This window comes from Chitiniphilus shinanonensis DSM 23277, from assembly GCF_000374805.1.
Lineage (GTDB): Bacteria > Pseudomonadota > Gammaproteobacteria > Burkholderiales > Chitinibacteraceae > Chitiniphilus > Chitiniphilus shinanonensis.
Genome location: NZ_KB895334.1, coordinates 112,606 through 169,447, shown reverse-complemented (window position 1 = coordinate 169,447; position 56,842 = coordinate 112,606). Strand labels below are relative to the sequence as shown.

The following is a 56,842-nucleotide window of genomic DNA, read 5'->3' as shown; positions in this document are numbered from 1 at the left end:
ATCACCGCCGCGCCGTAGCGCCGCAGCAGGCGCGCCTGCTCGACGAATTTGTCCACGCCCTCCTTCATCGAGATCGAGTTGACGATGCACTTGCCCTGCACGCACTTCAGGCCGGCCTCGATCACGTCCCACTTGGACGAATCGATCATCACCGGCACGCGGCTGATGTCGGGCTCGGCGGCGAGCAGATTGAGGAAGGTGGTCATGGCCTTGTGGGCGTCCAGCATGCCCTCGTCCATGTTGACGTCGATCACCTGCGCGCCGGCCTCCACCTGCTGGCGCGCCACCTCCAGCGCGGCCGGATAGTCGCCGGCCAGGATCAGCCGGGCGAACGCCTTGGAGCCGGTGACATTGGTACGCTCGCCGACGTTGACGAACAGATCGTGGTCGCCGATGTTGAACGGCTCCAGGCCGGACAGCCGGCACTTCTTCTCGATCTGCGGCAGGCGGCGCGGCGCGATGTCCTTCACCGCCTGCCAGATGGCGGCGATGTGCGCCGGCGTGGTGCCGCAGCAGCCGCCGATGATGTTGGTCAGGCCGCTCTGCGCCCATTCCTTCACCTGTTCGGCCATCTCCTGCGGGCCCAGGTCGTAGCCGCCGAAGGCATTGGGCAGGCCGGCGTTGGCGTGCACCGAGACGAAGGTGTCGGCGATGCGCGCCATCTCCTCGACGTAGGGGCGCAGCAGGTCGGGGCCGAGCGCGCAGTTCAGGCCGAAGCTGATGGCGTCGGCATGGTTGAGGCTGTTGTAGAACGCCTCGGTGGTCTGCCCGGTGAGGGTGCGGCCGGATTGGTCGGTGATGGTGCCGGAGATCATGATCGGCAGCCGCTCGACTTCGGGGCGCTCGTCGAAATACTGGTGGATGGCGAACACCGCCGCCTTGGCGTTCAGCGTGTCGAAGATGGTTTCGACCAGCAGCAGGTCGGCGCCGCCCTGCACCAGGCCGTCGATCGCCTCCAGGTAGCTGGTAACCAGTTCGTCGAAGGTGACGTTGCGATAACCTGGATCGTTCACGTCCGGGCTGATCGACGCGGTGCGGTTGGTCGGGCCGAGCACGCCGGCGCAGAAGCGCGGCTTGTCGGGGGTGGCGGCGGTCTGCGCCACGCACAGGTCCTTCACCAGCCGCGCCGCGGCGTGGTTGATCTCCCACACCAGGCTTTCCATGCCGTAGTCGGCCATGGCGATGGCAGTACCGTTGAAACTATTGGTTTCGATAATGTCCGCGCCGGCATCCAGGTACTGCTGGTGGATGGCGCCGATCACGTCCGGGCGGGTGAGCACCAGCAGGTCGTTGTTGCCCTTGAGGTCGGACGGCCAGTCGGCGAAGCGCTCGCCGCGGTAGTCGGCCTCTTCCAGCCGGTACTGCTGGATCATGGTGCCCATGCCGCCATCGAGGATCAGGATGCGGTCGGACAACAATTGGCGAAGCTGGGCGGTGCGCGCGGTCATGAGGTTTTGATTCGTCAGCGAAAACCGCGAATTTTACCATAGGCCGTCCAGCCCCCCGATCCGACGGGCTTCCGGCGAAATCTTCGTTGCAGTGCAACAATTCGAGGTTGCCTGCCGCCGTTTCACTTGCCATAACAGCGAAGTGTTCCTAAAGGGAAAGCCCATCATGCCTACGCAATCGGAACGGCTCGCCGTCGCCACCACCCTCCCCCTCAAACTCGCCCTGCAATGGCAACGCCGCGTGGCGGAGACCCTGCACAAATGGTGGGAAGTCCAGGCGCCGCCGCCGCATGCGCTGGCCAGCAACCCCATCGCCGCCGCCTGGGATTACTGGACCGACAGCGTCGAGCGCCAGGTGCTGTTCTGGGACACCCTGCGCCAGCGCGGCGACAACTTCCTCGAACACGAAAAGGCCGGCAAGCCGCCGCTGCTGCACTTCGACTACGAACTGGTGCTGGACGCGCGCACCTTCGCCCGGCCGGTGAACTACGCGCTGGCGCGCATCGTGCCGCCGGCCGGCGTCGCCGTCGATGAGCGCAAGCGCCCCTACGTCATCATCGACCCGCGCGCCGGGCACGGCCCCGGCATCGGCGGCTTCAAGGATGACTCCGAAGTGGGCATGGCGCTGCGCGAAGGCCACCCGGTGTACTTCTGCGTGTTCTTCCCGCAGCCGATGCCCGGCCAGCGCCTGGAGGACGTGACCCTGGCCGAGGCCGACTTCCTGCGCGAGGTGATCCGCCGCCATCCCGAATCGCCGAAGCCGGCGCTGGTCGGCAACTGCCAGGGCGGCTGGGCGGCGATGCTGGTGGCCGCGCACGCGCCCGAACTGGTCGGCGCGATGGTGATGGCCGGCGCGCCGGTGTCGTACTGGGCCGGCAGCGACGGCAAGAACCCGATGCGCTACGCCGGCGGCATGCTGGGCGGCGCCTGGAGCGCGCTGCTGGCGGCCGACCTGGGTGGCGGCCTGTTCGACGGCGCCTACCTGGTCGACAACTTCGAGAACCTCGACCCGGCCAACACCCTGGTCAAAAAGAACCATCACCTGTACGACCAGATCGACACCGAGCCGCCGCGCTACCTCGACTTCGAGCGCTGGTGGGGCGGCTACTTCCTGATGAACGAGGAGGAGATCCGCTGGATCGTCGAGAACCTGTTCGTCGGCAACAACCTGACCGAGGGCCAGGCCATCGGCCGCAACGAGATCTACGACCTGCGCAAGATCCGCGCGCCGATGGTGGTGTTCGCCTCGCTGGGCGACAACATCACGCCGCCGCAACAGGCGATCAACTGGGTGCTCGACCTGTACCCGGACACCGACAGTCTGAAGGCCAGCGGGCAGGTGATCGTCGGCCTGGCGCACAAGACCACCGGCCACCTGGGCATCTTCGTCTCGGCCAAGATCGCCCGCCGCGAACACGCCCAGATCGTCGAACTGCTGCAGGTGATCGAAACCCTGTCGCCGGGGCTGTACCAGCTGGACATCCACGACGAGACCGCCCCCGACGGCACGGTGCGACACGTGGCGGAGCTGACCGAGCGCAGCGTCGAGGAACTGCGCGGCCTGCAGCGCGAGCAGCGCCGCGACGAGCTGCCATTCGCCGCGGTGGAGGCGCTCTCCAAGCTGGGCGTGTCGGTCTACACCACGCTGGTGCGGCCGTGGATCGCCCCCTTCGTCACCGAGGACATGGCCAAGCTGGGCCGCGCCTTCCACCCGCTGCGCGTCCAGCACTGGGGCTGGTCCAGCCTGAATCCACTGGCCAAGCTCAACCAGCACGCCGCCGACTACGTGCGCCAGCTGCGCACCCCGCGCGACCCGGAATGGCGCCAGTGGGAGCGTTATCTGGTCGGGCAGAACGCGGCGGCGCTGGATGTGTACCGCGACGTGCGCGACGCCAACACCGAGCTGGCGTTCTTCAACCTCTACGGCCCCGCCGCGGTTTCCGGCATCGGCAACGACCTGATCCCGGACTACCTCGAACGCCAGCGCCAGACCACCTCGCCGTGGAACGACGCCGAACTGCTGGCGTCGCTGCCGCATGGCGATCTGCTCGACGGCGTGCTGCGCATCGCCGTGCTGGTCCAGCGCGGCTTGCCCAGCATCAACGTCGAGCGTCGCCAGGCCGCGTATGAATGGATCGCGCAACACCCGGCGCTGCAACGCGTGTCGATGGACGAGGTCAATGCCCGCTTCCAGCGGCAGTCGCTGCTGGCCTGGCGCTTCCCGGCCGAAGCCCGCAAGACGCTGCCCGGCCTGTTCCCGGACGAAGCGGCGCTGAAGCAGGCGTTCGCGACCATCACCGAGATGGTGCGCAGCCTGCCGGCGGCCAAGGAGGCCCTGGCCAACCTGGCACTGCTGCAAACCGAGGTGCTGGGCACCTTCGAGCCGATCACCGCCGCGGCCATCGCCGAGGAGGCCGAGGTCGAAGCCGCATTCAAGCCGGCCACTGCCGCCGCGCAACCGGCCGCCCCCGCCAAAGCCAGCACGTCCGCCGCGACCAAGCCGCGCGCCGCCAGGACACCGGCGGCCAAGGCCACGACGGCAACCGCCAAGCCGGCGGCGGGCAAGCGCGCACCGGCCAAGGAGCCCGTGACCAAGACCCGCGCCGGCCAGGCCAAGCAGCAGGCGGACGTCGCGCCCAAGGCCAAGCCGGCCGCCGCGCGCAGCGGCAACGGCAGCAAGCCGGCCACCAGCCGGGCCCGTACTTCCAACCCCAACGCCAAGGAGTAACCCCAGAATGAGCACCCTCACCGGCAAGGTCGCGCTGATCACCGGCATCGCCAACGAGCAATCGCTGGCCTACGGCATCGCCAAGGCGCTCAAGGCACGCGGCGCGGAACTGGTCGTCACCTACGTCAACGACCGCACGCTCGATTTCATCCAGCCGTTGCTGCCCACGCTGGAACCGGCGCTGCTGATCAAGTGCGACGTCACCCAGGACGGCGCGCTGGAGAACGTGTTCCAGCAGATCGACCAGCGCTGGGGCAAGCTGGATATCGCGCTGCACGCCATCGCCTTCGCCCCCAAGGCGGACCTGCACGGCCGGGTGGTCGATTCCAGCCGCGAGGGCTTCCTCCAGGCGATCGACATCTCGTGCCACTCCTTCGTACGGCTGGCCAAGGGCGCCGAGCCGCTGATGAAGGACGGCGGCACACTGATCACCCTCAGCTACTACGGCGCCGAAAAGGTGGTGCCCAACTACGGCGTGATGGGCCCGGTGAAGGCCGCGCTGGAAGCCACCACCCGCTACCTGGCGGTGGAGCTGGGGCCGCGGAAGATCCGCGTGCACGCCGTCTCGCCCGGCCCGGTGCAGACCCGCGCCGCCTCGGGCATCCCCGAGTTCGCCAACATGCTGGAGGAAGCCACCCAGCGCGCGCCGTTGCAGGAGCTGGTGGACATCGACGACGTCGGCGCCGCCACCGCCTTCCTGTGCGAGCCGGGCGCGGCGGCCATCACCGGCAGCGTGTTCTACGTGGATGGCGGGATGCATATCCTGGCCTGACGCCCCGCCAGAGACCTGGCCCTTTCGACCGGCGTTGCCTGCAGGCAATGCCCGGTCGGTCCAGGAGCCTGCTTGCCGACACGGCTTCGAACGGCATCGTGAAAAGATGGTAAACAAGCTCTAAGGTGATAATCGATTTCCAGGCCCGCGCTTTGAAATTCCGGCAACGGCCCCGACCTTCATACGTTTCCTGTCCGCAGGTTGCCTTGCCATGCCCCAGATCGCCCGCTACATCCGCTTCGCCCAGACCGGCGGCCCCGACGTGCTCACCCTGGCCGAGACCACGCTGCTCGATCCCGGCCCCGGCGAGGTGCTGATCCGCCAGACCGCCATCGGCGTCAACTTCATCGACACCTACCACCGCAGCGGCCTGTATCCGCTGCCGTTGCCGTCGGGTATCGGCCAGGAGGCGGCGGGCGTGGTCGAGGCGGTGGGCGCGGGCGTGGTCGAGTTCGCCCCCGGCGATCGCGTGGCCTACGCCGGCGGCGCGCAGCGCGCCAGCCAGGGCGGCGAATGCGGCGCCTACGCCAGCCATCGCCTGATGCAGGCGACCGGGCTGGTGCCGGTGCCCGGCGAGATCCCGGACGAAGTCGCCGCCGGCACCCTGCTGCGCGGCATGACCGCGCAATACCTGCTCAAGCGCACCTTCCCGGTGACCAGCGGCATGACGGTGCTGATCCACGCCGCCGCCGGCGGGGTCGGCCAGATCGCCTGCCAGTGGGCGCGCTGCCTGGGCGCCAGGGTGATCGGCACCGTCGGGTCCGCCGCCAAGGCCGAACTGGCCCGCGCCTGGTGCGACCATGTGATCGACTACACCCAGCCCGGCTGGGCGGCGCAGGTGCGCGAGCTGACCCAGGGTCGCGGCGTGCCGGTGGTGTACGACGGCGTGGGCGCCGCCACCTTCGAAGGCTCGCTCGACAGCCTGGCGCTGCGCGGCATGCTGGTCAGCTTCGGCAACGCCTCGGGCGCGGTGCCGCCGTTCTCGCCCGGCATCCTGTCGCAGAAGGGCTCGCTCTACCTGACGCGCCCCGCGCTGGGCCACTACACCGCCACCCGCGAGGAACTGCTGGACACCGCGGCGGACTATTTCACGGTGGTGGCGCGCGGCGACGTGGAGGCCAACATCGGCCAGACCTATGCGCTGGCCGACGCGGCGCAGGCGCACCGCGACCTGGAAGCCCGCAAGACCACCGGCTCCACCCTGCTGGTCCCCTGACACCGCCCGCACCAGGAACGACGGATGACGCGCATGCCTTGCCTCGCCCGACCCGCCATGGGCAACCGGCCCTGAACCGGGCCCACCGTTCCGGAGTGTCCATGGTCCATCTCGTCTACCTGCACGGCTTTCTCTCCAGCCCTTTTTCGAAAAAGGCGCAGGAAACGGCCGTGTGGATGGCCGAACAGGGCCGCTCCGACTACTTCCACTGCCCCGACATCCCGATGGAGCCCAAGGCCGCCACCGAGGCGCTGCTGCACGCGATGGACCGGCTGAAGGGCGAGCGCGTCTGCTTCATCGGCAGCTCGCTCGGCGGCTACCTCGCCACCTGGCTGGTCGAGGAGTACGGCGGCAGCGCGGTGCTGGTCAACCCCGCCGCGCATCCGTACGAACTGCTGCGGCAGTACGTCGGCCCCCAGCACAACTACTACACCGGCGAGACCCACGTGATCGACGCCGGCTACGCCGACGAGCTGCGCGGATTGAACCGCGTCGTCTCGCGGCCCGACCGCTACTGGTTGCTGCTGCAGACCGGGGACGAAGTCCTCGACTACCGCGAAGCGCTCGACAAGTACGCCGGCTGCCGGCAGACGGTGATCGAGGGTGGCGACCATTCCTTCCAGGACTATCCCCGCTGGCTGCCCGCCATCTGGGAATTCGCTCAGGAGCACTGAAATCCATGCCCACCCCGCAAAGTGGCATCCTCCCCGCATCCTCCGCCCACGCCCTGTTCGTGCTGCTGCGCCGCCGCCTGGGCCGCCGTGTAGACGCCACGCTGCGCGCCATGCTGGCCGCGATCCCCGACCGGATCGACCAGGTGGCGCTGGAAGCGCCCGAGACGCTCACCCTGGGCAGCGTCGGCATCGGCGCCAACGCCTGGGGCGACCTATTCGGCGACGCCCGGCCGCAGGCATTGCGCGGTTTTCCGCGCATCCCCGGCGCCATCCATCCCGCGCCGTCCACCGACGCGGACCTGCTGCTGCACCTGCGCGGCGAACGCTGTGACCTGCTTTACGAGCTGGGCGAGCGGCTGGTGGCGGATCTCGCCGAATGGTTCGATCCGGTGGAGACCACCGCCTGTTTCCGCTACCGCGACGGACGCGACCTGACCGGCTTCGTCGAAGGCACCGAGAACCCGCAGGGCGACGAGCGCGTCGCGGTGGCGCTGGTCGGCCAGGAGGACGCCGACTGGGCCGGCGGCAGCTACGCGCACGTGCAGCGCTACGTGCACCGGATGAACGAGTGGCAGAAGCTGCCGGTCAAGCAGCAGGAGGCGGTGATCGGCCGCACCAAGGACACCGACGAGGAACTGAGCGACGACGACAAACCGCTGACCGCGCACGTGCGCCGGGTGGAGATCGAGCAGGACGGCGAGGAGCTGGAGATCCTGCGCCAGTCGATGCCCTACGGCATGCCTGGCGGCGAGAAGGGCCTGCTGTTCGCCTCGTACTGCCGCACCCCGGTCAACTTCGAGAAGATGCTGGCGCGCATGGTGTCGCCCACCGCCGACGGTCGCGTCGACCACCTGCTGAACTACACCCGCGCCGTCAGCGGCGCAGCATTCTTCGTACCCAGCCGCGAGGTGCTCGCCTCGCTTTCGTCCTGAGCGCCCGCGAAACCCGACGGCCCCATATCCCGAACGGAGCAACCATGCAGATCCAGGTGCGTACCGACCATCACATCCACGGCGGCGAAGCGCTGAACCAGCGCGTCGAACAGACCTTGCGCGGCGAGTTCGCGCGCTTCGGCGACCAGCTCACCCGGCTGGAGGCGCATTTCGCCGACACCAACGGCGACAAGGGCGGCGGCAATGACATCCGCTGCACGCTGGAAGCACGGCTGGCCGGGCTGACCCCGCAGGCTGCCACCCACGACGCCGACGACATCGATATTGCGCTCGACGGCGCCATCGACAAGCTGGTACGCCAGCTCGACAGCGTGCAGGGCCGGCTGGAGGCGCGCAAACGCCATCCCGGCGACGAGTAATCGCGCCGTTGCAGCGCCAGGGTGGATTGATGTCGCTGGCCCGATTCGCCTTCGCCCGCCTTAAGAAACGTTAACTGGACGCCCCGCCTCGCGGGGCGTAGCTTTTGCTGCATCGCACCAACAGGAGTTCTCCGTGGACAGTCCCTCTGGTAGTCGGCCCTGCGCCGACCACTGACGGCAAGCCCGACCACGGCGTACTCGCGCCATCGTCCTTGCCGTCCGGCAGGGCGTGGCATCGGCCGGATCGTCCGATCCGTGCCGCTTCCCTCCCCGCATTCCGTTTCGTCATCCGCTTGACCGGGCGTCGCGCCGCCTGCGCGCCGTCCCACGGGTGACCGAACCAAACCCCATCCTTGGGCCGCGGCCTGTGTGCCGTCGGCGGGGAGGTTTCATGCAATTCGACTTCCTGAAGAACGCCGTGCTGACGGCGCTGCATCGCGGCCTGAGCATCCGCCAGTTCCGCCGCCTGGCAATGCTGGAGTTCCTGCGCGGCGGCGCCGTCGGCAAGGAGATGCCGCGCACGCTGGCCGACCGGCTGCACGCGCTATCGCGGCTGACCACCGACCACCTGCTGCAACAGCTGGACACCCGCGCCGACGGGCTGAGCGAGGACGAAGCGGCACAACGCCGCGAGCAGGCCGGGCTCAACGAGATCCAGCACGAGCGGCCGCTGTCGTGGCCCGCGCACCTGTGGCTGTGCTACCGCAACCCGTTCAACGTGCTGCTCACGCTGCTGGCGGTGATCTCGTACCTGACCGAGGACGCCAAGGCCACGCTGGTGATCGCGGTGATGGTGGTGATCTCCACCCTGCTGCGCTTTGTCCAGGAGCAGCGCTCCAACAGCGCCGCCGACCGCCTGCGCGACATGGTGAGCAACACCGCCACCGTGCTGCGCCGCGACGACACCGTGCCGCTCACCCGTCTGCGCTATGGCACGGCGGAAGGCACCGAAGTGGCGATCCGCCAGCTGGTGCCGGGCGACATCGTGCTCCTGTCCGCCGGCGACATGATCCCGGCCGACCTGCGCCTGTTGTCCGCCAAGGACCTGTTCGTCAGCCAGGCGGCGCTGACCGGCGAAGCGCTGCCGGTGGAGAAGTTCGCCACGCTGCGCGACGCCGGCGTCGCCAGCCCGCTGGAATTGGACAACCTGCTGTTCATGGGCGCCAACGTGGTCAGCGGCAGCGCCAGCGCCGTGGTGATCGCCACCGGCGGCCAGAGCTACTTCGGCGCGCTGGCCGAGCGCGTCACCGCGCACGACCACACCCCGACCCAGTTCCAGGCCGGGGTGAACCAGGTGAGCTGGCTGCTGATCCGCTTCATGCTGGCGATGGCGCCCCTGGTGCTGCTCATCAACGGCTTCACCAAGGGCGACTGGCTGGAGGCGGCGCTGTTCGCGCTGTCGATCGCCGTGGGGCTCACCCCAGAAATGCTGCCGATGATCGTCACCTCCACCCTGGCCAAGGGCGCGGTGCTGCTCAGCCGCAAGCGGGTGATCGTCAAGCGGCTGGACGCGATCCAGAACTTCGGGGCGATGGACATCCTGTGCACCGACAAGACCGGCACGCTGACCCAGGACCACATCGTGCTGGAGCGCCACACCGACGCCTTCGGCGCCCCCGCCGACGACGTGCTGGCGCTGGCCTACCTCAACAGCTACCACCAGACCGGGCTGAAGAACCTGCTCGACGTGGCGGTGCTGGAACACGTGGAGCTGAAGCGGCTGCTCGACGTGGCGGGCGACCACCACAAGGTGGACGAGATTCCGTTCGACTTCGCCCGCCGCCGCATGTCGGTGGTGGTGAGCGAGCACGGCGCGCATCACCTGCTGATCTGCAAGGGCGCCCTGGAGGAAATGCTCGCCGTCTGCACCCAGGTGCGCCAGGACGGCCGCACCCTGCCGCTGGACGACGAACGCCTGGCGCAGATCCGCGCGGTGACCGCCGGGCTGAACCAGGAAGGGCTGCGGGTGGTGGCGGTGGCCACCCGCGAGCTGCCGCCGCTGCGCCAGACCTACGGCGTGGCCGACGAAGCCGGGCTGACCCTGGTCGGCTACATCGCCTTCCTCGACCCGCCGAAGGAAACCACCGCGCCGGCGCTGCGCGCCCTGGCCGCGCACGGCGTGGCGGTGAAGGTGCTGACCGGCGACAACGAGCTGGTGACGCTTAAGGTCTGCAAGGAGGTGGGGCTGCCGGTGACGGGCCTGCTGCTGGGCAGCGACACCGACGCGATGGACGACGCGACGCTGGCGGCGGCGGCCGAAACCGCCACCGTGTTCGCCAAGCTGTCGCCGTTGCAGAAAGAACGGCTGGTGCGCGTGCTGCGCGCCAACGGCCACGTGGTCGGCTTCCTGGGCGACGGCATCAACGACGCGCCGGCGCTGCGCGCGGCCGACATCGGCATCTCGGTGGATTCGGCGGTGGACATCGCCAAGGAGGCGGCCGACCTGATCCTGCTGGAAAAGAGCCTGATGGTGCTGGAGGAAGGCGTGCTCGAAGGCCGCCGCACCTTCGCCAACATGCTCAAGTACATCAAGATGACCGCCAGCTCCAACTTCGGCAACGTGTTCTCGGTGCTGGTGGCCAGCGCCTTCCTGCCGTTCCTGCCGATGTTGCCGATGCACCTGCTGGTGCAGAACCTGTTGTACGACGTATCGCAGATCGCCATCCCGTTCGACCGGGTGGACGAGGAACAACTGCGCCGCCCGCTACGCTGGGATCCGGACGAGCTGGGGCGCTTCATGGTGTGCTTCGGCCCGCTCAGCTCGCTGTTCGACATCGCCACCTACGCGCTGATGTACTTCGTGTTCCACGCCAGCACCCCGGCGCACCAGACGCTGTTCCAGTCCGGCTGGTTCATCGAGGGCCTGCTGTCGCAGACCCTGGTGGTGCACCTGATCCGCACCCGCAAGCTGCCGTTCGTACAGAGCCGCGCAGCGTGGCCATTGCTGGGCATGACGCTGCTGATCGCCGCCGTCGGCGTGTTCCTGCCGATGGGCCCGCTGGCGCACTACTTCAAGCTCCAGCCGCTGCCATGGACCTACTTCCCCTGGCTGGCGGCGATCCTGCTGGGCTATGTGTCGCTGACCCAGTACGCCAAGTCGCACTATGCGCGGCGGTACGGCTGGCAGTGAACCTGCGCAGGGCTGGTTAGGCGCGCGCCGTGCCTGGCGCATCGCTGCGGAACGGCCCAGCCGCCCCACTGCGATGCACCCTAGGCCATAGCGATTCGAAGGTGACGAGGCGCCATGCGCCCCTCGCACCGGAGTACATGGTCGAGGCAGGGCGGTTGAATCCGCTGGCCTCACGCGTTACTCACCTGAACTGCTGTTGATTCCGAACTGCTCTTCTGTGGTGCGTTCGCTTCTGACCAGATCGAGTTTTTTTCAGCGCTTGTGCGCAGCCTTCAGGAGTGTGCGGCTCGCGGTTGGCGAATGGCCTCAAGAAATAGCCTGCGGCGAATGGCGGCCTTTGTGTTGGGCGAGTTCAAAACGGTTAGCTCTAATAGTCAATAGACTGAAAAATATTTCCGTACATTATCAATAACAGAGAAGCGTCCAAAGCCATCCGAGCAACTTATTTTTAATATTCCTCTCTGCGCCGTCCGTATATACACATCAACCATACGAGCATGATGGGCAGGCGGCTCCGTTTAATTACACTTCATTTCTTCCAACGCCTTTCGCGCGCGGACGATTGTTGAATAGTTATTCAAGGGCTTAAGGCAATGATCATCTTGAGTCAGAATCAATTTTCCGTTCGCATCCTTGTTAAAGCGCACCAAAAACGCTGTTTTATACAATGGGTCTGGAAGTGCGGCTGGGTTGTCGGAAGCGCATTCCTGCCCAGCCATGCATGTCCATCGGCTGTCGTAATAACTCGCCACAATCAACATACCATTCTTGACCACTTTCGCCGGCGCCATAGCATGGACGTCGAAGCAAGATGGCTTGGCCACCAAGTAATCCGGCTGCGGGATGTTCAAGGGCTGCACGGCAACCAGTTTGCGATTCGAGTCGAATACAAACAAGTGGCATTCGGCAAAATTGACAATCGACTTGACGCACTCGGAATCCCTCAGTGCTTTATCCGCAGGCGCGTCAACGCTGCAAGCCGGTGGCGGGGTTATATCCGACCGAAAGGCTTTTACATAAGAATAGAAAACCTCTTTTCCATCAAAACGCCAAGCGTATTCCGTGTGCGACGTCGCAGCGGTTAAACCAACGTTGCTGGTTCTGCCATCCTCGTATGAATAGGGCGCGCCATGCTTGAGCAAGTACGCATCGAGCTCCGAGCGCGGAACTGCGCGTACATACTGCTCGGCCTTCTTGGGGCTGATTGCCTGCTCCAGCGTCAGCTGAGCATGCGTCGGAGCCGCTCCCAGCACGACGAGCAGAGCAACAAGGAAATTGTATTTCACGATAAATTCCCTAAATCAAATGATCGTAGGCTTCTTTCGCGTATCTTCGCCGGTTCAGCGCCGGACTATCCGCTGCAGGACGATATGTGTTATCGGGCTGCCGCCGCCCCAATTCACCTGCATTCACCTTGGCCGTGACCCGATCCACGTGGTTGTCCGTGATCCCTTCATCAGCGGGGTTCATGCATTCATTCGCAGTCCAGAACCATACTGCGGAACGCAGTGAATACGGAAAATTCAGTAACTCGGCCGGATTCGCCTCGAAATCCTCCCAGCCTGTTGCCCAAGAGCCTCTATAGTCATTGGTAAAGCTGCGGTAGTTCCCTCTGCCGGTGACTTGCTTCAGCCCTCGGCCTCGATAAAGCCAGCCATCGCCCGGTTGATTATTCCCGTTGCGACCTCCATATGCTTTATTGACAATCGCTTCCTGATCAGCGCGGCGGGTAATATTCCCTCTTGCATCTCTTTCATAACCGTCTTGATCTGCTTCCGCTGGATGTGCCGAGTAATAGCTGAACTTGCCTCTCAGTACCGAAGGGGCGTAATTGAGGTTTTCGGATGTAGCGGCCATCGTAGCGCCGGCCTCCTGGCGGATTTGCCCGAGGAAATGCGCTTGTCGCAATGTGGAATTCAGGAGGTGCTTTCCTGAGATTTTGTTCAACTCCAACACTAGATAAATATGCGATACATCAATGAAAATACCCCCCACAGATTAGTGTACGGGAAAATAAATTGGGGCTAAATAAAGCCGAGGCTAATCCCGAGGGACTTGCCGCGTGATGAAGTCACAATACTGCCCGATTTCTTTTGTTTCTAATGCCTCTCTGCGAAGCAAAAAACCTTCGATAATGACAAAATTTCGCCACGGCTCTCCGTCGTGAGGCGCTTTAATATAGGACTCAAGATTCTTTACCGCTTGAAGCGCTTGCTCTTGAGTAAACATAGACTCCCGCCAACGGTTCTTCTGCTCCGGTTCGTATTCAGTACATAAATCACCTCCATGAGCCAGAAGTGGAAGCAAGAGCATTAGTGGAAGCAAAGACCTCATCTTTTCATATACTCCATAATTTCAAAACCCCTAGATTGGATGAAGGGCGAAAATGCAGTTGCCGTGTGGTATGGATTAGCCATCAGTCTAGTTCTTCACAACAGCCCCAGGCCTCTACATTTATCTTAAACCGTATTATCTTTGGCTTCGCAGTTTACTTTAACTCCCAAAGGCAGGCGGTGCCAGGATTTCCATTGGCATAGGCTTGGTTATCATATTTAGCGCCTCTCACCACATCGGTGCCGTTCCAGATGGTGATGTGCCCGGTAGCACCAAACGCACGGGGGTCGCTAGACACGAAAGAAAACACACCAGTTCTACTCCCAATTGATGCTTGCAAATCGGCGAGAGTTGTAGTTGCATCTGTCTTGAAGTCTGGAACCTCAGGACTACCCCAAATCGTCTTCAGAAAATTCTTCATCCCCACTGCAGAGGTAGTAATGCCTTTCCCCTTTAGTGGTCCTTGCTGAATATTAAAGGCACTCCCAACTGATTTGACACCAGAATTCAAGAGCGCAATAGAAACACGAGTAGCACACGAATTAAAGAAAATAGCCTGATCGTAATTGGGGCCAAATAAGTCGGCAAACAACTCTCCCGTGCTCTTGTTCTCTGCCATGTTTTGATATGCGCTCAGCACATCACTCCATCGAGGTCTATTGACGATGCAGCGCGTTGTTTTGTCTTGGGCTATGGCAACGATTTCACATCCCATTTCGATCTCTCTCAGGAAAGGTTTGCAGTAGATTGTGCTATAGATTGTAGATGTTGAGCTTGCCGTCTTTAAATACCTGTTTAAAGATTGCCACGCCGTCAGCATCCACAGGGCCTGAAAGAGCTACCTCGTCCTTCCCTTGCCACAACACGTCACCGCCCGTGTTTCTAATCAAAACTTCAACCTGCTCGCCGGGTGCGTAATTCTTCGTATGGACATGAAGATTCATGTCTACGCGATGCCTTGATTCGGTCGCAATTCTTTCGAATGAATCGCCATAAGACCAATACATATCCGTAATACTTTTCTCAGTAGATCGCGGGTTTTCAGATAGGACTGGTAACGGCTTGAACTCGTGAGCGAGCTTTGCCGGGCCTGCGAAGGTGTAGTTGCTACCCTTGATACTGAGCTTGCCCGGCGCATGGATATCGATCTTGCCGCCCTGCAGTCGGATATAGGCCCCGCCGCAAGTAACGAGAAGTTCATTCTTGGCCGCGGCGGTCAGCTTTTGCTTGTTGGCATGGAGGCGCACGTTTTTGTCACCAACCACCTCCACATCGCCTGACTGCGCCTGCACATTCACATGCCCCTTGGCGGCAATCAGCTTCAAGTTCACCTTGTCGGCGACGCCTTGGACGAACAAGCTGATCTTGCTGCCGACGTTGTGAATCCATCTACGGGCCGTGGTTTGCTGGGTATCGCGCTGGCTGATGCTGTCGAAGTTGTGGCCAGTACTGAGCACCAGTTCATTCGAGGTGGTCAGACCGATGCCGGCCGGAGCGCTGGCGATCAGCACGGCTTGGCGTCCTGCCTGCCCGGTTGCGGTCTTGCCCTCGGGATCGGTGTTGGAGCCAGCTTCCCAGGCCTTCAGCGCTTCGTTCAGGTGATCAAGGTGACCTTGCTGCGACTTGGCTTGCTTCTGCCCTTCGAGATCGAGCGTTTCCGGGCCGATCTCGGCTGGGTCGGCCAGTTGCTGCTGCGCGGTGTCGCCCAGCGTTTGCGCCAGTTGCTGCGCGGATTCCAGTTGGCTCTGAGCTTGTTCCCGGTCCAGTTGCTGGCTGCTGGCGCCGGCCTTGGCTTCGGTGCTGAGCAGCAGCCCCTGCGCGGCGCGCAGCGCGCCCTGGCGGTCGGTTCTGAGTTCGAAGCCTTCGCCGCGCGGCTCGGCCTTGCCGTCGCTGCGCGGATGGGTCAGGTAACCCTGGTTCAGCTGGGTCTTGCCGTGTTCGGACGAGAGCTTGGTGCGCACTTCGCCCTGGGTATCGTCGAACAGCAGTTCGCCGTACTGGCTGCCTTGATATTCCTTGCTCTGGATACCGGACAGGGTTTTATTCGCAGGCAGTGATCCGGCGCCGGAGAAGGTCGGGGTCGGGTGGCTGCCGTTGTACAGCACGCCCTTGACCAGCGGCCGGTCGATGTCGCCCTCGATGAAGTCGACCAGCACTTCCTGGCCGATGCGCGGGATGAACTGGTGGCCCCAGGCAGCGCCGGCGCTGGGATAGGCAACCCGGATCCAGCACGAGGAACGATCATCCAGGTTGGCGCCGAACTCGGGATGTTCCTGCGGTCGTTGCCAGTGGAACTGCACCTTGATCCGGCCGTGTTCATCTGTGTGTATTTCTTCACCTTCGGGACCGACGACCGTAGCGGTCTGCACGCCGAGGGCGGTGGGCTTGGCGTGCTGGGTATCGTCGTAACGCGGCGGCAACGGGATGCCCCGACGCTGGGCTTCGAACTGGACGGTGAACGGCTGCGGCACTTCCGTGCCTTGCGCCAGGAATTTGAGCAGGTCGCCCGGCAGGTTGTTGTGGGCAGTGAAGCGCAGTTGGCTGGCGACGAACTCGCGCTGTTCCGGCGCCTCGGCATCATGGACCGGGTGATCGGTCAGGCGGAACCATTCCCCCACCCGCAGCTGCCGGACCGTCCCGCTCCCTTGAAAGCCCTTCTTCTCCCCATCCAGCGCCTGCTGGCGAAGCTGCGCATACTGGGCCAATTGTTCGGGGTCAGCCGCATAGTAGAGCGACTGCGGATCGTAATGCTCCAGGCTGGATTGGGCCTGCGCACCCCCAGCGCCCTGGTCGATGGCGCTGTCTTCGGCGGCGTGTTGGGTCAGCACCGGCTTGTAATCGAAACTGGCCAGCGACACCTTGGCCGTCCCTAGCTGGCGACAGCTGGTCCAGTCGGTGAGGCTGTCTTCGGCCTCGGTGGCATCGGCGCGGTGAAAGCGCACCGAACCTTGGGCCGCCTGCGGCAGGGAATACGGATCGTCGAACACCACCAGCGTCACGGTGGGCGTCTCGCCCGAGGTGTGCTCGAAGCGATAGGCCAGACCTTCTTCCGCCAGGATTCTGGATACGAAGGCCAGACTCGCTTCGCGGTATTGCAGACAGTAGGAGCGGGCCGGGTAATCGCGCGACAGCTCCAGACGTAGGCCAAAGGCCGCCGCGAATACCGGGTTGGCCGCCTGCTGTTCCTCAATGAGGGCCTGGACGATCTCCGGCACCGTGCAGTCCTGCCAGACGCGGCTGGTGTGGTGGTAGCGCAGCAATGCCAGCGGCGGTTCGATGGTCAGACCGTAGCGGGCAAAGCCGCCATCGGACGGCAATGCCTGCGCCCTAGTGACGACACCACAGCGCACCACCGTATCACCTACGGTTGTCAGGATACCCAGCTCGGCGGGCAAACCGAGCAGCGACTTGAGTTCCAGCCCAACGTCGGGCGACAGGCATTCCACCACGTAGCGATAGGGCTGGGACAGCGCCTCCTCGCCGGTGACCGACTGAGCCAGCAGTTGCTCGCTGTAGGCACTGCCATCGCCCAAGTGCAAGGTCAGCAGTCGCTGTTCTTGGGTAAAAGCAGCAGCAAACGCCGCTAAAAGCTGATGGATGTCCATGCCTTTGCCAACACCAACCGTCAGAGAAGGGGCATACTATCAAGCATCATGCTGAACGCCTAACCCGTGGGTGTCGCCACTGGCACGCGAGCGATGAACGGCCAGAACACCCGGACCAACGCGGTAGGTCGTCGGCGCCATGATCGACACACTGTTCGCCCATGCAACGACGTCTCAATCCGCAGCACATTGTTCTGTTTACCCAGCTACGACGGCAGGTCGCACAAGCCCGGTACATCTTGGAAGAGGAAGAGCAGGTGTGGCGGGGCTGGCGTGCCGCTTACGCCGTGCGGTGTCCGGGCGGGCATCGTTTCAGCGCCTCCGCCTCGCTACTGCTCCACCGGCCGATCCAGTGCCCGGCATGCGCCCAAGCCGCGCTGCACGCGCAACTGCATGCGCTAGCCGCGCAACGTGGCGGCCAGTATCACGGGCCCAGCCCTGAGAACGCCCTACGACATCGCTTCACTTGTCGCTGCGGCCGTGCGTTAAAGGTGCTGGCGCAGCGAGCGCTAGCCGGCACTTGGTGTCGGCACTGCTACGAACCGAAGCATGACAGAAGCGACCGGTCCGGCGCTGACGCAATATAGCGAGGGGGGCTTCCTCTCCCATTTTCACGAAGTGGAGCTAAACCTCGTGCTCGGCTAGAGCGAGTACACCGTGGTTACACGACTCGCAGAAACGACAAAGGGTTGCAGACAAGAATGTCTGCAACCCTTCGATTTCATTGGTGGGTCGTGCGGGACTCGAACCTGCGACCAACGGATTAAAAGTCCGCTGCTCTACCAACTGAGCTAACGACCCGGAAAGACCGCGAATATAGCGACGGCCCTGGCATGCGTCAAGGTTGGCCTCGACGCGGCATCAATGAAAAACCGGCCTTGGTAAGGCCGGTTTTTTTGTCTTGGTGGGCTGTGAGTGGCTCGAACACTCGACCTACGGATTAAGAGTCCGCTGCTCTACCAACTGAGCTAACAGCCCGAAAGAGGGGCGAATTATTGTATGGGCTCTGGAAACTGTCAACCCCTGGTCCGTAATTTTCTCGGGCGGGTCTGGCCAGGGCCCGTCGGAGTCGCCCGGGTCCGGTGCTAGACTTTCGCCTTTGACTCAAAGCGGAGACCTTCATGCGCCTACTTCATACCATGCTGCGCGTCGGCAACCTGGACCGTTCGCTGGCCTTCTACACCGAGGTGCTCGGCATGCGCCTGCTGCGTCGCAAGGATTACCCCGAAGGCCGCTTCACCCTGGCATTCGTGGGCTACGGCGAGGAAACCGATACCGCGGTGATCGAACTGACCCACAACTGGGACACCGAGCAATACGACCTTGGCACCGGCTACGGCCATATCGCCCTGGAAGTGCCGGATGCCTATGCGGCCTGTGACGCGGTGCGCGCCAAGGGCTGCCGGGTGACCCGCGAGGCCGGTCCGATGAAGCACGGCACCACGGTGATTGCCTTCGTCGAGGATCCGGACGGCTACAAGATCGAGTTCATCCAGAAAGGCACCCAATAAGCTGCGAGGACCGCAATGTATCGTTTCCTGACTTTGGCACTGCTGTGCCTGCCCGTGGCCGCCCAGGCCGCCGGGCTGGACGGCAGCCAGCTCTCGCTGGCCTGGGCGCTGCCGTTCGCGGGCATCCTGTTGTCCATCGCGCTGTTCCCGCTGTTCGCACCGCATTTCTGGCATCGCCACTTCGGCAAGGTCGCCGCGTTCTGGGCGCTGGCGTTCCTGGTACCCTGCGCCGGCCTGCTGGGCCCCGCTACCGCGGGTGGCGTGGTGGCGCATGCGCTGATCGAGGAGTTCATCCCCTTTGTGCTGCTGCTGTTCGCGCTATACACGGTGTCCGGCGGCATTCTGGTCTGGGGCAACCTGCACGGCTCGCCAGCCCTCAACACCGGCATCCTGGCGCTGGGCTCGGTCCTGGCGTCGATCATGGGAACCACGGGCGCGGCGATGCTGTTGATCCGTCCGCTGCTCAAGGCCAACGACAACCGCAAACACAACGTGCACGTGGTGGTGTTCTTCATCTTCCTGGTCGCCAACATCGGCGGCGGCCTGACGCCGATCGGCGACCCGCCGCTGTTCCTGGGCTTCCTGAAGGGCGTGGGTTTCTTCTGGACGCTGGAGCACATGGCGTTGCCGGTGTTGCTGAGCGTGGCCGTGCTGCTGACGGTGTTCTTCTTCATCGACCGTCACTATTTCAACAAGGAAGGCGTGCTGCCGCGCGACCCCACGCCGGATATGCCGCTCAAGCTCTACGGCAAGCGCAACCTGTTGCTGATCGCCGCCGTGGTGGGCGCGGTGGTGATGTCCGGGGTGTGGCAGCCGGGCGTGTCGGTCCAGATCGCCGGGGCGACGCTGAGCCTGCAGAACCTGGTGCGCGACGTGCTGCTGATCGCCATCGCCGGCCTGTCGCTGTGGCTGACGCCCAAGCAGGTGCGCGCGGGCAACGATTTCAACTGGTTCCCGATCCTGGAAGTGGCCAAGCTGTTCTCGGCGATCTTCGTGGTGATGGCACCCGCCATCGCCATCCTGCGCGCGGGCGAGGCCGGACACTTGGCGCCGCTGGTGCGCATGGTGTTCAACGCCGACGGCGCGCCGCTGGACACTATGTTCTTCTGGATGACCGGAACGCTCTCCGCGTTCCTGGACAACGCGCCGACCTACCTGGTGTTCTTCAACCTGGCGCACGGCGACGCGCAGCATCTGATGACGGAGATGGCGAGCACGCTGCTGGCGATCTCGGCGGGCTCGGTGTTCATGGGTGCGCTGAGCTACATCGGCAACGCGCCCAATTTCATGGTCAAGGCCGTCGCCGAGGATCGCGGCGTGAAGATGCCCAGCTTCTTCGGCTACATGGCCTGGTCATGCGCCATTTTGCTGCCGTTGTTCCTGCTGATCACCGTAATCTTCTTTCACGTTTGAGTCGTCTTCGGCTCGTCGAAAAAAGCCCGGCCTTGTGCCGGGCTTTCCATTTGATGTCGTAGGAACTTCCATCGCCACCTGCTAGTCAGGTGGTATTCCTTGCATCACCCCTAGTTATCACCTTTAGTGATTTTGTTACTCAGTCTCGCACGCATCTTGATGCCTTTGACTTGCGTCATGAGGCGTATATCACCGCAGCCTATACTGCGATGCGACAGGGCAAGTCACCGCCCATCTTCATCACAACAGCAACGAGGTGTTCCGTGGCTCAACAAACGCTCACCAAAGACTTACTTGTAAAGATGCACAAGTATTGGCAGGCGGCGAACTATCTATCGGTCGGCCAGATTTACCTGCTCGACAATCCCCTCCTGAAGGAAGCCCTGAAGCGTGAGCACGTCAAGCCGCGCCTGCTGGGCCACTGGGGCACCACGCCGGGCCTGAACTTCATCTACGTTCACGCCAACCGCCTGATCAAGGACCGCGATCTGAACATGATCTACATCACCGGCCCCGGCCATGGTGGTCCTGGTCTGGTCGCCAACGCCTGGCTGGAAGGCTCCTACGAGGAGTTCTACCCGAGCATCGACCGCTCCGCCGCCGGCATGCAGCGTCTGTTCAAGCAGTTCTCCTTCCCGCGCGGCATTCCGTCGCACGTCGCGCCGGAAACCCCGGGCTCGATGCACGAAGGTGGTGAACTGGGCTATGCGGTGTCGCACGCCTTCGGCGCGGCCTTCGATAATCCCGACCAGGTCGTGCTGGCCGTGGTGGGTGACGGCGAAGCCGAAACCGGCCCGCTGGCTGCCTCGTGGCACTCCAACAAGTACCTGCACCCGGTCAACGACGGCTTCGTGCTGCCGATCCTGCACCTGAATGGCTACAAGATCGCCAACCCGACCCTGCTGGCCCGCCTGTCCAAGGACGAGCTGACCAAGCTGTTCGAAGGCTATGGCTACAAGCCGCACTTCGTCGAACTGAAGCAACCGACCTTCAACGACAAGCTGGAATCGTTCGAAGAGATCCACACGGCAATGGCGACCACGCTCGACACCGTGATGGATGAGCTGACCGCGATCCGCGCTGCCGCCAAGGCCGAAATGGATGCCGGCAAGCCGATCACCCGCCCGCAATGGCCGATGATCATCATGCGCACCCCGAAGGGCTGGACCGGCCCGAAGGAAATCGACGGCAAGAAGGTCGAAGACTACTGGCGCAGCCACCAGGTGCCGTTCTCCGACATGACCCCGGAACACGTCGCCGCCCTGCAAACCTGGCTGAAGAGCTATCAGCCGGAAACCCTGTTCAACGAAGACGGCTCGCTGAAGGCCGAACTGGTCGAACTGGCACCGCAAGGCATCAAGCGTATCGGCAGCAACCCGGTGGTGCATGGTCAGGTCACCAAGGACCTGCGCATGCCGGACTTCCGCAAGTACGAATTCAAGTTCGACAAGCCGGGCACCGCCTCCGCCGAAGCCACTCGCGAAATGGGCAAGTTCCTGCGCGACGTGATGAAGGACAACGAGGACAGCCGCAACTTCCGCATCTTCGGCCCGGACGAGACCGCGTCCAACCGCTGGAACAACGTGTTTGAAGTGTCGGGCAAGACCTGGTTCGCCGATTACTTCGAAGCCGACAAGACCAACGACTTCCTGTCGCAAGACGGTCGCGTGATGGAAATCCTGTCGGAACACACCTGCCAAGGCTGGCTGGAAGCGTACAACCTGACCGGCCGTCACGGCTTCTTCAGCTGCTACGAAGCGTTCATCCACGTCATCGACTCGATGTTCAACCAGCACGCCAAGTGGCTGAAGACTACCCGCCACATCAACTGGCGCAAGCCGGTGCCGTCGCTGAACTACCTGCTGACCAGCCACGTCTGGCGTCAGGACCACAACGGTTTCAGCCACCAGGATCCGGGCTTCATCGATCACGTGGTGAATAAGAAGGCAGAGGTCATCCGCGTCTACCTGCCGCCTGATGCCAACACCCTGCTGTCCGTGACCGACCATGTGCTGCGTTCGCGCCACTATGTGAACGTGGTCGTGGCCGGCAAGCAGCCCGCACTGCAATACCTGACCATGGATCAGGCCATCAAGCACTGCACCAAGGGCGCCGGCATCTGGGATTGGGCCTCGAACGACGAAGGCGGCGAACCCGACGTGGTGATGGCTTGCGCCGGTGAAATCCCGACCATGGAAGCCCTGGCCGCGACCGACCTGCTGCGTCAGCACTTCCCGGACCTGAAGATCCGCTTCGTCAACGTTGTGGACCTGATGACGCTGCAACCGGAAGAAGAGCACCCGCACGGCATGTCCGACCGCGAGTTCGACGCGCTGTTCACGGCCGACAAGCCGGTGATGTTCGCCTTCCACGGCTACCCGTGGCTGATCCACCGCCTGACCTATCGCCGTAACGGCCACAACAACATCCATGCCCGCGGCTACATCGAGGAAGGTTCGACCTCGACGCCGTTCGACATGGTGGTGGTCAACCAGTTGGACCGCTTCAACCTGGCGATCGACGTGATCGACCGCGTCGAGAAGCTGCAGAAGACCGGCGCCCATGTCCGTCAGAAGTTCGTGGACAAGCTGGTCGAGCACGAGCAGTACATCGCCCAGTACGGCGACGACCTGCCCGAAGTGAAGAACTGGAAGTGGCCGTACTAAGCCGAACCCAACTTTAACAACAGCTTCACTTGTCTATTGCGGCCCACCTCCCGGTGGGCCGTTTTTTCATCTGCGTCTTATTGCCATTGTCGTGAATTGATCGCGGTCAAACCTGATTGAGGGTTCGCCCCCCACACTGCAACGGCCCGCAGTGTCAGCGGCGAAAACGAAAAGGATTTTCATCATGCTTGCCCACGCCTTCAAACCACTCATGATCAAGGGCCGCGCCTTATTGCCTGTCGTTCAGGGGGGCATGGGCGTCGGCGTCTCGGCCCACCGCCTTGCGGGTGCGGTGGCCAGGGAAGGCGCCGTGGGCACCGTGGCCTCGGTCGATCTGCGCCATCACCACGCCGACTTGGTGGAACGTTCCAAGCTGACCAAGGACACCGCCGTGCTCGACGCGCTAAACTGCGAAGCGCTCGACCGGGAAATCCAGCTGGCCCGCGGCCTGGCCAACGGTCAGGGCATGATCGCGGTGAACGTGATGAAGGCGGTGGACAGCCATGTGAAACTGGTCCAGCAGGCCTGCCAGTCCGGCGCGGACGCCATCGTGATGGGCGCCGGCCTGCCGTTCGATCTGCCCGACGTCACCGCCGACTACCCGAACACCGCGCTGATTCCCATTCTGTCGGACGTGCGCGGCATTGCCGTGGTGTTGAAGAAGTGGATGAAGAAAGGTCGCAAGCCGGATGCGATCGTGATCGAGCATCCCGCGCATGCCGGCGGCCATCTCGGCGCCACCCGGCTGGACGACATCAACAACGAGAAATTCGAGTTCGAACGCGTGCTGCCGGAAACGCTGGCGCTGTTCGACGAACTGGGCCTGTCCCGCGACGAGATCCCGCTGATCGTCGCCGGCGGCGTCAACAGCCACGAGAAAGTGCGCCGCTACCTGGAAATGGGCGCGTCGGGCGTGCAGCTCGGCACCGCCTTCGCCGTGACCGAGGAAGGCGACGCCCATCCGAACTTCAAGGCGGTGCTGGCCGGTGCGCAGCGCGAGGACATCGTCGAATTCATGAGCGTTGCTGGCCTGCCCGCCCGTGCGGTGCTCACCCCGTGGCTCAAGAACTACCTCAATCGGGAAAGCCGCTTGCAGGGCAACGCCAAGGCCGATCCGGCGCGCTGCACCCAGGGGATGAACTGCCTGTCGGTCTGCGGTCTGCGCGACGGTCTGGCCAAGGTGGGCCAGTTCTGCATCGACCTCAAGCTGGCTGCCGCCATGCGCGGCGAGGTGAGCAAGGGTCTGTTCTTCCGCGGTGCCGATTCATTGCCCTTCGGCGACAAGATCCGCCCGGTACGCGAACTGATCGAGTACCTGCTAACCGGGCAAAAGCCCGCCGAGCTGGCCATCTGAGTCGCCAACCGCAATACGAAAAAGCCTGCCGCGATGGCAGGCTTTTTCGTTGTCAGCGATAGCGCGTCGGATCGGGGACGCCGGCCGCTGCGAAACCGGCACGACGCAACCGGCAGGCATCGCAGACCCCGCAGGCGCGGCCGTCGTCATCGGCCTGGTAGCAACTCACCGTCAGGCCATAATCGACACCCAGCCGCGTGCCGGCCTGGATGATCTGCGCCTTGCTCCAGTCGATCAGCGGGGTATGGATGGTCAGCGGCGAGCCTTCCACCCCCACCTTGGTCGCCAGCCGTGCCATCGCCTGGAACGCGGCGATGTATTCCGGGCGGCAGTCGGGATAGCCCGAGTAATCCACCGCGTTCACCCCGATGAAGATGTCGTCCGCCTTGAGCACCTCGGCCCAGGCGAGCGCATACGACAACAGGATGGTATTGCGCGCCGGCACGTAGGTGACCGGAATGGCGCCGTCCTCGACCCCGGAAGTCGGCACGTCGATACTAGCGTCGGTCAACGCCGAACCGCCGAAGGCGGCCAGGTCGATGCGCGCGACGCGATGCTCGACGGCGCCCAGCGCCTGCGCCACACGCGCCGCGGCCTGCAGTTCAGCGTTGTGGCGCTGGCCATAGTCGAACGACAGGGCGTAGGGGGCCAGGCCCATCTCGCGGGCAAGCGCCAGGCAAGTGGCGGAATCCAGGCCGCCGGACAGTAGCACGACGGCGGGTTTGCGCTGAGCGCTCATGGGGTGTCCTCTTTCTTTTCCACGGCCGAGGGCAAGGGTCCCAGCCCTTTCAGCGCGCGCTCGGCCAGATCGTGGTACAGGTTGGTGCGGAACAGGCGGGCCACGGTCGCGGCGATCATCGAGGCGGCCAGCGTGGAGATCACCATCGCGTGCCCATCGGTCATTTCCATCAGGATGATGGACGAGGTCAACGGCGCCCGCGTCACGGCGGCCAGCATCGCCGCCATCCCAATGGCCATCAGCTTGACGTGGATGCTGTGGTCGAACAGCGGCAGGAACCAGCTGCCCACCCCGGCGCCCAGCGACAGCGACGGTGCGAAGATGCCGCCGGGCAGCCCGGTCAGGAAGGTGCCCAGCAGGCCGATGAACTTGAGCGGCAGGTAATACCAGGGCAGCCCTTGCCCACTGGCCACGGCGACGCTGGTCGCCTCGGCGCCGCTGCCGAAGATGGGCGCGATCATCCCGCATAACGCGATCAATAAGCCACAGCCGGCGACGAAATGGTAGGGATGGCTCTGGCGCCAGCGTGCCAGCCGGTGCGGCAGCCAGCGATGCGGGTTGACGCACAGCCAGGAGAACGCGCCACCGATAAGCCCCGCGACCACCGACACCAGCACCATCGGCAGCAGGATGGCGTAGTGGAAATCGGGCACGCGGATGCGGCCGAAGTAGGTGTAGTTGCCGAGGAACGCCAGCGACACCACGCCGGCCAGGATCACCGCGCCGATCAGCTTGCCGCTGGTACGCTCCTCGACCGAGCGCGCCAGCTCCTCGAAGGCGAACACGATGCCCGCCAGCGGGGTGTTGAATGCGGCCGCGATGCCGGCGGCGCCACCGGCCAGGATCAGTTGCCGGCGAAAGACGGCATCGGCCAGCGGCACGAAGCGGTGGCAGGCGTACATGATGCTGGCACCGATCTGCACGGTGGGGCCTTCACGGCCGAGCACGAAACCCGACCCCAGGCCGGCAACGATGCCGACGAACTTGGCGACCGCGATCCGCAACCCAAGCAGGCGCTCCGCGACGCTCGGCTGGTCCGCCACCTGGAGCGCCGCCATCGCCTGCGGTATCCCGCTGCCCTCCGCGCCCTGGCCGATGCGCGACATCAGCCAGCGGATCGCCATCCCGCCAAGCGGCAAGGACAGCAGCGGCCACCACCACCAGCGCTGCGTCAACGCATCGAACCCGGCAAACGCCCATTCGGCGGCCTTGGCCAGCATCACCGCGACCAGGCCGACCGCCGCCGCTCCCAACCATAGGGTCAGCGTGGCGCGGGTTTTTTCCGGCAGTTCCTTCAGGCGGGCGAGCAGATGTTTCAGCATGGACGGGTACGTTGGGGCAAAACCATTCCAGTGTAGCCGCTGGACGACGGGAATCCGGCGTGCCAGCTCAAACCCCCGGCCTTTCGCCCCACAGGATCTTGTGCAGCTGCACCTGCATCCTCACCGGCAGATGATCCGCCAGCACCCATTCGGCCAGCGTGGCGGGCGGCAGGCTTTCCCACACCGGCGAGAACAGGATGGGCGCGCGCCGGTCGAGCCCGTATTCGCGAATCACGCGACAGGCCCAGTCGTAGTCGGTGCGATCGGCCAGGACGAACTTGATCTCGTCGCCGGGGCGCAGCACGTCAAGGTTGGCCCACAGGTTCTTGTCCACCTCGCCGGAGCCCGGCGCCTTCAGGTCGACGATGCGCGACACGCGCGGATCGACCTCGTCCACGGGCAGGGCGCCGCTGGTTTCCAGGCTGACGCTGTAGCCGGCGTCGCACAGCATGCGCATCAATGCGAGAACGGGCTTTTGCGCCAGCGGCTCGCCGCCGGTGACGCACACGTGGCGGGCGCCGAAGCCGGCCACTTTGTCCAGGATGGCGTCGAGCGTCATGGTCTCGCCGCCGTGGAAGGCGTAGGCCGAGTCGCACCAGGTGCAGCGCAGCGGACAGCCGGTCAGGCGCACGAACACCGTCGGCAGGCCGATGCGGCTGGTCTCGCCCTGGAGCGAATGGAATATTTCGGTAATGCGCAGGGAAGCGGCGCGCATGGGGTTCTCCTTGCCGGGTAGACAGCCCGACGGATCAATCGGTCACAAAGCACAACGGCCGTCCATGCGGGAGATCGCCCGCGGTACGGCCGTGTACGGCTGCGCCATTGTAAGTCGCCGGCCCGGAGCCTGGCGACCGGAAAATGGTCAGTTGGTGGCGAGCAGCGCCTTCTTGGCGGCTTCGGCCTTTTCCGAGGTCGGATACTTCTCGATCAGGTTGAGCAGAATGGCGCGCGCGCCCTTCTTGTCGCCCTTGGCGTTGGCCACCACCGCCAGGCCGAACAACGCATCGGGCGCCAGCGGATCGTCCGGCGCCTTCAACACCACCTCGTTGTACGCCGCCTCGGCGCCCTTGAAATCCTTGAGCGACGCCAGGCTGGTACCCAGCCAGTACTGGGCCTCGGGCAGCAGCGGGCTGCCGGCATGGTCGGCGATGAACTTGCGCAGGCCGGCGGCGGCCTCCTTGTGCTTGCCGTTCTTGGCCAAGGCCACCGAGCTGTCCAGCGATTGCTCCATCGCCACCTGCTGCGCCTTGGCCTGCTGCACCTTGGCTTCCTCGATGGTGCGGACCCGGCCGTCCAGATCCACGTAGAGGTCCTTTTGCCGCTTCTCAGCCGAATCGGCGTTGTATTGCAGCACCTCGATCTGCCCGCGCAGCGAAGCGATCTCCTGCTTCAGCGATTCGATCTGGTTGGTCAGGTCCACCATGCGGCGCGACGCGGTCTCGAGCTGGGTGATGCGTTCCTGCTGCTGCTTGGTCAGCGCCTGCAACTGCTGCACGCCTTCGCGTGCCTCGCTGTCGGCAAAGATGGCGGAATGCGCGGGCAGGCTCAACGCCAGCGCGGTCAGGACGGCAAGTCGTTTCATGGACGGCATCTTCGGCAGGTTCATGGCGGCTGTGGGCTGGAATGCGCAACGGCGACGGGGCAACCCGTCGCCGCCAGACTAGGCGCATTCACCCCGCGCGACAAGCGGGGGAATGCGCTCGGCGATTACTGCTGCTCGCCTTGGTACACGATCTCGGCACGACGGTTGCGTGCCCAGGCTTCCTCGGTGTCGCCCAGCTCCAGGGGCTTTTCCTTGCCGAAGCTGACCGTTTCGATCTGCGCATCCTGCACGCCGTAGGCGTTCAGGTTCTTCTTCACCGCGTCGGCACGCTTCTGGCCCAGCGCCAGGTTGTACTCGGCGGTGCCGCGGGCATCGGTATGACCCTGGACGATGACCTTGGCGCTCTGGTTGTCCAGCAGGTACTTGGAGTGCGCTTCCAGCATCGGGGTGTATTCGCTCTTCACCACGAAGGAATCAAAATCGAAATACACGCGGCGGGTGGAGAGCACGTTGTTCGGGTCGGTCAGCGGGTTGTAGCCCTTTTGCGCCAGGTCGTTGCCCTGGGTGCCGCCGGTGGTGCTACCCGTGGTCGAAGCGCCGTCGGTGACCGGGGCCGGGGTCTGGGTGGTGGCGGCGCCATCGGTCTTCGGTTGGCTGGCGCAGGCAGCGAGCAGAGCCGTCAGGGCGAGGCTGAGCGCGATCTTCTTCATGACATTGATCTCCTTGGTCAAATCGGATCAGGCGGGGTGACCGCGTTGTGCGCCATCAACCCAACCCACAGCATAAACGGCAAACCTTACAAGATTTGCATGCCGCTTTACAAGACATATGTAGCCCGGAGCACGACCGGGCCGCCTCCGGGCAATACATGCTAGTGGCACCCCGCTGCGCGGGGCTGCACATTTTTCACGCCCTGGCATCCAGGGCGACCGATCCGGTGAACTAGCGCAGGACCGGGCCCCACGCGGGCTGGCGCACGTCGCCGGCCTGCACCCGCAGGCGCTGCTTGACGCGGCCATCGCGCGACACCGCGTGCAGCACGCCGCGGCCGCCCACCTCGGTTTCGTAAAGGATCATGCGGCCGTTGGGCGCGAACGACGGCGAATCGTCGGCGCTGGTGTCGGTGAGCACCTGCACCTGGCGGCTGGCCATGTCCATCACCGCCACGTGGAACCCGTTGGTCTGAGTGACGAAGGTCAGCGTCTTGCCGTCGGGGCTCACCTTGGGCGACGCATTGTAGCCGCCGGTGAACGTCAGACGCTCGGCCTGGCCGCCGGAAGCAGACATCCGATAGACCTGCGGACTGCCGCCGCGGTCGGAGGTGAACACGATGCTGCCGTCCGGGGTGAAGTACGACTCGGTGTTGATTTCGCCGGTATTGGTCAGACGGCGCGGCGTGCCGCCCTGCGCCGGCACCAGGAAGATCTGGCTGCCGCCGTCGCGGGTCAGCGTCACCGCCAGCGTCTTGCCATCCGGCGACCAGGCCGGTGCGGAGTTGCTGCCCTTGAACGCGGCAACCTGCCAGCGGCGGCCGGTGGCCAGTTCCTGGGCGTAGACGATGGGTTTCTTGTCCTCGAACGACACGTAGGCCAGTCGACCGCCATCGGGCGACCACTTGGGCGACATGATCGGCTCGTTGGACGCGACGATGGTCTGCGCGCCATAGCCGTCCGCATCCGCCACCTGCAGCTGGAAGCGCTTGCCCTGCTTGAGCACGTAGGCGATGCGGCTGTTGAAGGCGCCCGGTTCGCCGGTGATCTTCTGGTAGACCATGTCGGCGATCTGGTGTGCCACACGTCGCAGTTGCGTCGGCCGTGCCACCTTCTCGTGAGCGATCAGCGCCTGTTTGCTGCCCAGGTCGATCAGCCAGAACTTGATCGACAGGTTGCCATCGCCAGTGGGTTCCACCCGCCCGATGAGCGCGGTCTGAGCACCGCGTCCGGTCAGGGCGGCGGCATTGATCTGCTCCGGCGCGTAGGGTACCGGCGACAGATCGCCGGCGCCGATCACCTTGAACAGACCGCTGCGGGCCAGGTCATCGCTGATCACGGGGGTCAGCGGCTGTTGCTGCGCCTGTTCGCTCTGGAACGGGGCGATGGCGATGGGATATTGGTTGGCGCCGACGCCGACCACCTCGATGCTCATGTCGGCGTGCGCCGCCGCGCTCGCGGCCAGCAGGCCCGCGATCAGGTACTTGAAGATGCGCTCCAGCATTGCGTCGCTCCTTCGGGCCTTGCGCCGGCCCCTTTTGTCGATCGGTCCCGCCTGCGCTCAATCGTGCAGACGGAAATTGATGTTCCACGTGCGTTCGCCGCCGCTGAACGGCTTGCCCGACGGCAATGGCGGGAACTGCCGCAGCCCGGCGATGGCCCGCTCGACCGCCTGGTTATAGGCGGCGTCGCCGCTGGAACGCACCAGCTCGATGCTCTGGATCTCGCCGCTGGGCAACAGACTGATGCGGTAGACCGCGCTCGGATTGCCTGGGCTGGTGTCGTCATAGATGACGCGCGACTTGATCAGCGCCACCACCTTCGCCCGGTAGTCGTCACCCAAGCCGCTGCCGGCGCCGCGCCCGGTGCTGCCGGCCGGCGCATCCGGGTTGCTGCCCTGTCCGCCCGGCTTGGCGCCCGGCTGCGGCTTCGCCCCCGGTTTGAGCAAGGCATCGGTGGACAGGGCATCGTCCATCTCGCTGCGCGGCCGCGGCTTGGGCGTCGGCTTGCTCACGGGGGTGGGCACCGCCTTGACCGGCGTCGGCTTGGGGGTCGGGGTCGGTTTGGCCACGGGAGTCGGCGTGGGTGTCGGCCGCGGCGTCGGGGTGGGGCGCGGGGTCGGCTTGGGCTTCACCTTCTCGGTGGCGATGTCCGGGTTCTGCTCGACCGGGGCCGGCGGTACCGGAACGGGCTTGGGTTTTTCCACCGGCGGCGGCGGTACGTAGTCGGTCTCGGCGGGCGGCGGGCCCCAGAGTTCCACTTCCACCGGCTGCGGCTTCTTGGTCTGCCATTGCACCGAGACCAGCAGAAAGACCACGAACAGCGCATGGACCGCCACGGCCAGCACGAAGCTCAAGCCACGGTGCGCCTCGCGCTCGTTGATTGCCTGACGCGGGCTCATGTGCCGGAACGCTGCTCCACCAGCAGGCCGACGCGGGCGATCTGGGCACGCTTGAGCGCGTCCATCGCATTCATCACCAGTTCGTACTTCACACCCTTGTCGGCGGCGATCACCACCGGGCGCTCAGGGTCGCCAGCCAGCTGCGTCTTGACCAGCTCGGCCAGCGCGGCCGCATCCGCGGCGGATTGGCTGACGTTGCCGCGGTCGATCATCTTCATCGCGCCATTGGCGTCGATTTCGACGCGCAACGGCTGGGCGCGCACTTCGCGGTCGGTGGTGGCGCCCACCGTGGGCAGCGCAATGGTGCCCTGCTGCATCATCGGCGCGGTCACCATGAAGATGACCAGCAGCACCAGCATCACGTCGATGTAGGGCACGACGTTGATCTGGTTCATTGCACGGCGGGGTCTGCGGTGTCCGGCCATCTGCCTGCCCTTCCCTTATTTCGCGGCCTGGCGTTGCAGGATGTTGAGGAATTCCTCGGAGAACGCGTCGAAGCGGTTGGCCAGGCCATCCACGTCGTGGGCGAAGCGGTTGTAGGCCACTGTGGCGGGAATCGCGGCGAACAGGCCGATGGCGGTGGCCACCAGCGCCTCGGCAATGCCCGGCGCGACGGTGGCCAGCGTGGCCTGGCCGACGTTCGCCAGCCCGCGGAACGCGTGCATGATGCCCCATACCGTGCCGAACAGGCCGATATAGGGCGACACCGAGCCGACCGAGGCGAGGAACGAGGTGTGCTTGTCCAGGTAGTCCAGTTCGCGCTGGGTCGCCGCGCGCATGGCGCGGCGGGTGCCGTCCATGATGTCGGACAGCTCCATGCCGCCGCGCTGGCGCAGCTTCTGGAACTCGGTGAACCCGGCGATGAAGATCTTTTCCAGGCCGACCGCGTTGCCGCGTCGCGTGTGCTCGTACAGCCCGGCCAGATCGGTACCGCTCCAGAAGCGGTCCTCGAAATCGTCGGTGCGGCGCAGGGCGGAACGCAACGTGAAGAACTTGCTGAAGATGTGCCACCAGGACAGCAGCGACAGCAGCACCAGCAGCCCCATCACCAGTTGCACGACGAAGCTGGCCTCGGTGACCAGCGTGAGGATCGACATGTCTTGCGCGCCGACTGCGACGTCCACCTTGCTCTCCCTTCGCTTGTTTTCAGGCGTTGCCGGATTGTCCGACAAAACGCTTGCTTACGTGAACCAAATCTTCCCGACCCGTCGAGCTGGCTTTTGTTCCTAGCCTGCCTGATCGCCAGGCGGGTTGAGCCCGAAATGCTGGTAGGCCAGCAAGGTGGCGACCCGACCGCGCGGGGTGCGTTGCAGCAGCCCCTGCTGGATCAGGTATGGCTCCAGCACGTCCTCGATGGTATCGGACGCCTCGCCGATCGCCGCCGCCACGTTGTCCAGCCCCACCGGGCCGCCGCCGAATTTCTCGATCACCGCCGACAGCAACTTGCGGTCCATCACGTCGAGCCCGGCGTGATCGACGTCGAGCATGCGCAACGCGGCGTCGGCCACTTCGCGCGTAACCAGGCCGTCGGCGCGCACGTCGGCGTAGTCGCGCACCCGCCGCAGCAGGCGGTTGGCGATACGCGGGGTGCCGCGCGAGCGACGCGCCACTTCGAACGCGCCTTCCTGGTCCATCTCGACGTTCAGCAGCCTGGACGAACGCTCGACGATGCGGGTCAGTTCGTCCGGGGTATAGAACTCGAGCCGGGCGACGATACCAAAACGGTCGCGCAACGGGTTGGTCAACATGCCGGCCCGCGTCGTGGCGCCGACCAGCGTGAACGGGGGCAGGTCCAGCTTGACCGAACGTGCGGCCGGGCCCTCGCCGATCATGATGTCCAGCTGGAAGTCCTCCAGCGCGGGATAGAGGATTTCCTCCACCACCGGCGACAGGCGATGGATCTCGTCGATGAACAGCACGTCGTGCGGTTCCAGATTGGTCAGCAGCGCCGCCAGGTCGCCGGCGCGCTCCAGCACCGGGCCGCTGGTCTGGCGCAGGTTCACCCCCAGTTCGCGCGAGATGATGTGCGCCAGCGTGGTCTTGCCCAGCCCCGGCGGGCCGAACAGCAGCACGTGGTCGAGCGCCTCGCCGCGTTTCTTGGCCGCCTCGATGAAGATCTCCAGCTGGCTGCGCGCCTTCTTCTGGCCGACGTACTCGTCGAGCAGCTTGGGCCGCAGCGCGCGTTCGAGCTGTTCTTCCTGTTGGGAAAGGGTCTTGGCGGTGACCACGCGCTCGGGTGGCGCGGCGGACAGGGAATCGGTTTCGATCATCGGGACAACCTGGGCGCGAGATGGAGGTACGCGGCGACCAGCACCGCCGCCGCCGCATACCCGGCCATGATATCGGAGAAATGGTGCACCCCCAGCACCACCCGCGCCAGGCCGCCGCCCAGCATCCAGGCCGTGCCCAGCGCGATCCACAGCGCGCGGGTCGCCGGCCAGCAGCGGCACAGCAGCCATGCGCCCGCACCGCCCAGTGCCGCCGCTGCCATGGCATGGCCGCTGGGGAAGGACGAGCCGTGCACGGTCATCAGGAACGCCACGTCGGGCCGCTGGCGATCCACCAGCAGCTTGAGCACGCTGTTGGTCCCCCAGACCAGAAGGACGAACAGCGGCAGTCCGGGGAAGGCGATGCGGCCGAGCCGATACAGCGCACCGCCCAGCACCACGGCGATCGCCAGCGAACCGGCGAAACTGCCGGCGTGGGCGATCCACTTCGCGGCAAGCACCCAGCGCGGTCCCAGGTCGTAGAGGCTAGCGGCGACCCAGTCATCCAGCCCGGCAATCGCCGGCGTGCGCAGCGCGGCCCACAGCACCAGGAACCCCAGCACGCCGCCGAGGGCGAGCCAGCCATGGCGGTCGAGGCGGACCCGCGCGCCCATCAACCCTTGGCCACCTTGTCGCTCCTGGCCCTGCCCGCCTTCTTCGGCAACAGCCGCACCAGCGTGGAACGGTTGGCAGCGCCGGGCGGCTGCACCTCGAACCAGCCGGTGGCCTTGATCAGGCTGGAGAGCTTGGCGTAGCCGTAGTTGCGCGAGTCGAAGTCGGGATGCTGCTGGCTCAGCAGGCTGCCGATGCCGCTGAGATTGGCCCAGCCTTCGTCGTCGGACAGCTTGACCAGCGCATCACTCAGCAGGCGCTTCAGCCGCTTGTCGATCGCCAGCAGCTGCGCCGGCTCGACGCTTTCGGGCACATCGCTCAGCAGCGGGTTGAGGTCGTCCAGGTCGGCCGGTTGCAGGATCTCGACATAGACGAACTTGCTGCACGCCTTGACGAAGGCTTCGGGGGTCTTCCGCTCACCGAAGCCCCACACCACCACGCCGTCCTCGCGCAAACGGGTGGCGAGGCGGCTGAAATCGCTGTCGCTCGACACCAGGCAGAAGCTCTCGTAGCGCTGCGAATGCAGCAGATCCATCGCGTCGATCACCATGGCGATGTCCGAGGCGTTCTTGCCCTTGGTGTTGGGGAACTGCTGCACCGGGTGGATGGCGAAGCGCGCGCACAGCTCGCGCCAGGCGCGGTCGTGGCGGCTGAAATCGCCGTAGACGCGCTTGAGCGCCAGCGTGCCCAGCTTGCCCGCCTCGTCGAGCACCTGCTCGATCCAGGTCGGCGAGACATTGTCGGCATCGATCAGGACGGCGACGTTGGCCATCGGAGGCTCCTTGAAGCGATAGCGGGATGTTGGCTGTCTAGACGCGGGCCAGGCGCTTGAGCGCCTGGCGGATGCCATCCGAGACCTCGGTGCCGGCCGGCAGATCCTTGATCGCAGCGGCGGCTTCGCGTTCGTTGTAACCCAGCGCCAGCAGCGCGTGCAGGATGTCGTTGTTCGCGCCGGCCGGCGTGGCTGCGGCGGCCAGCGGCGCACCGCCGGTCACCGGCAGCCCACCCAGCTTGCCCTTCAGCTCCAGCACCAGTCGCTCGGCGGTCTTCTTGCCGATGCCCGGCACCTTGGACAGCCGCGCCACGTCCTCGCCGGCAATCGCCAGCGCCAGTTCGTCGCCCGACAGGCCGGACAGGATGGCGAGGGCGATCTTGGCGCCGATGCCCGATATCTTGATCAGCTCGCGGAACAGGTCGCGCTCGGTGCGGGTGGCGAAGCCATACAGCAGTTGCGCATCCTCGCGCACCACCATGTGGGTGAACAGCTTCACCTCGGCGCCGACGGCCGGCAATACGTAGAGCGTGCTCATCGGCACGTCCAGCTCGTAGCCCACGCCATGGGCGTCGACCACCACGTGGGGCGGCTGCTTTTCGAGCAAGGTTCCGGAGAGGCGGCCGATCATGGGGATTCCTTCTGCTGCGGGACAAAACGACCGCGCGCCCCACCAGGCGGAGCGCGCGATGCAAAGGTCGCCAGTATGACCCAAGCGGCAGACCGAATCGACTCGGAGCGGCCAACTAAAAGCCGACGCAGCGAACCTGGTAAGGAGCGCGAACGCGGCAGTACCACGCGACAACGCCGGCATCGCTTTGTTGGCCGCGCTCAGTCGAACAGTTCTTCGAGGAAGCTCTTCTTGCGGTAGTGCTTCTGGCGCTTGTAGGCGTCGTGATCGGCATAATGCGGCTGGGCGGGCGGGTAGGGCTGTTGTGCCGGGGCGGCGGCGGGTGCGGGGGCTGGCGCCTGATCGCGTGCGCTGCGCTCGATGATCTTGTCGAGCTCGCCGCGATCCAGCCAGACGCCGCGGCATTGCGGACAGTAGTCGATCTCCACGCCCTGGCGCTCGCTCATCACCAGTTGCGCAGTCTTGCAGACAGGACAATCCATCGCAGTCTCTCCGGGGGCAGGAAAGCCTTACGGACACAGTCGTGCACGCGGAGTTCCGCGCGGCTCAGATCAACCGGCCACGCCGGATCGAACGGCCCTGCTTCTGCAATTGTCCGGCCACGCCGCTGGCGTGCTGGGAATGCGCCAGCGCCACCGCCAGCGCGTCGGCCGCGTCGGCCTGCGGAATGCCGCTCAGCCGCAGCAGGCGCTGCACCATATGCCCGACCTGATCCTTGTCGGCGTGGCCGTTGCCGACGACGGCCTGCTTGACCTGCAAGGCGGTGTATTCGGCGATGGGCAGGCCGGCAAGCACCAGCGCGGCGATCACCGCGCCGCGCGCCTGGCCGAGCAGCAACGTCGATTGCGGATTGACGTTGACGAAGACAATCTCCACCGCCGCGACATCGGGACGGTAGGTCTCGACGATCTGGGCAATGCCGTCGAGCAGGGTCTTGACCCGCTCCGGCAAGGTGCCGCCGACGGGGGTCTTGATGCAGCCGGAAGCCACGTAGCTGCGCTGCTGCCCGACCACGTCGATCACCCCGAAGCCGGCGATGCGCGAACCGGGGTCGATGCCGAGCACGCGCATCAATCGTCGCCGAGCACGCTGTCGCCCTTGCCGAAGGTCCAGTGGCGACTGATGCCGATGATGTCGGTGTCCTTGCGGATTTCCGGCGGGAACGCGCCGTAGGGCGCGGCCTGCTTCACGATGCGCAGCGCGGCGGCGTCCAGCTCGGCGTTGCCCGACGATTTGCCGATCTCGGCCGAGACCACGTTGCCCTCGGCGTCGATCTCGACGTCCAGCCGCAGCCGGCCGTACAACTTCTGGCCATTCTTGTCGGTGGGATAGGCCAGGTTGCCCAGGCGCTCCACCTTCATGCGCCAGTCCTCGACATAGCGGGCAAAGCGATATTCGCGGGCGCGGGCGCCGATGAAGGTCTTGCGGGGACGGGTCTGGTACGCCTCCAGGCGCTTGCTCACCTGGGCCGCCAGGCCGGACAGCTCGCGTGCCTGCTGGCGGATCTCCTCGGGATCGAAACCCTGCTGGGCGTCGCTGGGTGGCGCATCCTGCTTCTCGACCTGGCCAAGCGCGCCGCTCTTCTCCAGCTTGGTCAGCAGTTGCTGGGTGCGTTGCTCCAGTTGCCGCTGGTGCGCCTGGGTGCGCTCCAGTTCGGCCGACGGCGACTTGGCCAGCACCGGCAGCGGGCTCTTCACCCGCCGGTTCTCCGCATCGGTGTTGCCGCCGCCGTCCAGGTTGACCTGCGCATCCACCTCGGCCTTGGCCGGCGCGGTGTCGGTACGCTGGTTGACCAGCACCACCTCCAGCGGCTGGCTGGAAAACAGCGAGCGCGGGTCGGGCAGGACAAACTTGATGCCGAAGATCGGCCCGGCGTGCACCAGCAGGGAAAGCGCCAGCGCGACTGCCATGAAACGTTGCCCGCGATCCATTACCTGATCCCTGACCGACCCTGTTGAAGAATCGGGCGAGTGTAGCATAGGCCCCGAAAGCGACCGGCAGGGTCGGGGCGCAGCCGTCCGCCGCAGCGGGACACGCGGCGCCCACACCCCTCATACCCCCAGGTTTGCCACGCCGCGGGCGCCTTGCTTAATATGCGCAATACCCCCATCTGTAAGAGAAGGTGCATTCCCATGCGTATTGCAGGCATCGTGGTGCTGGCCCTGTTCGCCTCCTGTAGCTTCGCCGCCGAAAACGGCGCCAAGGTGGCGGCCAAATACAACTGCCTGGCGTGCCACGCCGTCGACCACAAGATCGTCGGCCCTGCCTACAAAGAGATCGCCAATAAGTATCGCGGCAAGAAGGGCAGCGAAGAGTTGCTGATGAACCGCGTCAAGCAAGGCAGCAAGGGAAACTGGGGGCAGATCGCGATGCCGGCGCAACAGATCGGCGACGCGGACCTGCGAGTCATCGTGCGTTGGGTGCTGGCGCAGTAACACTGCACGGCAGTCCGGCGGCCGGTATTCGGGCTTATTGCATGCGGGCGGCGAACTGACTTAAGCTGCCTGCCCATTTGGCAGTGAATCGTTTTGTAAGGTTTACTGCGGATTTGCGAGCATGAACGCCACAAAAAGCGAGTAAGACGATGGCCAAACTCACAGAGCAAGACATCCTCAACTGGAACGGCCCGGAAGAGGATTACATGAACGCGGATCACCTGGCTTTCTTCCGTGAGCGCCTGCTCAAGATGAAGGAAGAGCTGCTGGCCAACGCCAACCAGACCAGCCAGCACTTGCAGGAACAGGAAGCCACGCCGGACCCGGCCGACCGCGCCACGCTGGAAGAGGAATACGCGCTGGAACTGCGTACCCGCGACCGCGAGCGCAAGCTGCTGATGAAGATCGACTCCACCGTGAAGAAGATCGACGACGGCTCCTACGGCTACTGCGAGGACACCGGCGAACCCATCGGCCTGGCGCGCCTGATGGCCCGGCCGACGGCATCGCTGTCGCTGGAGGCGCAGGAGCGCCGCGAACGTCTGAAGAAGCAATACGCGGACTGAACGCGCAGCGCTTGCAATGACCGTCGAATCGCCGGACCTGCTGGCCGGCGCCCGGACACTGGTGGCCAGGGCTGGCGCGCGCGTCACGCCCTGGCGCGTCAAGGTGCTCGCCGCCCTGATGAACGCGCACCGACCGCTGTCGCACCTGGACGTGCTCACCACGTTGGGCCCGGAAGCCGACCGCGTCACCGTCTATCGCGTGCTCGAGTGGCTGACCGAGGTCGGCTTGGCGCACAAGCTGGCGGGTGACGACCGCGTCTGGCGCTTCTCGGTCACTCCCGTTCCCCATAGCCACGCCCACTTCCACTGCCATCGCTGCGGACGCTTCTTCTGCCTGGAGGAAGTCAGCACTGATCTGCCCTTGCCGCTACCGCCCGGATTCGCCGCGGAAGCCCTGGAAATCACGGTGAAAGGCATTTGCGCCGACTGTCGTTAGGCGCTAATCTACCCCCCTTGCTTAAAATAAAGGCAGTGCGCGAATCGATTGAAAGAGTCAATCGCGCGCTGCGCTTGCGCCGCTAGGGAACACCATGCATTACCAGACCGACGACGTCCGCATCCACGAGATCAAGGAACTGCTTCCGCCGATCGCCCTGCTCGAAAAGTACCCGGTCACCGACACCGCTTCGGCCACGACGTTCGAAACCCGACAGGCCATCCACAACATCCTGCAAGGCAAGGATGATCGCCTGCTGGTCATCGTCGGCCCGTGCTCGATCCACGATACCGCCGCCGCGATCGAATACGGCCGCAAGCTGAAGGTGCTGCGCGAGCAGTACAAGGATCGCCTGGAAGTGGTGATGCGCGTCTACTTCGAAAAGCCGCGCACCACGGTGGGCTGGAAGGGGCTGATCAACGATCCGTACCTGAACGGCAGCTTCAATATCAACGACGGCCTGCGCATCGCCCGCAAGCTGCTGCTCGACCTGAACGACATGGCGCTGCCCACCGCGGGCGAGTACCTGGACATGATCACCCCGCAATACATGGCCGACCTGATGAGCTGGGGCGCCATCGGCGCACGCACCACCGAATCCCAGGTGCACCGCGAGCTGTCGTCCGGCCTGTCCTGTCCGGTGGGCTTCAAGAACGGCACCGACGGCAATCTCAAGATCGCCATCGACGCGATCCGCGCCGCCGGCCAGCCGCACCATTTCCTGTCGGTGACCAAGTACGGCCACTCGGCCATCGTCTCCACCGCCGGTAATCCGGACTGCCACATCATCCTGCGTGGCGGCAAGGAACCCAACTACGACGCCAATCATGTGCGCGCCGCCCAGGCCGACCTGGCCGCGGCAGGTCTGCCGGAAAAGGTGATGGTCGATTTCAGCCACGCCAACAGCCGCAAGGACTACCGTCGCCAGATCGAGGTCTGCAACGACATCTGCGCGCAGATCTCCGCCGGCAACGACGCGCTGTTCGGGGTGATGATCGAATCGCACCTGGTGGAAGGCCGCCAGGAACTGGTGGGCGATCAGGCGGCCTGCTACGGCCAGTCGATCACCGACGCCTGCATCGGCTGGGAAGCCACCGAGAAGGTGCTGGCCGATCTGGCCAACGCCGTGGCGGAACGACGCGCCTTCGCCCGGTTGGCGGCCACCACGGCCTGAACCCGGCTCACAGCCGCCTGCGACGCCCCGCCTTGCGGGGCGTCGTCGTTTACAGGGCCCCGGCTTCGCCGCGCCAACAGCGACCACAAAAATCAGTGAAGCGGTTCTGGCAAAAAGCATGCGAAACGCCACCAGAAGGATGCTGTTGGCCACGCTAAGCTGAGGAGGTCCTGTACGGAGTTCTTATGCGCCTGCCGATCCATCTGCTCGCCCTGCGCGAAGGGGAAATGCCGTGGCGCAAAGCGGTATGCGGGCTGATCGGCGTCAGCCTGCCCATGTTGGTCGCCTATCTGATGCATCAGCCGTACGGCATCCTGTTCGGCGCCATCGGCGGCCTCTACGCCAGCTTCCTCGATTTCGGCGGCACCTTCCGTCATCGCGCCTCGACCCAGGCCTGGGGGCTGGCGCTGATCTTCTCCGCAGGAATCGCCGGCAACCTGATCGGCTCGGGCACGCCGATGCTGTTGCTGCCGCTGCTCGCCGTGCTGTGCCTCGGGGTAGGGTGGATGGACGGAACCGGGGCCGCGCTGGAGACCATCGCCCGCTTCGCCGTGCTGGCATTCCTGATCTATGCCTATCTGCCGGCGCCACCATGGTCGGCATTGTGGTTCGCATTGCTGGGCATCGCCGTCGGCCTGGGCGCGGTCGGCGTGGACAGCCTGATCTGGCCGCGTGCGCTGCCCCGGCAACATCCGGGCCTGGTCAATAGCGTGACCCGGGTACTGCGGGGCCGCAACGCCGGCTGGGTCCACGCGGTGGGGTTCTCCGCCACCACCTGCGGCGCGCTATGGCTGGCGCTCGATCTGCACTACACCCGGCCGGCCTGGGTCACCGCCGTGACGCTGTTCGTGATCCGCCCGGATGGCCCGGACAGCCTGCGGCGCCTGTTCCAGACCGCCTTCGGCACGCTGGCCGGCGCGGCGGCGGCATGGCTGATCAGCCATTTGATGCCCTACACCTGGGTGATGCTGGTGTCGGTGGCGGTGCTGGCCTTCCTGCGCCCGCTGGCGGTAGCCGGCAACCAGTGGGCGGCCTCGGCGGTGATGACAACGATGATCCTGCTGCTGTTCGATGTCGTGCTGTTACCCGAAGGCCAGGGCGCCGGCGCGACCATCCTGCGGGTCCGCCTGAACGATGCAATGCTGGGGGCGATGGTCGCGCTGATCGGGATGGCGCTGTTCAACCGCGAGGCGCGGCGTCACCTGCTGCGGCAACTGCGCGATTGAAGAGGAGACGCGGCTCGACGCTAGCGCCGGGCACCCAGTGCCTGGCGTACCCAGGCTTCGACCGCGGCCTCGTCGATCACCCCGGACGGGCCGGCATGGACCTGGGCCAGATCGACGCCCAGCCTGGCCGCCAGCGCGGCGGCACTGCGGGTCACCTGCAACAACGGTTCGGAGGCATCGGCGACGGCAGCAGGCAGTGGCATGGCCGCGCAGGCAGGCGGCAATCCCTCCATCCAGTCCAGCCATTTGTCATCCGGCTCTTCGACTTCCATCATCAACAGCAACTCATCGCTGCCGATCTCATCCTCCGGCATGACGACGAAACTCTCGATCACCCCCTGGGTCGAGGCATGGACGACCAATTGCTCGCCATCGAGTACCAGGCTGATCAACGGCGTATCCGCTTCCACCAGGTCGCCAGGGCTGGCCAGCAGGGCTTCCACGCGGGCGTAGCCATGCAGGGTCGGAGCGCATATCAGGTGGGTGGTGGTTTGTTTCATGCCAATGGCACAAAGTTGTGAAAGATTGATGTAGTTCGTTCGGAAGTTAAATATGCTGGGGTAACCGGGAATTCAGTCAAATTGAGTAAACCGTTCTGTATCGCCGGATTCACGCTGTCAGGCATTGATCTTCGCCAAGATAACACCATCCTGCGGAGACTATGCTGCACGGCGTACTCGTATTGCGGTGCAACATTGCCGGACTACGATAAGCAATGACCTTATCCGTGCCCTGCCAAGGAGCTTCCATGGTCCACGAAAATATCCTGTTCGACGACATCCGCCCGGGCATGCGCTACGAGCGCAAGCACACGGTGAGGGCCAGCGACATCACGCTGTTCGGCATGATCGCCGGCTCCAAGGGCGAGGGTGAAGAACGCTGCGTCCCCGCCTTGGGCGCCTTTCCGCTGTTCTCGTCGACCACCACCAATTTCTTTCCCGGCAACGGTTCGATTCTGGCCGGCCACGAGTTGAAATCCCACGGCTGGATCTTCGAATCCGACGAACTGACCATCGCGCTGGAAGTGACCGAGAAACACGAGGTCTCCAAGCAGGTGCAGATGGAATGCCGTTGCGAGAACCAGCGCGGCGAAGTGATCGCCTCCGGCCCCATCATCGTGGTGCCGCCGACCGAAAAGCGCCTGAACCGCTTCGAAGAGCCGCCGCAACTCACGCTGCGCCAGCACCATGTATTCACCGCCTTGCGCGCCAAGGCCGAGAAATTCCCACCGGTGCCCACCGCCGTGGTCCACCCGTGTGACCACGATTCGCTGCTGGGTGCGCTGGAAGCGGCCAAGGCCGGCCTGATCACGCCGATCCTGGTCGGCCCGGAAGGCAAGATCCTCGGCATCGCCGCAGCGATCGGCATCGACCTGACCGGTGTCCAGATCGTCCATGCGGAGCATAGCCACGAAGCCGCCGACAAGGCCGTGGCACTGTGCCGCAGTGGCGAGGCGCAGGCGCTGATGAAAGGCAGCCTGCACACCGACGAAATGATGCGCGCCGCCATGAACTCCAGCACCGGCCTGCGCGCCGGCAAGCGCGTGTCGCACGTGTTCGTGATGGACGTGCCGGCCTATGGCCGCCCGCTGCTGGTGACCGACGCCGCGATCAACATCGCGCCCGATCTCGGCGCCAAGGTGGATATCACCCAGAACGCCATCAACCTCGCGCGCATCCTCGGCATCGAGGAACCCAAGGTCGCCATTCTTTCCGCGGTAGAAACCGTCTACGAGAAGATGCCGTCGACGCTGGATGCCGCGCTGCTGTGCAAGATGGCCGATCGCGGCCAGATCCGCGGCGGCATCCTGGACGGCCCGCTGGCCTTCGACAACGCCATCTCGATGGCCGCCGCCAAGACCAAGGGCATCAAATCCCCGGTGGCGGGCCAGGCCGACATCCTGGTGGTGCCGGACATCGAGGCGGGCAACATGCTCGCCAAGCAAATGAGTTATTTCGCAGGCGCGGATTCGGCGGGGATCGTCCTCGGCGCCCGGGTACCGATCGTGCTGACCAGCCGCGCGGACGATGTGAAGGCGCGCCTCGCATCGGCCGCAGTGATGGCGCTGGTGGCGCATGCAGGACGCAAAGGAGACTGACAACAAATGAAGCAACTTATCCTGGTGATCAACGCCGGTTCCTCCAGCATCAAGTTTTCGCTGTTCGAACAGGGTGAAGCCGATCCGGTCCTGCTGTACAAGGGCCAGGTCGAAGGGATCTACGTCGACCCCTACTTCACCGCGAAATCCGCGGATGGCGAAAAGCTGGCGGCGGAGAACCTGCCCGCCGACGCTCCCAAGAGCCACGACCAGGCGCTGCGCCATATCCTGAAATGGCTGGAAGGCCATACCGCCGGGCGCAAGCTGGCCGTCATCGGCCACCGCGTGGTGCACGGCGGCCGCCGCTTCTCGCGCCCCGAAGTGGTGACACATGAGATCATCGCCGAGCTGGAGGCGCTGGTGCCGCTGGCCCCGCTGCATGCGCCGCACAACATCACGCCGATCCGTATCCTGGCCGAACTGTTGCCGGGCGTGCCGCAAGTGGTGTGTTTCGACACCGCGTTCCACGCCAACCAGCCGGAAATCAACCAGCTGTACGCGCTGCCCTATGACTTCTCGCAGCGCGAAGGCATCCGCCGCTATGGCTTCCACGGCCTGTCCTACGAGTACATTGCCGCGGTGCTGCCCGAGATCGACCAGCAGGCGGCCGCCGGCCGTACCGTGGTCGCCCACCTGGGCAACGGCGCCTCGATGGCTGCGCTGTCGGCGTGCCACGGCATTGCGTCCACCATGGGCTTCACCGCGCTGGAAGGTCTGCCGATGGGCACTCGTACCGGCTCCATCGACGCCGGTGTGATCCTGCATCTGCTGAACCATCTGCACATGGACGCCAAAGGCATCGAGGATCTGCTGTACAAGAAGTCCGGCCTGCTGGGCCTGTCCGGCATTTCCAGCGACATGCGCGAGCTGCATGCCAGCGACGATCCGCGTGCCAAGCTGGCGGTGGACTACTTCGTCAGCAAGATCGCCCGTGAAGGCGCATCGCTGGCCGTGACGCTGGGCGGCATCGACGCACTGGTGTTCACCGCCGGCATCGGCGAGAACGACGATATCGTCCGGCGCGATGTCTGCCAGCAACTGGGCTGGCTGGGCGTCGAACTCGACGATTCGCTGAACGCGCAGCGCAGCGGCCAGCCGCGCCGCATCTCCACCTCGCAGAGCAAGGTGGCGGTGTACGTGGTGCCGACCAACGAAGAGCTGATGATCGCGCGTCATTCGCTGGGTTGCATCGGCGAGGACAAGGCCGTTCCGGCCGCCACGCCGACCCCGGCCTGAGGCGTCATCCGCCCGGCGATTCCGCCGCGTAGTCGAACAACCTGGCCTGATGGCCAGGTTGTTTTTTGCCCGGCGGCAACGCCATCGTCATCCCGCCACAGAACGAAATACGCGCTTGCTTGTCAGGCGTGGCGTGCGTCCCTACGATACGCGGGACTTTCAATCGGTGGAGCAGACCATGCAGCAAAGCGATGTGGTGATCGACACCACGCCCGAACCCCGGCGCGTGGACGCCCTGGGCGGCTGGAAGTGGATCGTCGATGCCTTTGCGCTGTATCGGCGCGGCTGGCTGCAATGGACGGCAATGTCGGGCCTGTTCTGTGTGCTGCTGATGGCGCTGTCGGTGCTGCCGCTGGTATCCATGGCCGCCACCATCCTCACGCCGGTGCTGGTCGCCGGCATGATGGAAGCCGCCGACCGCTGCCGGCGCGGCGAGCCGTTCGCGGTGATGGATCTGTTCAACGGCTTCCGCCACAACACCAGAGAGCTGGTCCTGGTGGGTGTGTTCTACCTGCTGGCATGGCTGGTCTTCGTCATGCTGCTGGTGGTGATCATCACGGCCTTCGGCCTGGCCCCCCAGCTGGCGGCCCTCAGTGAAGCTGGCCTCGCCGCCAAGGCCGCGCAGGCGGAAAGCGTTCCCCGAGAGCTGATGCTGTTCGGGCTGTTCGGCTTTTTTGGCGGGCTGCTGGTTTCCAGCATCTATCTGTTCGCGCCCGCACTGGTGATGTTGCGCGGCATGCGCGCCATCGAGGCCATGAAGCTGAGCTACGTGGCGTTCTGGCGCAATTTCCTGCCGGTGCTGGTGTTCAGCGTGGTCTTCATCGCACTGACCATCATCGCGTCGATCCCGGCGCTTCTGGGCTTCATCGTGTTGATTCCGTTGGCTTTGCTCACCCCGTATGCCGCGTATGTCGGCATCTTCGAATAACCCTTGCAAGGATCGAGCGTGTCCGAGAGTCCATTCAAAGGTAAAACCGGCCTTCAGCGGGTGTTCAATGCGCTGGGCTATTCGATCGACGGCCTGAAGGCCGGCTGGGCCAACGAAGCCGCGTTTCGGCAGGTATCGCTGCTGGCCTGCCTCGGTATCCCGCTGGCGCTGATCCTGACCCTGCCCGGTTGGGCCCGCATGGCGGTCATCGCCAGTCACCTGCTGACGGTCATCGTGGAGCTGCTCAATTCAGCGATCGAGGCCGCGGTGGACCATACCTCGCTGGAAAAGCACCACCTCGCCAAGCGGGCCAAGGACCTGGGCAGTGCCGCCCAGTTGATCTGTCTGCTGAACCTGGCGCTGATATGGGGCCTGGCCTTGCGCGGCTGAGCAGGCCCCGGTCAAACAAAAAGCCCTCGCATCGCGAGGGCTTTTTTTGTCGGAGGCAAATCAAGGAAGCTTGCGCAGCTCCGCTTCGATGTCCGCCAGCAGGATGTTCAGTGCCGCATCGGAGATCAGCACCTCGAACAGGCACAGCACCAGTGATATCACCATCATGAACAGACTGGCCACGAAGACCAGATGAGCCGCCAGATCCTGGGTGAAGAACACCAATACCATCGACACGATGCACAGCATCAGGCTGCCGACACCGAAAGCCTGCATGCCGCGGATCAGCGCCACGCGCCGCCGCAGGTTGCCCAGTTGCCGCAGGATATTGCCGTCGGGGTCGCGGTGATGGGCCTCGTACAGTTGGCGGATGATGGTGGATAAAGCCAGAAAGCGGTTGGTATAAGCCAACATCAGCAACGAAATCGCAGGAAACAGCAGCGATGGCGTCGTGATGCTGAACTCATCCATTTTTCTTGAAATCCTTGATGACGTGTTGTTGTCGGCGGCTGACGGCCAGCCGGTCGGGAACATCCCGCAGCACGGCGACCCAGTGGGTTTCGCCTCCGTTGGAGGGTACCTTCTCGAACCCGATCAGGGAATCCCGCGCCACCAGGCAATTGCGGTGAATACGCACGAAGCGACTGCCGAATTCCTCTTCCAGCCGAGTCAGCGAATCCTCCAGCAGGTATTCGCGTTCGCGGGTGCGCAGCGTGATGTATTTCTGCTCGGCCTTCAGATAACGCGCCTCCGACACCGGGATCAGGTGCAGGCGGCCGCGTTCGGTCACGCTGAAATGGCTGCGGGCAGTGGAGGAGGGCTCGGCCTGGGTCTTGGCGTCGCGCAGCTCGCGGACGCGGTTCAGCGCATCCATCAAGCGCTCGCGGCGGATCGGCTTGAGCAGGTAATCGATGGCACGCACCTCGAACGCGGCCACGCCGTATTCCTCGAACGCCGTGGCGAAGATCACGGCGGGGGGCTGTGATAACCCCTGTAGTTCACGCGCCAGCTCGATGCCGCTCATCTGGGGCATCTGGATATCGATGATGGCTGCATCGGCGTCGGCTTCGGCCAGCTGCGACAGGGCCGATACGCCATTGGTGGCCGTACCGACGATTTCCAAGGGAAAGTCGGCGGCACAATCGTTCAGCACGTCTTCCAATCGGCGCAGCGCCGGTAACTCGTCATCGACCAGAAAAAGGCGCAATGGCGTCGTCATGGGCAATCTCCCGGTAAGGCACCACAATGTGTACTTGATAATAGCCATTCACGGCTTGTGTCGTGAGGTTGGCTTCGGCGTCAAAATGCAACAGCAAGCGCTCGCGGATGTTTTCCAGCGCGATCCCATTCCCCTGATGCTGGCGCACGGCGTCGACCGGCGGCAGGGGATTTCTCACATCCAGGTGCAGCTGATCCCTGATCCGGAAAATGTTCACCTGGATCGGGGCCGGCTCCAACGCCGGTTCGATGCCATGATAGATGGCATTTTCAACTAGTGGCTGCAACATCAGCGGTGGCACCGCGGCGTCACCGGGCATGTTGTCGATATGCCAATCGACCTTCAGCCGGGGGCCGAGACGCACCGCCTCGATATTCAGATACCGCTTCGTCAAGTCGACCTCCCGGTCCAGCCGGGCCAACTGACGATTGTCTTTCATCAACACGCGGAACAGGTCCGCCAAATCCTCCAGCATCTGCTCGGCCTTGATGGGTTCGCTACGAATCAGCGACAGCACCGCATTCAGGCTGTTGAAAAAGAAATGGGGCCGGATGCGCGACTGCAAAGCGGCCAGCCGGGCCTCCGACAGTCTTGGCGAAAGCGACCGCTGCTTCAGCCGGAAATAACCCAACAAGGTCAGCGAGACGGCAAGGATCGCCATCGCGCCAGCCAGCAACAACTGTTCGCCGCCTTCCACCGGCAGCACCACCGCGCGGCCGATGCTGCCGCCGACCATCGCCAGCAGGCATACCCCTGCCGCGCCGTAGTTATAGGGCAATCTACCCAGCAGCGGGCTGGCCAGGCCCAGCAGCAGGAGCGCCGGCAGCAACGAGAACTCCAGCCACAGCACGCTATCGGAAAAACGTTGCGCCCAGGTCGACCAGTTCGCCAAACCGATCAGCGAATAAACGAACAAGGCGAGGTGGGCAAAAACCAGGATGCGCAGGATTACGCCCATATTGCGGAAATCCGGCAGCAGATCGGGCTCGGTCGCGGGGTTCACCCTGATGCTCTTAGAAGTGTCTTGAAAGTAATCCCTACACTATAAACAAAGTCTGTCTTCCAGATTCAGGCTTGTGCCCTTCCGTCTCGTATGTCGCTCGCCATCGTCCACAGCCGCGCCCTGGTCGGGCTGGCTGCCCATCCCGTGGTCGTCGAAGTCCACCTCGCCAACGGCCTGCCGGCCTTCAACCTGGTGGGCCTGCCCGATACCGAAGTCAAGGAAAGCCGCGAACGGGTTCGCGCCGCGCTGACGGTCTCCGGCTTCGAATTCCCCAACCGCCGCATCACGGTCAACCTGGCGCCGGCGGATCTGCCCAAGTCTTCCGGGCTTTACGACCTGCCGATCGCGCTGGGCATCCTCGCTGCCAGCGAACAGCTTCCGCTCCGGCCATTGACCGAATACGAATTCGCCGGCGAGCTGGGGCTGACCGGCGAATTGCGAACCATCCGTGGGGGCATTGCACTGGCCCGCGCCGCAAGCCTGGCCCGGCGGGCCCTGATCCTGCCCATGGCGGCGGCCGACGAAGCCGCGTTGATCCCCGAGGCGACCATCCACGGCGCGCATCATTTGCTCGAAGTCTGTAAGCATTTTGCGGCAGGCGAGATGCTACCCGTTGTGTCAACGTCAGCCATGTGCGCATCGACCAGCTATCCCGATATGGCCGACGTACGGGGACAGGGGCAGGCGAAGCGGGCGCTGGAGATCGCCGCGGCCGGCCGGCACAGCCTGTTGCTGGTGGGGCCACCCGGCACCGGCAAGTCGATGCTGGCCCAGCGCCTGCCCGGCCTGCTGCCGCCGATGACCACGGAAGAGGCGCTGGAAGCCGCCACGATCCAGTCGCTGTCCCGCACCGGCTTCGCCCCAGGCACCTTCGGGATTCGACCGTTCAGGATGCCGCACCACACCTCGTCGGCAGCCGCGCTGGTCGGTGGCGGCGGAATCCCGCAGCCCGGCGAAGTCTCGCTGGCGCACCACGGCGTGCTGTTTCTGGATGAACTGCCCGAGTTCGACCGACGCGCGCTGGAAGTGCTGCGCGAGCCGCTGGAGAACGGGCAGATCCATATCAGTCGCGCCGCCCACACCGCCGAATTTCCGGCGAGGTTCCAGCTGGTCGCAGCGATGAACCCCTGTCCCTGCGGCTACCAGGGCCACCCGCAGAAAGCGTGCCGCTGCACGCCCGAGCAGGTGAATCGCTATCGGGGCAAGTTGTCCGGGCCGTTGCTGGATCGCATCGACATGCTGGTCGAGGTGCCTGCGCTGCCGCCATCCGCCTTGCAGGAAGGCCCAAGAGGCGCGACAAGCGAGGCGATCAGGAAAAGGGCGGTGGCCGCGCGCCAGCGGCAACTCGCACGACAGGACAAGGCCAATGCGATGCTCGAAGCCGCCGAGGTGGACCGGCACTGCATCGCGGAAGACGCGGCACGGGCGCTGCTGGCGACCGCGATGGAAAAGCTGGGCTTGTCGGCCCGCGCCTATCACCGTCTGTTGCGCCTGGCACGGACCATCGCCGATCTGGACGATGCGGCAGTGATCAGCGCACACCACATGGCCGAAGCCATCCAACTGCGCCGCTCGCTGTAGCGGCCTTCAGCCGCCGGGAATCGATTCCCCCAGGGTATCCAGGCGTTGCCCCCACTGTCGGGCCAGATACGGCGGTACGTGGCGTGCAATCGCCTTGCGCAGCATGTCGTCCGCCGCCTGCCACTCGTTGCTGCGCACCAAGCTGAACAGCACGGCGCCGTCGGTACGGACGTTGGACAGGCGGTAGCTCTCGCCGTCCAGTGTGGCGTACCAGAACGCGACCAGCCGCTGGCGCCAGGGCAGGGGAGCGGGGATGCGCGACAGCAAGGCCGCGATGGCTGGATGTTGCGATGCAACATCGAGAAAATCGTCGATGACTGCGATGATGCGGTCGATGCCGATTGCGTAGGCAAGGGAGTACATCGGAATCTCCTTGGTCTGGCATCAAGCCAAGCTTTTCTTGATGACTTGTTTTGAAGCGGATGAAGGGCAGACCAGCGGCGTCGCGAGGCGGTTCCGACGTTTACCTTCCGTTACCTTGGGCGTGGACCGGCGCAGTTTGTTAGACTTGCCCGCGATCTTTTCAAGTTGTTCCACGTGAAACCATGAGCACTCCCCGCTACGACGAAGCCGCCGTCAAGGTTCTCAAAGGCCTGGACCCTGTCCGCCACCGACCCGGCATGTACACCCGCACGGACAACCCGCTGCATATCTGCCAGGAGGTGATCGACAACGCAGCGGACGAAGCACTGGGCGGTTTTGCCAAGTCGATCCGCGTCACCTTGTACCGCGATCAGTCGCTGAAGGTGATCGACGACGGGCGCGGCATCCCGGTCGGCATCCACCCGGAAGAGGGCGTGCCGACGGTGCAGGTGGTCTTCACCCAACTGCACGCGGGCGGCAAGTTCGACAAGAAGGACGGCGGCGCCTATGCGTTCTCCGGCGGCTTGCACGGGGTCGGCGTCTCGGTGACCAACGCGCTGTCGACGCTGCTGCAGGTGGAAGTGAAGCGCGAAGGCCAGCTGCACCGCATCGTGTTCGGCGATGGCGACGTGCGCGAGCCGCTGGCGGTGGTCGGCACCTGCCCGAAAAAGGAAACCGGCACCACCGTCACCGTGCGGCCCGATCCCAAGTACTTCGATTCCCCGGCGATCCCGCAGGGTGAGCTGGAGCACCTGCTCAAATCCAAGGCAGTGCTGCTGCCCGGACTGGTGGTCACGCTGGAAGTGGAGACCGCCAGCGGCGAATTCCAGCTCAAGGAATGGTGCTACCCCGACGGGCTGGTGGGCTACTTGGGCGAGCAATTGGCGGGCTACGCCACCCTGATCCCGATCTTCAAGGGCGAGAAGTACATCGAATCGGGCGACGACAGCTTCGCGCCTGGCGAAGGCTGCGCCTGGGCCTTCACCTGGAGCGAGGAAGGCCCCGCCAACCGCGAGTCATACGTGAACCTGATTCCCACCCCGGCAGGCGGCACCCACGAATCGGGCCTGCGCGACGGGGTGTTCCAGGCGGTGAAGACCTTCATCGAATTCCACTCGCTGCTGCCCAAGGGCGTGAAGCTCCTGCCCGAGGATCTGTTCAGCCGTTGCTCGTTCGTGCTGTCGGCCAAGGTGCTCGATCCGCAGTTCCAGGGCCAGACCAAGGACAAACTCACCAGCCGCGACGGCTTGAAGCTGGTCTCGCAGATGGTGAAGTCGCCGTTCGAGCTGTACCTGAACGAACACGTGGAACTGGGCAAGCGCCTGGCCGAACTGGCGATCCGCGCCGCGCAAAGCCGGCAGAAAAACGCGCAGAAGGTGGAAAAGAAGAAGTCTTCCGGCGTGGCGGTGCTGCCCGGCAAGCTCACCGATTGCGCCAGCGACGAGACGGAGCGCTGCGAGTTGTTCCTGGTCGAGGGCGACTCGGCCGGCGGCTCCGCCAAGCTGGGCCGCGACAAAGATTTTCAGGCCATCCTGCCGCTGCGCGGCAAGGTGCTCAACACCTGGGAAGTGGACCGCGACCAGATCTTCGCCAACAACGAAGTCCACGATATCGCCGTAGCCATCGGCGTGGACCCGCATGGTCCGAACGACCAGCCCGATCTGTCCGGCCTGCGCTACGGCAAGATCATCATCATGTCCGACGCCGACGTCGACGGCTCGCATATCCAGGTGCTGCTGCTGACCCTGTTCTATCGTCACTTCCCGCGGCTGATCGACACCGGCCACGTGTTCGTGGCACAGCCACCGCTGTACCGGGTGGACATCGCCGGCGCCGGCAAGGCCAAGCCGCCGCGCAAGTTCTACGCGCTGGACGACGGCGAGTTGAACGCCATCCTCGACAAGCTGCGCGCGGAAAAGGTGCGCGAAGGGGCGTGGAGCATTTCGCGCTTCAAGGGCCTGGGCGAGATGAACGCCGAGCAGTTGTTCGACACCACCATGAACCCCGACACCCGGCGCGTGCTGCGGGTGGGCGTGCCGCAAGACGTCAGCGCCAACACCCGCGAGTTGATGAACATGTTGATGGGCAAGGGTGAGGCCAGCAGCCGCCGCGCGTGGCTGGAAGCACGCGGCAACGAGGTGGAAGCCGATCTCTGAGCCGACGGCTCCTGGTTTTTTGCCTGAAACGCCGTTCCACGTGGAACGGCGTTTTTTGTTTTCGCCACGCTTGCCCAACCGTCCGGGCGACGCTGGCGACAGGATGAGTCGCCCGTTATGGTGCGCCCAAGGAGGACACCGACATGAGCATCGAGCTGGAAACCGGCATCGCCGAATGGCTGGACGACATCTGCCTGCGCTGGCTGAACGAAAAACCGCGACTGGATCAGGTGATCGACGGCTTCTACGGCCAGGTCTACCTGCTGACGCTGGCCGACGGCAGCCGCCGCGTGATCAAGCGTTTTCGGATTCCGGGTTTCGCCCGTTTCGAGAAACGCGCCACCCAACGCCTGCGGCAGTACACCCCGGCCGCCATCGCCGTGCCCGAGATCCTGCAATTCGAAAGCGCGGAGCAGGGGGGCTGGGATGCATTCCTGATGCCGTTCGTGAGTGGCGTTCCCGCCTACGACACGCCGCTGGAACACGCACCCGCGCTGGTCGAGGACATCGTCGCCTTGCAGCGCCACTGGCACGCGCAGCGCAGTGATGCCTTCGAGGATCTGGAAGGCAACCGGCACCCGACCTTTCTCTCCAGCTATCGCGCCTACCTGGCGCCCCGCATCGCCTTCCTGCAAGGCGCCGACGGCTTCTCCGACGTGCAGAAACAGCGGCTGCTGGCCACGCTGGACGACCTGGAAACCGTGCTGCTGCCGCTGGCCGATGACACGCCCAGCTTCATCCATGACGATGGCCACGCCGGCAACTACCTGGTCGACCCGCAGACCTGGCGCCTGTGCGCGGTGATCGACCCGGCCGGCGCACGCTTCGCCCACCGCGAGCTGGACCTGTTCCACCTGCCCGATTCCCGCCCGGAATACGGCCTGCTGGAGCACTACCTGGCGCAGGCGCCCACCGCGCCGGGCTGGCCCAGGCGACGCTGGTTGTTCAGCCTGTGGGACGACATCAAGCACGCCGAGTACACCGGCTGGCGCGACGAAGCCTGGTTCGAACGCAAGCTGGCGGCATTCGAGCAAGCCAGCCGGAATTGATCAGCCGGCGCGGCCGGGGGTCGCTGCCAGCGCCTGGATCAATTGCGCCAGCAATTGCTCCGCCTGGCGCAGCGCCTCGGCGGCAGGCTCGTAACGCTGCTCGCGCCACGCCGCCACCGCTCGCGCACCCTGGTCGGCCACGCGCGCGAACGCGGCTTCGAGTTGCTCCGGCTTGTCGATCGCCTTGAGCTGCGCCAGCTGCCGTGCCCAGTCGCCCAACCAACCGGGCGGCTCCTCGCCGGCAGGCCGTTCCTCCTGGAACAAGCCGAGGTAGACCATATTGCGCAGATCGAGCAACGCCACCTGACCTAGCGCCGCACCGTGATGCAGGCGCGCCCGCCGTGCCTGCTGCTGGAACAATGCCGTGCCGGCTTGCGCTTCGTGCAATTGCTCGCCCAGAAAACGGCCTTGTTCGGCCTGGCGCACGGTCTCTGCGGTCAACCCCTGCAATGCCTCTCGCACCGCGGCGGTGGCCGCGCCGATCCGCTCCACCAGCTTGCGGATCTCGCCGGAGGCGGTGGTGGTCCGCTCGGCCAGTTTGCGGACCTCGTCGGCCACCACGGCAAAGCCGCGCCCGGCTTCCCCAGCGCGTGCCGCTTCGATCGCGGCGTTCAACGCCAGCAGATTGGTCTGGGCCGAGATTTCGCCGATCAGCTCGACGAAGCCGACGATCTCTGCCGCACTGGTGGATAGATCGCCGGTCTGTTCGGTGGAATGCCCGGTCTGCTGTGTCATGCGTTGCGTGCCATCGACCAGGGTACGCAGCATATCGTCGAGACGGGTCAGGGCTGCGGTGGCGGATTCACCCGATACCGCGGCTTCCTCGTCCAGCGCCCAGCCTTGCCGCATCAGTTCCAGCAAGGCGGCGAACGCCGTCCGGCCTGCCGCGAACTCGGCAAAGATGGCGGGGTAGGCGCCGGCGCCGCGCCCCTGGTCGCCGGTCTGGCGTTCCAGCAGCTCCAGGAAGCGGGTATCGCGCTCGTGCTTCTCCACCTGCCGGCGCAAGCGCGCGTTCTCGTCGCTCAATGCCTGGATCGTGGCGTGCAGGTCTTCCTGCGCGGTCCGTTGCTTGAACATCCTGCTCCCCCTGGGTTTCGTCGCGGCTGCTTTGGCCGTGGTCCGCTCCGGCACAGTATAGTGGAGCGTTCTTGACCGGAATCGCGCCATGTCGCCACCCATTGTCTACCTTGCCGGACCGGGCGTGTTCCGCCAGGATGCGCTCGCCTGGGGCAGCCAGCTCGCCGCATTGTGCGACCAGCACGGCCTGAGCGGGCTGTTTCCGCTGGACAACCAGCTGCCACCCGGGCTCGATCCCATCCAGCAACGTCAGTGGTTGTTCGACGCCAACTGCGGCGCCATCCGCCACGCCGATCTGGTCCTGGCCGACTGCCGTGCGTTCCGCAGCGGCAGCGAACCGGACAGCGGCACGGCGTTCGAAATCGGCTATGCGCACGCGCTGGGCAAGCCGGTCTACCTCTGGCTGCCGGATGTCGAACCCTGCCACTCGCTCCGCGATCGCATCGCCGTGAATCTGCTGCCCAACGGCGCCCCCGTCGATGGGGAAGGGCTGCTGGTGGAAGATTTCGCGGCGCCGCTGAACCTGATGTTGTGGCAGGCGGCCGCGGGCGCCATCTACGCCACCACGCCGGAAGCGGCCATCGCGCAACTGGCCGAAACGGTGCGACGTTCCACGTGAAACATCGGTCGCACTGAACGTCGCCAGCCCATCGGGCTACAATGCCGCCTGGTCCGTACTTCGCCGACGCCTGTTCATGTCCGATCTCGATCTTCCCGAAACACCCGATGCCGAAGTGCCCGCCGAAACGGGCAACAACGGCAATCGCCGCTATATCAACGCACAGTCTTCGACGCTGGCCCCGGATGACGGGGAAAGCGTGCAGCTGGGGCTGTACGCCGAGAAAAGCTATCTCGAATACGCGATGAGCGTGGTGAAGAGCCGTGCCCTGCCGCAGGTGGAAGACGGGCAGAAGCCGGTTCAGCGCCGCATTCTCTATGCTATGCACGAACTCGGCCTGACCGCCACCGCCAAGCCGGTGAAGTCCGCGCGGATCGTCGGTGAGGTGCTGGGCAAGTTCCACCCGCATGGCGACCAGTCAGCCTACGACGCGCTGGTACGCATCGCGCAGGATTTCTCGCTGCGCTACCCGCTGATCGACGGCCAGGGCAACTTCGGCAGCCGCGATGGCGACGGTGCGGCGGCCATGCGCTACACCGAAGCCCGCCTGACCCCCATCGCCGAGCTGCTGCTGGGCGAACTCGATGCCGGCACCACCGATTTCATCCCCAACTACGATGGCGCGCTGGAAGAACCACTGCTGCTGCCTGCCCGTTTGCCGTTGCTGCTGCTCAACGGCACCTCGGGCATCGCCGTCGGCATGGCGACGGAAATCCCTTCGCACAACCTGGGCGAAGTGGCCGACGCGGCCATCGCGTTGATCCGCAATCCCGGCCTGGACACCGGCGGGCTGCTGCAATACGTGAAGGGGCCCGACCTGCCGGGTGGCGGCCAGTTGATCTCCAGCGCGCGCGATATCCAGTCCGCCTATGAAACCGGACGCGGCAGCCTCAAGGTACGCGCACGGTGGGAGAAGGAAGACCTGGCGCGCGGCCAATGGCAGATCGTGGTGACCGAACTGCCGCAGGGCACGTCCAGCCAGCGCGTACTGGAGGAAATCGAGGAGCTGACCAATCCCAAGCTGCGCAAGGGCAAGAAGGCGCTGACCCAGGAGCAGGTGCAGACCAAGCAACTGGTGCTGTCGCAGCTTGACCGCGTGCGCGACGAATCGGGCAAGGACCAGCCGGTGCGGCTGGTGTTCGAACCCAAGTCGTCGCGGCAGGATCCGGCCGAGCTGATGACCATGCTGCTGGCGCATACCTCGCTGGAAACCAACCTGCCGCTGAACCTGGTCACCATCGGCCGCGACGGCCGTCCCGGCCAGAAGTCGCTGCGCGACCTGATTGCCGAATGGGTGGATTTCCGCTTCGTCACTGTGCGCCGACGCACCGAGCACCGGCTGGGCAAGGTCAACGACCGTATCCATATCCTGGAAGGGCGGATGGTCGTTTTCCTCAATATCGACGAGGTGATCCGCATCATCCGCGAAAGCGATGAGCCGAAGGCCGCGCTGATCGCGCGCTTCCAGCTCAGCGACCGTCAGGCCGAGGACATCCTGGAAATCCGTCTGCGGCAACTGGCGCGGCTGGAAGGTATCAAGATCGAACAGGAACTGGCCGACCTGCGCACGGAAAAGGAAGGTCTGGAAAACCTGCTGGCCAACGTCCCGGCGATGCAGAAGCTGGTGATCAAGGAGATCGAGGCCGACCGCAAGAAATATGGCGATCCGCGTCGCACGCTGATCGAAGAGGCCGAAAAGGCCACGCTGGAAGTGGCGGTGGTGGATGAGCCGACCACGCTGATCCTATCGGAAAAGGGCTGGGTCCGCAGCCGCCAGGGGCACGGCGTGGAACTCCAGAATCTGACGTTCAAGGACGGCGACAAACTGCTGGCCGCCATCGAATGCCGCACCGTCGATTCGGTGGCGCTGCTCGGCAGCGACGGCCGCGTCTATACCATCCAGGCATCGGTGGTACCGGGCGGGCGGGGCGATGGCGTGCCGGTGACGACGCTGGTCGAGCTGGCGCCGAAGAGCCGGGTGGTGCAGTTACTGGTTGCGCGGAGCGACGAATGGGTGGTGATCGCCAACTCGTCCGGCTACGGCTTTGCCTGCCAGTTCGACAACCTGCTTTCGCGGCAAAAGGCCGGCAAGAGCTTCATCACGCTGGAAGCCAACGAGACGCTGC

Annotated in this window: 53 protein-coding genes and 2 tRNA genes (2 of these 55 running past the window's edge); 25 read left to right on the top strand and 30 right to left on the bottom strand. The window is 64.8% G+C overall.

Going from position 1 to position 56,842, the window contains the following annotated elements; translation table 11 throughout:
- Nucleotides 1-1,448 carry the 5' end (the start) of a methionine synthase gene (metH, locus tag C556_RS0100835; protein WP_018746324.1) on the bottom strand. It extends 2,266 nt beyond the left edge of the window, so only the first 1,448 of its 3,714 coding nucleotides appear in the window; its start codon is at nt 1,446-1,448; the stop codon falls past the left edge of the window.
- Between the two features lie 166 nt (nt 1,449-1,614).
- Between metH and C556_RS18745 the strand changes: the two genes are divergently transcribed.
- From C556_RS18745 to mgtA, 7 genes are all read left to right on the top strand, one after another.
- The gene (locus tag C556_RS18745; RefSeq protein ID WP_018746323.1) at nt 1,615-4,176 is read left to right on the top strand and encodes a DUF3141 domain-containing protein; all 2,562 of its coding nucleotides are present in this window, start codon (nt 1,615-1,617) and stop codon (nt 4,174-4,176) included.
- Between the two features lie 7 nt (nt 4,177-4,183).
- The gene (gene fabI / locus C556_RS0100825) at nt 4,184-4,948 is read left to right on the top strand and encodes an enoyl-ACP reductase FabI (protein ID WP_018746322.1); all 765 of its coding nucleotides are present in this window, start codon (nt 4,184-4,186) and stop codon (nt 4,946-4,948) included.
- 211 nt (nt 4,949-5,159) lie between these two features.
- On the top strand, nt 5,160-6,164 hold the full coding sequence (locus C556_RS0100820; RefSeq protein ID WP_018746321.1) for a quinone oxidoreductase family protein: 1,005 nt from the start codon (nt 5,160-5,162) through the stop codon (nt 6,162-6,164).
- Nucleotides 6,165-6,265: 101 nt separating this feature from the next.
- Nucleotides 6,266-6,838: a YqiA/YcfP family alpha/beta fold hydrolase gene (locus tag C556_RS0100815; protein WP_018746320.1), complete on the top strand. Its 573-nt coding sequence runs from the start codon at nt 6,266-6,268 to the stop codon at nt 6,836-6,838.
- A gap of 5 nt (nt 6,839-6,843) precedes the next feature.
- On the top strand, nt 6,844-7,770 hold the full coding sequence (locus tag C556_RS0100810; RefSeq protein ID WP_018746319.1) for a Dyp-type peroxidase: 927 nt from the start codon (nt 6,844-6,846) through the stop codon (nt 7,768-7,770).
- Nucleotides 7,771-7,814: 44 nt separating this feature from the next.
- Nucleotides 7,815-8,150, top strand: coding sequence for an HPF/RaiA family ribosome-associated protein (locus C556_RS0100805; protein ID WP_018746318.1), 336 nt, complete (start codon nt 7,815-7,817; stop codon nt 8,148-8,150).
- Between the two features lie 391 nt (nt 8,151-8,541).
- A complete protein-coding gene (gene mgtA / locus C556_RS0100800) occupies nt 8,542-11,280 on the top strand; it encodes a magnesium-translocating P-type ATPase (RefSeq protein ID WP_018746317.1) in 2,739 nt (912 codons plus the stop codon).
- 518 nt (nt 11,281-11,798) lie between these two features.
- On the opposite strand, the gene C556_RS0100795 is transcribed toward mgtA, so the two are convergent.
- The 6 genes from C556_RS0100795 to C556_RS0100770 form a co-directional block, all read right to left on the bottom strand.
- A complete protein-coding gene (locus tag C556_RS0100795) occupies nt 11,799-12,566 on the bottom strand; it encodes a hypothetical protein (RefSeq protein WP_018746316.1) in 768 nt (255 codons plus the stop codon).
- A 10-nt stretch (nt 12,567-12,576) separates the two neighbouring features.
- Nucleotides 12,577-13,137 (bottom strand): hypothetical protein, encoded by a 561-nt coding sequence (locus C556_RS22675; protein ID WP_157235674.1) that lies wholly within the window; start codon nt 13,135-13,137, stop codon nt 12,577-12,579.
- Nucleotides 13,138-13,768: 631 nt separating this feature from the next.
- Nucleotides 13,769-14,233, bottom strand: a complete 465-nt coding sequence (locus C556_RS21980) for a T6SS effector amidase Tae4 family protein (protein WP_157235672.1) — start codon at nt 14,231-14,233, stop codon at nt 13,769-13,771.
- 133 nt (nt 14,234-14,366) lie between these two features.
- Complete coding sequence (locus tag C556_RS18735; RefSeq protein ID WP_245559201.1) at nt 14,367-17,219, bottom strand: type VI secretion system Vgr family protein; 2,853 nt, start codon at nt 17,217-17,219, stop codon at nt 14,367-14,369.
- Nucleotides 17,220-17,944: 725 nt separating this feature from the next.
- Nucleotides 17,945-18,020, bottom strand: a tRNA-Lys gene (locus C556_RS0100775).
- Nucleotides 18,021-18,121: 101 nt separating this feature from the next.
- Nucleotides 18,122-18,197, bottom strand: a tRNA-Lys gene (locus C556_RS0100770).
- A gap of 143 nt (nt 18,198-18,340) precedes the next feature.
- Here C556_RS0100770 and gloA point away from each other — a divergent pair.
- The 4 genes from gloA (at nt 18,341) to C556_RS0100750 (ending at nt 24,163) form a co-directional block, all read left to right on the top strand.
- A complete protein-coding gene (gloA, locus tag C556_RS0100765) occupies nt 18,341-18,730 on the top strand; it encodes a lactoylglutathione lyase (protein ID WP_026262699.1) in 390 nt (129 codons plus the stop codon).
- Between the two features lie 15 nt (nt 18,731-18,745).
- Entirely contained in the window at nt 18,746-20,143 is a 1,398-nt protein-coding gene (locus tag C556_RS0100760) for a sodium:proton antiporter (protein WP_018746311.1), read from the top strand.
- Between the two features lie 209 nt (nt 20,144-20,352).
- Nucleotides 20,353-22,809, top strand: a complete 2,457-nt coding sequence (locus tag C556_RS0100755) for a phosphoketolase family protein (protein ID WP_083930189.1) — start codon at nt 20,353-20,355, stop codon at nt 22,807-22,809.
- Between the two features lie 184 nt (nt 22,810-22,993).
- The gene (locus C556_RS0100750) at nt 22,994-24,163 is read left to right on the top strand and encodes an NAD(P)H-dependent flavin oxidoreductase (RefSeq protein ID WP_026262697.1); all 1,170 of its coding nucleotides are present in this window, start codon (nt 22,994-22,996) and stop codon (nt 24,161-24,163) included.
- Between the two features lie 52 nt (nt 24,164-24,215).
- On the opposite strand, the gene queC is transcribed toward C556_RS0100750, so the two are convergent.
- From queC to C556_RS0100670, 16 genes are all read right to left on the bottom strand, one after another.
- Entirely contained in the window at nt 24,216-24,902 is a 687-nt protein-coding gene (gene queC, locus C556_RS0100745; protein WP_018746308.1) for a 7-cyano-7-deazaguanine synthase QueC, read from the bottom strand.
- On the bottom strand, nt 24,899-26,224 hold the full coding sequence (locus tag C556_RS18730) for a chloride channel protein (protein WP_018746307.1): 1,326 nt from the start codon (nt 26,222-26,224) through the stop codon (nt 24,899-24,901). Before C556_RS18730 ends, queC begins: the two co-directional genes overlap by 4 nt.
- Nucleotides 26,225-26,291: 67 nt before the next feature.
- On the bottom strand, nt 26,292-26,939 hold the full coding sequence (gene queE / locus C556_RS0100735; protein WP_018746306.1) for a 7-carboxy-7-deazaguanine synthase QueE: 648 nt from the start codon (nt 26,937-26,939) through the stop codon (nt 26,292-26,294).
- A gap of 147 nt (nt 26,940-27,086) precedes the next feature.
- On the bottom strand, nt 27,087-27,806 hold the full coding sequence (ybgF, locus tag C556_RS0100730) for a tol-pal system protein YbgF (RefSeq protein WP_040430064.1): 720 nt from the start codon (nt 27,804-27,806) through the stop codon (nt 27,087-27,089).
- 125 nt (nt 27,807-27,931) lie between these two features.
- Entirely contained in the window at nt 27,932-28,477 is a 546-nt protein-coding gene (gene pal, locus C556_RS0100725; RefSeq protein ID WP_018746304.1) for a peptidoglycan-associated lipoprotein Pal, read from the bottom strand.
- A gap of 232 nt (nt 28,478-28,709) precedes the next feature.
- Nucleotides 28,710-29,981, bottom strand: coding sequence for a Tol-Pal system beta propeller repeat protein TolB (tolB, locus tag C556_RS0100720; RefSeq protein WP_018746303.1), 1,272 nt, complete (start codon nt 29,979-29,981; stop codon nt 28,710-28,712).
- Between the two features lie 57 nt (nt 29,982-30,038).
- On the bottom strand, nt 30,039-30,878 hold the full coding sequence (locus C556_RS0100715) for an energy transducer TonB (RefSeq protein ID WP_018746302.1): 840 nt from the start codon (nt 30,876-30,878) through the stop codon (nt 30,039-30,041).
- A complete protein-coding gene (tolR, locus tag C556_RS0100710; protein WP_018746301.1) occupies nt 30,875-31,273 on the bottom strand; it encodes a protein TolR in 399 nt (132 codons plus the stop codon). Before tolR ends, C556_RS0100715 begins: the two co-directional genes overlap by 4 nt.
- 45 nt (nt 31,274-31,318) lie before the next feature.
- Complete coding sequence (gene tolQ, locus C556_RS0100705) at nt 31,319-32,002, bottom strand: protein TolQ (protein WP_353325133.1); 684 nt, start codon at nt 32,000-32,002, stop codon at nt 31,319-31,321.
- 102 nt (nt 32,003-32,104) lie between these two features.
- The gene (gene ruvB, locus C556_RS0100700) at nt 32,105-33,148 is read right to left on the bottom strand and encodes a Holliday junction branch migration DNA helicase RuvB (protein ID WP_018746299.1); all 1,044 of its coding nucleotides are present in this window, start codon (nt 33,146-33,148) and stop codon (nt 32,105-32,107) included.
- Nucleotides 33,145-33,759 (bottom strand): phosphatase PAP2 family protein, encoded by a 615-nt coding sequence (locus C556_RS21260; protein WP_018746298.1) that lies wholly within the window; start codon nt 33,757-33,759, stop codon nt 33,145-33,147. The genes ruvB and C556_RS21260 overlap by 4 nt, the downstream gene beginning before the upstream one ends.
- Nucleotides 33,759-34,529, bottom strand: a complete 771-nt coding sequence (locus C556_RS0100690; RefSeq protein ID WP_018746297.1) for an NYN domain-containing protein — start codon at nt 34,527-34,529, stop codon at nt 33,759-33,761. Before C556_RS0100690 ends, C556_RS21260 begins: the two co-directional genes overlap by 1 nt.
- A 37-nt stretch (nt 34,530-34,566) precedes the next feature.
- Complete coding sequence (gene ruvA / locus C556_RS0100685; protein ID WP_018746296.1) at nt 34,567-35,160, bottom strand: Holliday junction branch migration protein RuvA; 594 nt, start codon at nt 35,158-35,160, stop codon at nt 34,567-34,569.
- A 200-nt stretch (nt 35,161-35,360) separates the two neighbouring features.
- A complete protein-coding gene (locus C556_RS0100680) occupies nt 35,361-35,642 on the bottom strand; it encodes a TFIIB-type zinc ribbon-containing protein (protein ID WP_026262695.1) in 282 nt (93 codons plus the stop codon).
- 64 nt (nt 35,643-35,706) lie between these two features.
- Nucleotides 35,707-36,231, bottom strand: coding sequence for a crossover junction endodeoxyribonuclease RuvC (gene ruvC, locus C556_RS0100675; protein WP_018746294.1), 525 nt, complete (start codon nt 36,229-36,231; stop codon nt 35,707-35,709).
- Nucleotides 36,231-37,070 (bottom strand): energy transducer TonB family protein, encoded by an 840-nt coding sequence (locus tag C556_RS0100670; RefSeq protein ID WP_157235670.1) that lies wholly within the window; start codon nt 37,068-37,070, stop codon nt 36,231-36,233. Before C556_RS0100670 ends, ruvC begins: the two co-directional genes overlap by 1 nt.
- A 222-nt stretch (nt 37,071-37,292) precedes the next feature.
- On the opposite strand from C556_RS0100670, the gene C556_RS0100665 reads away from it, so the two are divergent.
- The 5 genes from C556_RS0100665 (at nt 37,293) to C556_RS0100645 (ending at nt 40,997) form a co-directional block, all read left to right on the top strand.
- Nucleotides 37,293-37,595 carry a c-type cytochrome gene (locus tag C556_RS0100665; RefSeq protein WP_018746292.1) on the top strand — a complete coding sequence of 101 codons (303 nt, stop codon included), beginning with the start codon at nt 37,293-37,295 and terminating at the stop codon, nt 37,593-37,595.
- Nucleotides 37,596-37,744: 149 nt separating this feature from the next.
- A complete protein-coding gene (gene dksA / locus C556_RS0100660) occupies nt 37,745-38,161 on the top strand; it encodes an RNA polymerase-binding protein DksA (protein ID WP_018746291.1) in 417 nt (138 codons plus the stop codon).
- Between the two features lie 16 nt (nt 38,162-38,177).
- Nucleotides 38,178-38,597, top strand: a complete 420-nt coding sequence (locus C556_RS0100655) for a Fur family transcriptional regulator (protein WP_018746290.1) — start codon at nt 38,178-38,180, stop codon at nt 38,595-38,597.
- 94 nt (nt 38,598-38,691) lie between these two features.
- A complete protein-coding gene (aroG, locus tag C556_RS0100650; RefSeq protein WP_018746289.1) occupies nt 38,692-39,771 on the top strand; it encodes a 3-deoxy-7-phosphoheptulonate synthase AroG in 1,080 nt (359 codons plus the stop codon).
- Nucleotides 39,772-39,956: 185 nt separating this feature from the next.
- Nucleotides 39,957-40,997, top strand: coding sequence for an FUSC family protein (locus C556_RS0100645; protein ID WP_018746288.1), 1,041 nt, complete (start codon nt 39,957-39,959; stop codon nt 40,995-40,997).
- Between the two features lie 20 nt (nt 40,998-41,017).
- Here C556_RS0100645 and C556_RS0100640 read toward each other — a convergent pair whose 3' ends face one another.
- A complete protein-coding gene (locus C556_RS0100640) occupies nt 41,018-41,497 on the bottom strand; it encodes a hypothetical protein (protein WP_018746287.1) in 480 nt (159 codons plus the stop codon).
- A 248-nt stretch (nt 41,498-41,745) separates the two neighbouring features.
- On the opposite strand from C556_RS0100640, the gene C556_RS0100635 reads away from it, so the two are divergent.
- The 4 genes from C556_RS0100635 to C556_RS0100620 are packed head-to-tail and all read left to right on the top strand — an operon-like array spanning nt 41,746 to nt 45,649.
- Nucleotides 41,746-43,095 carry a bifunctional enoyl-CoA hydratase/phosphate acetyltransferase gene (locus C556_RS0100635; protein ID WP_018746286.1) on the top strand — a complete coding sequence of 450 codons (1,350 nt, stop codon included), beginning with the start codon at nt 41,746-41,748 and terminating at the stop codon, nt 43,093-43,095.
- 6 nt (nt 43,096-43,101) lie between these two features.
- Complete coding sequence (locus C556_RS0100630) at nt 43,102-44,331, top strand: acetate/propionate family kinase (RefSeq protein ID WP_018746285.1); 1,230 nt, start codon at nt 43,102-43,104, stop codon at nt 44,329-44,331.
- A 49-nt stretch (nt 44,332-44,380) separates the two neighbouring features.
- Complete coding sequence (locus C556_RS0100625) at nt 44,381-45,259, top strand: BPSS1780 family membrane protein (protein ID WP_083930186.1); 879 nt, start codon at nt 44,381-44,383, stop codon at nt 45,257-45,259.
- Between the two features lie 18 nt (nt 45,260-45,277).
- Nucleotides 45,278-45,649: a diacylglycerol kinase gene (locus tag C556_RS0100620; RefSeq protein ID WP_040430021.1), complete on the top strand. Its 372-nt coding sequence runs from the start codon at nt 45,278-45,280 to the stop codon at nt 45,647-45,649.
- 60 nt (nt 45,650-45,709) lie between these two features.
- Here C556_RS0100620 and C556_RS0100615 read toward each other — a convergent pair whose 3' ends face one another.
- The 3 genes from C556_RS0100615 to C556_RS18720 are packed head-to-tail and all read right to left on the bottom strand — an operon-like array spanning nt 45,710 to nt 47,871.
- Nucleotides 45,710-46,120 (bottom strand): DUF2721 domain-containing protein, encoded by a 411-nt coding sequence (locus C556_RS0100615; RefSeq protein WP_018746282.1) that lies wholly within the window; start codon nt 46,118-46,120, stop codon nt 45,710-45,712.
- The gene (locus C556_RS0100610; protein WP_245559200.1) at nt 46,113-46,916 is read right to left on the bottom strand and encodes a LytR/AlgR family response regulator transcription factor; all 804 of its coding nucleotides are present in this window, start codon (nt 46,914-46,916) and stop codon (nt 46,113-46,115) included. The genes C556_RS0100615 and C556_RS0100610 overlap by 8 nt, the downstream gene beginning before the upstream one ends.
- Nucleotides 46,834-47,871 carry a sensor histidine kinase gene (locus C556_RS18720; RefSeq protein WP_018746280.1) on the bottom strand — a complete coding sequence of 346 codons (1,038 nt, stop codon included), beginning with the start codon at nt 47,869-47,871 and terminating at the stop codon, nt 46,834-46,836. The genes C556_RS0100610 and C556_RS18720 overlap by 83 nt, the downstream gene beginning before the upstream one ends.
- Nucleotides 47,872-47,961: 90 nt before the next feature.
- Here C556_RS18720 and C556_RS0100600 point away from each other — a divergent pair, with 90 nt between their 5' ends.
- Complete coding sequence (locus C556_RS0100600; protein ID WP_018746279.1) at nt 47,962-49,452, top strand: YifB family Mg chelatase-like AAA ATPase; 1,491 nt, start codon at nt 47,962-47,964, stop codon at nt 49,450-49,452.
- 6 nt (nt 49,453-49,458) lie between these two features.
- Here C556_RS0100600 and C556_RS0100595 read toward each other — a convergent pair whose 3' ends face one another.
- Both C556_RS0100595 and C556_RS23375 read right to left on the bottom strand, forming a co-directional pair.
- Nucleotides 49,459-49,815, bottom strand: a complete 357-nt coding sequence (locus C556_RS0100595; protein ID WP_018746278.1) for a hypothetical protein — start codon at nt 49,813-49,815, stop codon at nt 49,459-49,461.
- 21 nt (nt 49,816-49,836) lie between these two features.
- Nucleotides 49,837-49,989, bottom strand: coding sequence for a hypothetical protein (locus tag C556_RS23375; RefSeq protein WP_169338578.1), 153 nt, complete (start codon nt 49,987-49,989; stop codon nt 49,837-49,839).
- 8 nt (nt 49,990-49,997) lie between these two features.
- On the opposite strand from C556_RS23375, the gene parE reads away from it, so the two are divergent.
- Together parE and C556_RS21255 are read left to right on the top strand one after the other, a co-directional pair.
- A complete protein-coding gene (parE, locus tag C556_RS0100590) occupies nt 49,998-51,971 on the top strand; it encodes a DNA topoisomerase IV subunit B (RefSeq protein ID WP_026262691.1) in 1,974 nt (657 codons plus the stop codon).
- 143 nt (nt 51,972-52,114) lie between these two features.
- Nucleotides 52,115-53,020: a phosphotransferase gene (locus C556_RS21255; protein WP_018746276.1), complete on the top strand. Its 906-nt coding sequence runs from the start codon at nt 52,115-52,117 to the stop codon at nt 53,018-53,020.
- Here C556_RS21255 and C556_RS24230 read toward each other — a convergent pair whose 3' ends face one another.
- Nucleotides 53,021-53,755, bottom strand: a complete 735-nt coding sequence (locus tag C556_RS24230) for a methyl-accepting chemotaxis protein (protein ID WP_373279164.1) — start codon at nt 53,753-53,755, stop codon at nt 53,021-53,023. It lies immediately after the preceding gene.
- A 430-nt stretch (nt 53,756-54,185) separates the two neighbouring features.
- Here C556_RS24230 and C556_RS0100575 point away from each other — a divergent pair, with 430 nt between their 5' ends.
- Both C556_RS0100575 and parC read left to right on the top strand, forming a co-directional pair.
- Nucleotides 54,186-54,716, top strand: a complete 531-nt coding sequence (locus tag C556_RS0100575; RefSeq protein WP_018746274.1) for a nucleoside 2-deoxyribosyltransferase — start codon at nt 54,186-54,188, stop codon at nt 54,714-54,716.
- 76 nt (nt 54,717-54,792) lie between these two features.
- Nucleotides 54,793-56,842 carry the 5' portion of a DNA topoisomerase IV subunit A gene (parC, locus tag C556_RS0100570; RefSeq protein ID WP_018746273.1) on the top strand. The gene runs 323 nt beyond the window's last position, so the window shows 2,050 of its 2,373 coding nt (coding positions 1-2,050); its start codon is at nt 54,793-54,795; its stop codon lies beyond the right edge, outside the window.

Excerpts from the sequence above, each read along its gene's own strand:
- C556_RS0100815 (WP_018746320.1), top strand. The coding sequence starts at position 6,266 with ATGGTCCATCTCGTCTACCTGCACGGCTTTCTCTCCAGCCCTTTTTCG.
- C556_RS0100655 (WP_018746290.1), top strand. The coding sequence starts at position 38,178 with ATGACCGTCGAATCGCCGGACCTGCTGGCCGGCGCCCGGACACTGGTG.
- C556_RS24230 (WP_373279164.1), bottom strand. The coding sequence starts at position 53,755 with ATGACACAGCAGACCGGGCATTCCACCGAACAGACCGGCGATCTATCC.
- tolB (WP_018746303.1), bottom strand. The coding sequence starts at position 29,981 with ATGCTGGAGCGCATCTTCAAGTACCTGATCGCGGGCCTGCTGGCCGCG.
- C556_RS0100750 (WP_026262697.1), top strand. The coding sequence starts at position 22,994 with ATGCTTGCCCACGCCTTCAAACCACTCATGATCAAGGGCCGCGCCTTA.
- C556_RS0100625 (WP_083930186.1), top strand. The coding sequence starts at position 44,381 with ATGGCCAGGTTGTTTTTTGCCCGGCGGCAACGCCATCGTCATCCCGCC.
- C556_RS0100715 (WP_018746302.1), bottom strand. The coding sequence starts at position 30,878 with ATGAGCCCGCGTCAGGCAATCAACGAGCGCGAGGCGCACCGTGGCTTG.
- C556_RS0100630 (WP_018746285.1), top strand. The coding sequence starts at position 43,102 with ATGAAGCAACTTATCCTGGTGATCAACGCCGGTTCCTCCAGCATCAAG.
- ybgF (WP_040430064.1), bottom strand. The coding sequence starts at position 27,806 with ATGAAACGACTTGCCGTCCTGACCGCGCTGGCGTTGAGCCTGCCCGCG.
- parE (WP_026262691.1), top strand. The coding sequence starts at position 49,998 with ATGAGCACTCCCCGCTACGACGAAGCCGCCGTCAAGGTTCTCAAAGGC.
- C556_RS0100600 (WP_018746279.1), top strand. The coding sequence starts at position 47,962 with ATGTCGCTCGCCATCGTCCACAGCCGCGCCCTGGTCGGGCTGGCTGCC.
- C556_RS0100615 (WP_018746282.1), bottom strand. The coding sequence starts at position 46,120 with ATGGATGAGTTCAGCATCACGACGCCATCGCTGCTGTTTCCTGCGATT.
- dksA (WP_018746291.1), top strand. The coding sequence starts at position 37,745 with ATGGCCAAACTCACAGAGCAAGACATCCTCAACTGGAACGGCCCGGAA.
- C556_RS0100610 (WP_245559200.1), bottom strand. The coding sequence starts at position 46,916 with ATGGCTATTATCAAGTACACATTGTGGTGCCTTACCGGGAGATTGCCC.
- C556_RS21255 (WP_018746276.1), top strand. The coding sequence starts at position 52,115 with ATGAGCATCGAGCTGGAAACCGGCATCGCCGAATGGCTGGACGACATC.
- queC (WP_018746308.1), bottom strand. The coding sequence starts at position 24,902 with ATGAGCGCTCAGCGCAAACCCGCCGTCGTGCTACTGTCCGGCGGCCTG.
- pal (WP_018746304.1), bottom strand. The coding sequence starts at position 28,477 with ATGAAGAAGATCGCGCTCAGCCTCGCCCTGACGGCTCTGCTCGCTGCC.
- C556_RS22675 (WP_157235674.1), bottom strand. The coding sequence starts at position 13,137 with ATGGCCGCTACATCCGAAAACCTCAATTACGCCCCTTCGGTACTGAGA.
- aroG (WP_018746289.1), top strand. The coding sequence starts at position 38,692 with ATGCATTACCAGACCGACGACGTCCGCATCCACGAGATCAAGGAACTG.
- C556_RS0100755 (WP_083930189.1), top strand. The coding sequence starts at position 20,353 with ATGCGACAGGGCAAGTCACCGCCCATCTTCATCACAACAGCAACGAGG.
- C556_RS18730 (WP_018746307.1), bottom strand. The coding sequence starts at position 26,224 with ATGCTGAAACATCTGCTCGCCCGCCTGAAGGAACTGCCGGAAAAAACC.
- fabI (WP_018746322.1), top strand. The coding sequence starts at position 4,184 with ATGAGCACCCTCACCGGCAAGGTCGCGCTGATCACCGGCATCGCCAAC.
- C556_RS0100670 (WP_157235670.1), bottom strand. The coding sequence starts at position 37,070 with ATGGCAGTCGCGCTGGCGCTTTCCCTGCTGGTGCACGCCGGGCCGATC.
- ruvC (WP_018746294.1), bottom strand. The coding sequence starts at position 36,231 with ATGCGCGTGCTCGGCATCGACCCCGGTTCGCGCATCGCCGGCTTCGGG.
- C556_RS0100575 (WP_018746274.1), top strand. The coding sequence starts at position 54,186 with ATGTCGCCACCCATTGTCTACCTTGCCGGACCGGGCGTGTTCCGCCAG.
- C556_RS0100820 (WP_018746321.1), top strand. The coding sequence starts at position 5,160 with ATGCCCCAGATCGCCCGCTACATCCGCTTCGCCCAGACCGGCGGCCCC.
- C556_RS18745 (WP_018746323.1), top strand. The coding sequence starts at position 1,615 with ATGCCTACGCAATCGGAACGGCTCGCCGTCGCCACCACCCTCCCCCTC.
- tolR (WP_018746301.1), bottom strand. The coding sequence starts at position 31,273 with ATGAACCAGATCAACGTCGTGCCCTACATCGACGTGATGCTGGTGCTG.
- C556_RS18735 (WP_245559201.1), bottom strand. The coding sequence starts at position 17,219 with ATGGACATCCATCAGCTTTTAGCGGCGTTTGCTGCTGCTTTTACCCAA.
- C556_RS0100760 (WP_018746311.1), top strand. The coding sequence starts at position 18,746 with ATGTATCGTTTCCTGACTTTGGCACTGCTGTGCCTGCCCGTGGCCGCC.
- C556_RS0100645 (WP_018746288.1), top strand. The coding sequence starts at position 39,957 with ATGCGCCTGCCGATCCATCTGCTCGCCCTGCGCGAAGGGGAAATGCCG.
- queE (WP_018746306.1), bottom strand. The coding sequence starts at position 26,939 with ATGCGCGCCGCTTCCCTGCGCATTACCGAAATATTCCATTCGCTCCAG.
- C556_RS0100680 (WP_026262695.1), bottom strand. The coding sequence starts at position 35,642 with ATGGATTGTCCTGTCTGCAAGACTGCGCAACTGGTGATGAGCGAGCGC.
- C556_RS0100805 (WP_018746318.1), top strand. The coding sequence starts at position 7,815 with ATGCAGATCCAGGTGCGTACCGACCATCACATCCACGGCGGCGAAGCG.
- C556_RS21980 (WP_157235672.1), bottom strand. The coding sequence starts at position 14,233 with ATGGCAGAGAACAAGAGCACGGGAGAGTTGTTTGCCGACTTATTTGGC.
- C556_RS0100595 (WP_018746278.1), bottom strand. The coding sequence starts at position 49,815 with ATGTACTCCCTTGCCTACGCAATCGGCATCGACCGCATCATCGCAGTC.
- gloA (WP_026262699.1), top strand. The coding sequence starts at position 18,341 with ATGCGCCTACTTCATACCATGCTGCGCGTCGGCAACCTGGACCGTTCG.
- mgtA (WP_018746317.1), top strand. The coding sequence starts at position 8,542 with ATGCAATTCGACTTCCTGAAGAACGCCGTGCTGACGGCGCTGCATCGC.
- ruvB (WP_018746299.1), bottom strand. The coding sequence starts at position 33,148 with ATGATCGAAACCGATTCCCTGTCCGCCGCGCCACCCGAGCGCGTGGTC.
- C556_RS0100665 (WP_018746292.1), top strand. The coding sequence starts at position 37,293 with ATGCGTATTGCAGGCATCGTGGTGCTGGCCCTGTTCGCCTCCTGTAGC.
- C556_RS0100640 (WP_018746287.1), bottom strand. The coding sequence starts at position 41,497 with ATGAAACAAACCACCACCCACCTGATATGCGCTCCGACCCTGCATGGC.
- C556_RS21260 (WP_018746298.1), bottom strand. The coding sequence starts at position 33,759 with ATGGGCGCGCGGGTCCGCCTCGACCGCCATGGCTGGCTCGCCCTCGGC.
- ruvA (WP_018746296.1), bottom strand. The coding sequence starts at position 35,160 with ATGATCGGCCGCCTCTCCGGAACCTTGCTCGAAAAGCAGCCGCCCCAC.
- C556_RS0100810 (WP_018746319.1), top strand. The coding sequence starts at position 6,844 with ATGCCCACCCCGCAAAGTGGCATCCTCCCCGCATCCTCCGCCCACGCC.
- C556_RS0100635 (WP_018746286.1), top strand. The coding sequence starts at position 41,746 with ATGGTCCACGAAAATATCCTGTTCGACGACATCCGCCCGGGCATGCGC.
- C556_RS0100690 (WP_018746297.1), bottom strand. The coding sequence starts at position 34,529 with ATGGCCAACGTCGCCGTCCTGATCGATGCCGACAATGTCTCGCCGACC.